We start from the raw sequence: 56536 nt of genomic DNA, 5'->3' as shown, positions 1-56536 counted from the left end.
CGTCTACGCGGGCGGGCCTTTTCCCGGGACTTGACGGTTCAGCCTCGTCCACGGGCGCCGGCACCGGCGGCACCAGCCGCAATCAGGTTGCAGGCGCGGCGACTTCAAGCGGTGGGCTCGACGCCTCCTGGGAAATCGATCTGTTCGGCAAGGTGAGGCAGCAGAGCGAGGCGGCCGGGCTTCGGGTTCGCAAGGAGGTCGCCGATTGGCACGAGGCTCGCGTATCGCTCGCCGCCGAAGTCGCGGACACCTACGTGCAGTACCGGGCCTGCCGACAGCTTGAAAAGGTCTACGCCGCCGAGCTTGCCTCGCAACGCGCGACGATCCGCGCCATGGAAACGGCAGCGACCTCCGGCTTCACCTCGAGCGCCGATCTGGCGTTGGCGCGGGCCGGTGCGGCCTCCTCGTCCTCGACGCTGACGGCTCAGGGCGCCGAGTGTGAGGTCCTCATCAAGTCGCTTGCCCAGCTCTCGGGCGGCGACGAACCGCGCGTCCGCGACCTCCTGGGAACGGGGAAGACAGCCATCCCGTCTCCGAAAGATCTCAAGCTGGCGGCTGTGCCGGCCGATGCCTTGCGGCAACGTCCGGATATCAATGCGCTGGAGCTTGAGATCGCGGCCTCGCTTTCCGAAGTCGGGGCTGCGAAAGCCGACCTCTATCCGAGCCTCAGTCTCGGAGGGGCACTGACGATCGGCAGTTCCTCGCTGACCGGAAGCTCCGTTCCCTGGTCCTTCGGCCCTGCGCTCTCGATCCCGCTCTTCGATGGCGGATCGCGCCGCGCTGGCGTCGCCAGCGCCATCGCCGACTATGACTCCGCCGTCGCGGCCTACAAGACCGGCGTGTTCGACGCAGTCGCCGAAGTCGAGACGGCGCTCGTGCGCACCGACAGCGCGCGCCGGCGCATAGGCGACGCCACCACCGCGGCGAAGAACTATCGGACCTATTTCAACGCCATCGACTCGAACTGGAAGGCGGGTGGAGCAAGTCTGCTCGACCGCGAGGAGGCGCGGCGGTCGGCGCAGTCGGCCGAGGTCTCGCTGATCGAGATCCGCCGCGATTCCGTTCGCTATTGGATCGCCCTCTACAAGGCACTGGGCGGCGGCTGGAACCAAAACGCAACCGTCCCAAAACCTCTCCGGGAACAATCAAAAGGAAACATGCTCTGATGCGATCGGCCCCGTTGCTCCTCGCGCTTGCCCTCTGCGCTGGCGTTGTTTCCCCGACCCCAAGCGCCTTTGCATTGGAGAATGAGGCCGCAGTCCTCACCGTCGCCGTGGCCAAGCCCACGATGCGCCAATGGCCCGAAACGGTGCCGGCCAGCGGCTGGCTGAAGCCCTGGCACGAGGCGGTTATCGCCGCGGAAATCGGCGGCCTTCGCATCACCGAAGTCCTCGTCGACGTCGGATCGATCGTCTCCAAGGGCCAGCCACTCGTGCGTCTTGCCGACGAAAGCGTTCGCGCCGAATTGCGCAAGGAAGAGGCGGCACTCGAAACGGCGAAGGCTGACCTTGCCAAGACCAGGGCAAATGCCGAGCGCGCCCGGAAAGTGCAGGCGAGCGGCGCGCTCTCGGACGAGAAGATCACCGAATACCTGATCGCCGAACAGACGGCGGTCGCAGCCGTCGAATCTGCCGAGGCCTCTTTGGAAAGCCAGAAGATCAAGCTTGCCCAGACGACCATCGTCGCCGCCGACGACGGTCTCATCACATCCCGCTCGGCCCAGCTAGGCGCCGTCGTTTCCTCCGGCAGCGAGTTGTTCAGGCTGATCCGCCAGCAGCGCGTCGAGTGGCAGGCCGAAGTCTCCGCACGTCAGCTTCCTCGCATCCAGGAAGGCCTTGCCGCCATGATCTCTGGTCCTGGAAGCGAGAGTATCGAGGGAACGGTCCGCCTCGTTTCGCCAACGGTCAGCACCGATACTGGCCGCGCGCTCGTCTATGTGGCGCTGGCGATGGAGACGCATCCCCCGGTCGGTCTTTACGTCACCGGCCAGATCGAGCTTGAGACGAAGCCGGCATTGACGGTACCGGAGGCGGCGCTCGTGCAACGCGATGGGATCAGCTACGTCTTCACCGTCGGACCCGACCGGCGCGTCGCGCGCGTCCGTGTCGAGACCGGCCGCCGGAATGGTGGAGAGGTCGAGATCCTCTCAAGTCTCGATCGCGCAGCCGAGGTTGTGACGACCGGTGGTGCCTTCCTTGCGGATAGGGCCCTCGTTCGGGTCGAGGGAGAGGCGTGATGAACTTCTCCTCCTGGTCGATCCGCAAGCCGGTTCCCGCCATCCTTCTTTTCATTCTCTTAACCGTGAGCGGCTTGCTCGCCTTCGATCGGCTCTCGGTCCAGAATTTTCCGGATATGGACCTGCCGACGATCAAGATCAGTGCCACGCTCGAAGGCGCAGCACCGGCACAGCTCGAAACGGAAGTTGCGCGCAAGATCGAGGACAAGCTCGCCTCGCTGAGCCTGCTCGACCACATCACCACGACGATCACGGATGGCGCGGTTTCCATCAACGTCTCTTTCGAATTGGAAAAGGACAGCGAAGAAGCCCTCAACGAGGTCCGCAATGCCGTCGACAGCGCCAACGGTGACCTCCCCGCCGAGATGCAGACGCCGGGCGTGACGAAAGTCACTGTGCAGGGCTCACCGCTCCTGACCTATGCGGTGCGTTCGACCCAACTTAATGAAACCGAGCTCTCCTGGTTCGTCGACAACGACATGACCAAGGCGCTTCTGGCGGTGTCGGGTGTCGGCGAAGTCAGCCGGATCGGCGGGATCGACCGCGAAGTACACATCGATCTCGATCCTGAGGTCATGAATTCGCTCGGCCTCAGCGCCGCATCCGTTTCCGCGCAGCTGAAATCCGTGCAGTCGGACACCTCTGGCGGCCGGGCGGAAATCGGGGGCGGCAAGCAGGCTGTTCGCACACTCGGCGCAGTTTCGTCCATCGAGGATTTGAAGGCGCTCGCCATTCCGCTGCCGAGCGGAGAACTGGTGCGGCTCGACGAGATCGGCACCGTGACCGACAGTTTTGCCGACCGATCGTCGATCGCCTATCTCGACGGCGCGCCGGCGATCGCCGTCCAGGTCAAGCGATCGAACGGCTTTTCCGATACCGGCGTCGCGGCCGATATCGAAACCGCCATGCGAGCCTTCGCTACCGCCAATCCCGACATCGAGATCGTCGAAGCCTACAGCACCGTCGGGCCGATCATCGAAAACTACGACGGCTCCATGCACATGCTCTATGAAGGCGCCATCCTTGCAGTCGTGGTGGTCTGGCTGTTCCTGCGCGACTGGCGGGCAACGTTTCTGTCGGCAATCGCCCTGCCCTTGTCGGTCATTCCGACGTTCCTCGTGATGTATCTGGCGGATTTCAGCCTGAACACCGTCACCTTGCTGGCGCTGTCGCTCGTCGTCGGCATCCTCGTCGACGACGCCATCGTCGAGATCGAGAACATCGCCCGCCATCTGCAGATGTCGAAGTCGCCCATGGACGCGGCACTGGAGGCAGCAGACGAGATCGGCCTTGCCGTCATCGCCACGACCTTCACGCTCGTTGCAGTGTTCTTGCCGACTGCCTTCATGAGCGGGATTCCCGGCCTGATCTTCCGCCAGTTCGGCGTGACCGCGGCCGTCGCAGTTCTTGCCTCCCTGCTGGTCGCGCGCCTGCTGACGCCGATGATGGCAGCCTACCTCATGAAGGCGCATCCGGTTGCCCAGAAAGATGGCCGGATCATGCGGGCCTATATGGCCCTCGTCAAAGCATGCCTCAGCCATCGCAAGCTGACCGTGCTCGGCGTCTGCGTCTTTCTCGGCCTGTCGCTCTCTACGATCCCGCTCTTGAGCTCCGGCTTCCTGCCGGCATCCGACGACGCGCAGACGCAGGTGACCCTTACACTGCAACCGGGCAGCACGATCGAGCGAACCGACGCACTGACGCGCCAGGCGGCGCAAATCGTTGCAAACCTGCCGGACGTGACGCGTGTGTTTTCCTCGGTCGGAACGGCATCCTCCGGGGGCGGGTTCGATTCTTCCACCACGAGCGATACGGCAACCGCCACGCTTGTGGTCGATCTCAAGAAGATCGGCGATCGCGACCGCAAGCAAGCGGAGATCGAAAACGATATCCGGCAGGCGCTCGCCGTCCTGCCCGGCGCCAGGATCGAGGTCGGCACCGGCAGCAACGGTACGACCTTGGAGATCACGCTTTCAAGCGACGACGCAGGCGCGCTCGATCAGGCAGCCGGCGCACTCGAGGAACAGTTGCGCACGCTTCAGGGCATCGGCGCCGTGACCTCAAGCGCTTCGCTACAAGCGCCGGAAATCCAGATCGTGCCCGATGTCGACCGCGCCGCGGCTCTCGGCGTGACGACCGAGGCGATCTCCGAGGCGGTTCGCGTCGCGACGAACGGGGACTACTCTTCCGCGCTCGCCAAGCTCAACCTGCCGCAACGCCAGATCTCGATCCGCGTTCGCTTCGATCCGAGCAACCGCACGACGCTCGACGATATCGCGAACCTGCGTGTCACAGGTGCAAGAGGCAGCGTCGACCTAGGCTCTGTCGCAGACATCCGTATCGGCGGCGGCCCATCCGAGATCAATCGCATCGACCGCTCGCGCAACGTGACGCTTTCGGTCGAACTCAACGGGCGCATCCTCGGCGACGTCTATCGCGAGGCGCAGGCATTGCCCGCACTTCGCAATCTCCCTGACGGGGTGAAACTCGTTGAACAGGGAGAGTTGCAGCGCAGCTCCGAACTCTTCGAAAGCTTCGGCATCGCCATGGCGATCGGTATCTTCTGCATTTATGCGGTGCTCGTCCTGCTCTTCCACGACTTCCTTCAACCGCTGACGATCCTGATGGCGCTTCCGCTGTCGCTCGGCGGCGCCCTGCTTCCGCTGGTGCTGACGGGCACCAGCTTCTCGATGCCCGCCGTGATCGGGCTGCTGATGCTGATGGGTGTGGTGACGAAGAACTCGATCCTTTTGGTCGAGTACGCGATCATGTCGCGGCGCGCGGGCCTCTCGCGTTTCGATGCACTCGTCGATGCCTGCCACAAGCGGGCCCGGCCCATCGTCATGACCACGATCGCCATGGGCGGCGGCATGCTCCCGATCGCCTTGAGTTTGAGCGGCGGCGATCCGAGCTTCCGTCAACCGATGGCGATCGTCGTCATAGGCGGCCTGATGACCTCGACCGTTCTCAGCCTCGTCGTCATCCCGGTGATCTTCACCTTCGTCGATGACTTCCTTCAGACCGTGGTGAAGGCTTTGACGAGGCGTGGGCGTGAGGCAAACCCGCAAACCGGATGAGCAACGCTCCAATTGCAGGACCGCCCAAAGCGTATTCTGCTCGTTGAATGAGCCACTGAGGCGTTCGCAACCTTCCGCGCCGCGGGCAGCTCAAACCGGCTGGGCCAGTTTTCCTCACCGTGCGAGCCAACCGCCATCCACCGGCACGACCGCGCCGTGCATATAGTTCGACGCCGGCGCGAGCAGGAAAACAGCAGCATCGCCGATATCGTTCGGGGTGCCCCAGCGGCCTGCCGGAATGCGGTCAAGGATCGAGGCGCTGCGATCAACGTCCGCCCGCAGCGCCTCGGTATTGTTCGAGACGATGTAGCCGGGTGCGATCGCGTTGACGTTAATGCCCTGACTTGCCCATTCGTTGGCAAGGATGCGGGTGATGCCGAGCACCCCATGCTTTGACGCGGTGTAGGACGCGACACGAATGCCGCCCTGGAACGACAGCAACGAGGCGATGTTGACGATCTGCCCGGCCCGCTTTTCGGCAAGAAGTCTGCGGCCATAGGCCTGGCTCAGGAGAAAGGCGGCCTTCAGGTTGAGGTCGATCACCTCGTCCCAGTCTGCCTCCGAGAGTTCGACAGCGGTGGCCCGGCGAATTATCCCGGCGTTGTTGACCAATCCATCGAGCGGGCCGCAATCCTGCCAGACGCGATCGATCAACCGCTTGACCGCATCACCATCGGCGAGATCGCATGCAAATGGCACGGCCCTGCCGCCCACTGCCGCGACCCTTTCGACCGTCTCCGCCATGGACGAGCGCCCGACCGCGACGACTTCGCCGCCGGCCCTGCCGATCGAAACCGCTATGCCTTGGCCAATCCCGGTGTTGGCGCCGGTGACCAGCACGCGCTTTCCCTCCAGGCTGAAGGCGGAAAGGTCGCTCATCGCAACGTCTCCATCGGCACCGGGTCAGCATCGGTGTAATCGATATTGTCGCCAGCCATCGCCCAGATGAAGGCGTAGTTGGAGGTGCCACAGCCGGAATGGATCGACCACACCGGCGACAGCACTGCCTCTTCGTTGCCCATCACGATATGGCGCGTCTCGGAGGGCTCGCCGAGGAAATGAAAGACCCGCGCCGGCTCCGGAAGATCGAAATAGAGATACACCTCCATGCGCCGGTCATGGATGTGGGCGGGCATGGTGTTCCACACCGACCCTTTCTTCAGTTCCGTCATGCCGACAACCAGCTGGCAGGTCTCGATGCTGTTGGTGAACTGGAAGATCGAACGCTCGTTCGATGTCTCGGGGCTGCCGAGATCGAGACGCTTCGCGCCGGCTATTGTCATGAGCGCCGTCGGGAGCGCACGATGCGCCGGCGCCGACAGCAAATAGAACTTCGCCGGGTTGGCGCGATCGTCCGAGACGAGGACCACATCCTGCCCCATACCGACATAGATCATGTCACGTTTGCCAAGAGCATGGCTCTTGCCGGAGACGACGACGCGCCCCGGCCCGCCGATGTTGACGGCGATCATCTCGCGGCGCTCGAGAAAGGTCTTCGTACCCATCGGCTTGATGGCTTCGAGCGTCAGTTCGGTATCGACCGGCATCGCACCACCGATCACCATACGGTCATAGTGGGTGTAGGTGAGGTTGACACGGTCGCTCTCGAACAGGCCGGCGATGTGGAAATTGTGGCGCAGTTCGTCCGTCCCCATCGCGGCCGCAGCGAGCGGGTCAATGACGTGGCGGGACGAGAAATCGGGGATCGTCATGGCGGGTCTTTCTGTCGTTGCGGAGGATCGGTTCAGGTCAGAGCGGCACGCCGCGCATCAGGGTTACGGAAGTCCCCTGCTTGGACAGCAGCCGTTGGAGCGATTCGACGTCCGGCGCTGCGGGCAGGTGGGCAAGTTTCCTTTCGCCCTCTGTCGGGCCGGCCTGCGCGAGAACTGCCACCGCCAGATTGCTGACGCCGGCCGGAACAGTGCCGAGCAGTTGAGGAACCACGGTCTTTGCAGAAACCAGATTGGTGTTCGGCGCCGCGATGTGGCACCGCCCCTGGCGCGCAACGGTCGAGCCGATGTCGAGGACCGCCGACAGATCCGTCCCAGTGGTGACGACGGCGCGGCCGACGTCTTGCTCACGGACTTCGCCTGCCTCGCGTCCGATCGCAAAGCCACCTTCGATGGTGGAAAGCGGCCGCGGCGTATCGATGCGGTGGAGCCGGACGTGAAAATCGCCATCCCAGTAGAGCCAGCTCTCCACGGTGACATCGGCGAAGGGCCGCCAGCGCGCATAGAGAACGTTGTCTGCGATGAGCGCCACCTCGTTGGTTTCGCGCACCCGGAAATGCACGCCGTCGTCGCTGAAGCCAATCATCGATTCGAGCACGGAATTGTCGAACCGCCAGAGGTCGTTCTCGACGCTGAAGCCGTAGCGCGCCGAATAGGCGAACTTCGCGTATTTCTCGGGCGCGAAACGGATGAAGGTGTTCTCGGCGCTCGTGTGCTGACCACAGGAGAGCGCAATCGCATCCCCCGACGGATTGGCGATCAGGAAGCCAATGTGCCGTTGGGCGGAGACAGCCGGTCGCTCGGGGCAGATAGCCTCCTCGCTCGCCCAGAACGGATGATCCTCCGGCAGCATGAGCGGAAGGAAGGCCTTCAGCGCCCAATAGGGCGACTGCGCGGAATTGTAGGGTTCCGACATGATCAGGTTGGGATAGGCATAGCCGACGGGCATCACGCCGTCGCGCGCGGCAAAAGGCTGCCTTGCCCACCAGCGCAGATTACGCAGGAAATATCCCTTCTGCTCGGCGAAGGGGATCGTGTCTTCGTCGACGAGGGCCATGGCGCCGAAGAGACCGGCGATGGCAAAGCGATAGGTCATCGAGCGGCCGAAGCAGAGCGCCGGCCCGTCATCGGCAAACCATCTCGCCATGTCGCCGGCGATCAAACGGGCACGCTCCCGATATCTGTTCGTCCAGTCGGCACCATCGAGGGCGGCCAGAATCAGACCATAGAAGTGGAAGGCAAAGGGAATGTAGTGATCGGCCCGGCGCGTATCGCCATCGTGATACCAGCCGTCGCCGAGGTAGAACCCGTCAAGCTCGCGCCGGTACTGTTCGTCAAGCCGACGGTCGCAGTCGACGCCGACATGGCGCAACCCCATGCTGACCAGCAGCCGGAAGAACTTCCAGTTGTTGTCGCTGTACTCGCAGGCATGACCTTTCCGCAGATAGGTAGCTACATTTTGCCGCTGAGCCTCGGACAGGGGCGCCCAGAGTTTGCCCGGCACGAGCCTCAGTGCGAAGCCGATGGCCGCCAGCTCCACCAGACGCTGGCTGCGATCGAAGCAGTCGCCCCAATATTCCGCATGGGCCGGATCGCAGCCATTGGCGAGGCCGCGGGCGATCGGCGCCCAGTCGATCCATGTCGCACCGCCGACCTGAGCCGGCGCCAGCCCCCAGAGCAGTCGGGAATAGCCCTCCATGTCGGCGGATTCCTGGTCGAAATGCGCGGCATGGGCATCCAGGCGGATACGTGCGCCGCCCGGAGACCGATACTTTTCCACCGGCTCGACCAGCGCCCTGAGCGCGGCCTCCACATCGGCGCGGCTTTTAAGCGGATTGCCTGCCCAGGGCTTGAACAGGGTTTCAGCGAAGATCATGTCGGTCATAAAAAAGGCTTTCGTTCAGACATCGCCGCGCGGAAAGGTGCCCCCGCGCAGCTTGGCAAATCGGAGCCGATGCTCAGGCCTTGAGGATGCGGTCGGCCGCCGAGATGAGCTCGCTACCCGCATCGGTCGGCGACAACTGGCCGAACGCCACCTTGTCGGCGAGTGGCCGGAAAACACGCTCGTCAAGCTCACCGGCACCGAGCGGTACGGCCGGTGGGTAGGTGCCAACGCGGTCTGCGATGCTGTTGACATAGTCGACGGTCTTCTTCGCTGTTGCGTCAATCGACGGGAGAACGGCCGCCTGAACAACGGTGTTCACGGGCACGCCCCGCTCGACCTGAAGGATCTTGCCGGCCTCCAGATCGTTGACGAAGAAATCGATGAACTGCGCCGCAAGTTCCGGGTTCTTCGCGGTGCTCGCGATCGACCAATGCAGGCCAGGTCGATAGAAGAGACCGGAGGGACCGCCGGCAGTGCTGACCGGCAGCGAGGTGATGTCGAGCGTGCTCTTGGAGATCTTCTGGAAGGCCGGCAGCTGGTTGGAAAACGCAATGGCCATGACCGCATTGCCGGTCGCCAACGGGTTGCTGTCGACCAGAACCTTGTCGAGCGCCTGGATTTCGGCCGGCACGCAGCCGCCGTTCTTGGTGAGGCTTTCCCAGTAGCCGAACCAATCAGCGGCGTCGCTTGCCTCGTAGCCGAGCTTTCCCGCCTCTGTGTAGAGCTTCTTGCCACGCTGATGCAGAAACGCCTCGAAGGCAAAGATGTAGCGCGACGCGTTTCCGACCGCCCAGACGTTCTTTTTGCCCATCGCCTTGGTGAGGTCGATAGAGAGCTTGGCAAAGTCATCCCAGGTGGTTTTTGCCGAAGGTGGTGCGAGCCCGGCTTTCGCCACCGCATCCGCGTCGTAGATCATCGCGAAGGCGTTCAGCGACAGCGGCATGCCCGTGACCTTGCCGTCGACAGTTCCAAGATCAAGCACGCCCGGCACCAGCTTTTCGGTGCGGATCACCTTGCCGAGATAGTCGCTGAGCGGCAGGTTGGTGGCCCGGCGGCTGTAGTCGGCAAAGCGGCTCGGCTCAAGCTGGAAGATATCAGGCGCATTGCCGCCGGCAATCATCGTCGTCAGCTTGGCCCAATAGTCGCTGCCCCCCACCTCGCCGACGATCTTCACGCCCGAGTGCGCGGCTTCAAACAGCTTGGCTGCACCCAGCGTGCGCTCGGCGCGACTGGGTGTGCCCCACCAGTAGAGGCGCATGGATTCCTCCGCAAAGGCGCGGAATGCCGGCATCGTCGCGATCGTGGCGCCGGCCCCGAACAGGGCGGCGTTCCGCAAGAAATGGCGTCTGTTGATCATGTTCTCCTCCTCCAGGATTGTGTTTTGAGATCCCGTTTCGAGATTATCGGCCGATGCGATCGCCGGCCTCGTCGAACAGGTGGCAGTTTTCAGCGGCAATGCTCACCGTGAGTGCGGCGCCGGCATTGATCGCGCGTTGCCCATCGAGAGCGACCGTCAGCGACTGCCCGTCGACCAGCCGGCCGTAGACGATGGTCTGGCCGCCGAGATGCTCGACATGCACGACCGTCAGCGCGCCGAGTTCGAGCCCGCCTGCCCCGTCGATGCCAATGTGTTCGGGCCGCAGACCGAGGCTCACCTTTGAGCCGGCCGCAACACGCTCCTCGGTCGGCAGTAGCGTTTGCCTGCCGGCAATGTGGACCGAAACGCCACCATCGCGGACATCGCCAGCGGCGACATCGAGGAAGTTCATCTTTGGCGAGCCGATAAAGCCGGCGACGAACCGGTTGGCGGGCCGGTTGTAGATCTCGAGCGGCGTGCCGTGCTGCTCGATCACACCGGCGCGCAACACGACGATGCGGTCGGCAAGTGTCATCGCCTCGACCTGGTCATGGGTGACGTAGATCATCGTCGCTCCGATGTCCCTGTGCAGCTTGGCGATCTCGACGCGCGTCTGGACCCTCAGCTCCGCGTCGAGGTTGGAAAGCGGCTCGTCGAACAGGAAGATCTTGGGGTCGCGCACGATCGCCCGGCCGATCGCGACGCGCTGCCGCTGGCCGCCCGATAGCTGCTTCGGCTTGCGGTCGAGCAGATGGGTGATCTGCAGGATGTCGGCCGCCTTGCGCACGCGCTTGTCAATCTCCGGCTTCGGCATCTTTGCCGTTTCGAGGCCGAAGGACATGTTCTTGTAGACGCTCATGTGCGGGTAGAGCGCATAGGACTGGAAGACCATGGCGATGCCGCGCTCGCTCGCCGCCTTTTCGTTCATGCGCTCGCCGCCGATCGAAAGTTCGCCGCCGCTGATCGGCTCCAGCCCCGCGATCATGCGCAAGAGGGTCGACTTGCCGCAGCCGGATGGTCCGACGAACACCACGAACTCTCCCGAACCGATCGCCAGGTCGACGCCGCGGATGATGTCGAGATTGCCAAAGCTCTTCTTGACCTTGTTCAAAGCCAGCGTCGTCATCGTTTTCGTCCCTATCTCTCAATTTCCGTGTGTCAGCGTTTCATGCCGGTTGTCGCGATGCCTTCGATCAGCAGTCGCTGGAACAGGATGAAGAGTATGAAGATTGGAAGCACCGTCAGCGTCGACATGGCGAAAAGCGAACCCCAATCGGATGTCCCCGTGGAGTCCACGAAGGTGCGCAGGCCGAGCTGTGCGGTGTATTTCTCGATGTCGTTCAGGTAGATCAGCGGCGCGAAGAAATCGTCCCAGGTCCAGATGAACGAGAAGACCGCCGCCGTCGCGAGCACCGGCGTGGAGAGTGGCAGGATCACCTTCAGGAAGATCCGCAGCGGCCCGCATCCGTCCATGATCGCCGCCTCGTCGAGTTCGCGCGGGATACCCCGGAAGAACTGCACCATCAGGAAGATGAAGAAGGCGTCGATTGCCAGGAACTTCGGCACCACCAGCGGCAGGATGGAGTTCACCCAGCCAAGCTTGAGAAACAGGACATATTGCGGGATCAGCACGGCATGTTGCGGCATCATCAAGGTGCCGAGCATGAGCGTGAACCAGAAGGAGCGTCCCTTGAAGCGCAGGCGCGTGAAGGCATAGGCCGCCATCGAGCAGGAAAAGAGATTGCCGACGACCACCAGCAGCGAAATCACCAGCGAATTGAAGAACATCCACCCGAAGCTGACGCTGAGTCCACCCCAGCCGCGACGATAGGCATCGACCGTGGGCTCCGCCGGGATCAGCCCTGTCGAGGTGAAGATCTCGCTGTCCGGCTTGAAGGAACTCGCGACCATCCAGAGCAGCGGGTAGAGCATCAGGAAGCTGACCGCGACCAGCAGCGCGTAAAGCAGAGCGCGCTTCCACGGCGACACGCTGGGCTCGGCGGCGTCGGCGCGGGGTGCAATGGTGGTCGTCGAAAGAGTTGCATCAGTCATCGTAGTGTACCCAGTACCTGGCCGTCAGGAATGACATGGCGGTGAAGAAGGCGATGATGAGCACCAGGACCCAGGCCAGCGCCGAGGCATAGCCGAAGCGGAAGTTGGTGAAGGCCTCCTGGTAGAGGTAGAGCGTGTAGAAGAGCGTGGAATCGATCGGACCGCCGGTTCCGTCGCTGATGACAAAGGCCGATGTGAAGGCCTTGAAGGCATCGATCGTCAGGATCACGGCATTGAAGAAGATGACCGGCGTCAGCAATGGCAGGGTGATCTTGAAGAACTGCCGCGCCTTGCCCGCGCCATCGATGCTGGCCGCCTCGTACATGTCCTGCGGGATCTGCCTGAGGCCGGCGAGGAAGATGATCATCGACGAACCGAACTGCCATACCGCCAGAAGAACGAGCGTGTAGAGCGACGTCGAAGGGTTAGAGATCCAGCTTGGCCCCTCGAAGCCGAAAAGCATGTTGAGCGCCTGATTGAGCAGGCCGTCGCCGGCAAACACCTGCCGCCACAGCACCGCCACGGCAACGCTGCCGCCGACCAGCGACGGCAGGTAAAAGATCGCACGGAAGAACGAAAGGCCCTCAAGCCCCCTGTTCAGCGCCACTGCCACGGCGAGCGCAAAGATGAGCTTCAGAGGAACGGACAGCAGCACGAAGGTGAAGGTCACGTTCATTGCTGTCCAGAAGCGCGGATCGTCGGTGGCGATGCGCACATAGTTTTCCGCACCAACCCAGTTGGCGGCGCCGAGACCGCTGTAGTCGGTCAGGGACAAATAGAACGAGGCAATCGCGGGGCCGAGCGTCAGCAGAAAGAAGCCGACAAGCCACGGAGCCAGAAAGCCGTAACCGGCTAGACTGTCTCCGAATTTGAATCGGCCACCCGCAGCCGGCCTCTCCGTTGTCCCCAGTGTGGACATTGTACTTTCTCCAACCATGCCCGGCTCCTCCCGAGCATCCAACACCTACCGTCAGAAATTTTTCTCGTCAACAAAAAGTTTCGTAGTTGACGAAATTATCGTAACTATGCGAAAACTTCACGAAACCAACGTGAGGCTTATCAATGCGCATAGAACGAAACAGCTATTTCAGTGCGGTCGAGATGGTCGGCCAACGCCCCAATCGCGAGCGTCACCAGCAGGCTCTGGAGCGCTGCACTGCCAAGCTGCTCCAGACCATGCCGATCATCGGGCTGCGCAATCCGAAGATCGGACTGCCGGATCAGACGTGGAGCTTCTGCGGGCCTTATGACTGGGTCGTGAGCTTTCAGGCCGGCCAACTCTGGCTCGCGCTGCAACTGACCGGCGACGCTCGCTTCCTGAACGCCGCCCGCGCGCGCCGTTCCGTGTTTCGTGACATCTTGCGCCTTCGCGATGCCCAAGACCACGATCTCGGCTTCCAGTTTTCGCTGAGCTGCGTGGCCGAATGGCTGCTGACGGGCGACCAGGAGGCACGCGATCTCGCTCTTGAGGCAGCAGGCGGGCTGCTCGAGCGGTACCGGCCGGACGGACAATACATTCAGGCCTGGAATGCCCGCTCGATCCACGGCGGCATTCGCTCCGAATTCGTCAATGGGCGCGTCATCGTCGATACCATGCAAAACCTCGCGCTGTTGCATTGGGCGCATCGCGAGACCGGTCGCTACGATTTTGCCGAAGCCGCCAACGGCCACGCCGCAACAACCCTGAAACACCTCGTTCGCGCCGACGATACGAGCTTCCATACGTTTCTGTTCGACCCGGCGAGCGGCAAGCCGCTGCGCGGCGAGACCCACCAGGGTTATGCGGACGATTCCTGCTGGTCGCGCGGCCAGGCCTGGCTGATCCACGGCTATGCGCAATGTGCAGCGACGACCGGGAACCCGGCCTTCCTCGATGCTGCTCGGCGCTTGGCGGCGAAGGCGGAAGCGCTGATGGGTGACGACGACGTTCCCGTCTGGGACTATTCCGTGCCTGACGCCAAGACCGCACCGCGCGACAGCTCCGCCGGCGCCATCATGGCCGCCGGGGTCTTCATCCTCGCCGGACTTTGCGAACCTGAGGAGGCCACGCGCTGGTATGCGTTCGGCGATCGCCTGATCGGCGGCCTGCTCAACAGTTGCGACCTGACCGTTGACCCGAAGGCCGAAGGCCTGCTCGCCCATGGGGCGGCCCATGCCAGCGCCGGCTATTCCGACGCCATGCTGCCCTATGGCGATTATTATTTCATGGAGGCACTGATGCGCTCGCTTGGGCACACGCGCTTCTTCTGGTAGTGGACGATCATGATCATGCAGCCGCGATCAATCTCGCCCACTCCGGCCGGATAGGACCCTCGTCGATATGGATGACGAATCGAACGCCCCGACACTCAAGGATATCGCCGACGCCGCGGGCGTTTCGGTCGCATCCGTATCGAAGGTGCTCAATAATCGCGGCGGCGTCGGCGACGAAAGCCGGCGCAAGATTCTCGACCACGCGGAGCGGCTGGGCTACCAGGTTCGGGCCGCCCGCTCGCTGATCCGCGCGGGCGTCGAGAGCACGGTGCTGGTGATGCCGGCACAGTTCTATGCGAGTTCGGCCTTCTACGAAGACGTCATCCAGGGCGTCCTGTCGGAGGCCAGTACAAGTTCGCTGAGGATCGATGTCAGGCTCGTCTCCCTCGATGCGGAGATCGCAATCGGGGAAATCACCGACATCCTGCGCGACATCCGACCGGGCGCCCTCGTCCTGCTCGGCATGGACCATCCCGCCATGATCGACCGGATCGTCGACAGCGGTATCCCGGCCGTCATCATCAACGGCATGGACCGCACGATGCGGCTTTCCTGCGCGCTGCCCGACAACTGGTCTGCCGGTTGGCTTGCCGCACAACGGCTGCTTGCGGCCGGTCACCGCGAGATCGTGCACGTGACCATTCCCCACCGCCTGTCGCTTCGCCGCCGCCTCGAGGGCTTCCGCGTCGCGCTGGACGAAGCCGGCATCGGATTCGACGAAAACCGGCACCTCTTCGATCTCGCAGCATTTGGCCTGCAGGAGCCCGACACGACGCCGGCGATACGGGAGGCGCTGCAGCAGGGCCGCTTCACGGACACGACAGCGTTTTTTTGCAGCACGGATCTGATCGCGATCAATGTGATGCAGGCCCTTGAAGGGCGCGGCCACTCTGTTCCAGACGACTATTCGGTCATCGGCGTCGATGATATCGCGATCGCCCAACACAGCCGCCCGCCCCTGACGACGATGCGGATCGACCGTTCCGAGCTCGGCCGCGCCGGCATCCAAATGTTGCTGGAACGGATCAACGATCCAGAAATCAATGTGCGCCGGGTCAACCTTGGCGTTCGCCTGGTGGAGCGCGCGTCCGTCGCCGCACCGAGGAGCAGGCTCTTCGTGAAAAATGGATAGGGAGCGCGGGTTGTAAGTGGAGCCAGCCGCGGGTCTGGCATCCATTCGACCCGTTCAAGGCCGCGTATTTGCAAGCCAAAGTGATACGACGATAGACATCTGGCTCCTGATCTTGCTTCGGACCAGATCGCCTCAAACCTGCTTATCGTGCTCCCGCGCAAGCGAGCCCTTGAATTCGATCGTGGTGAAGGCCAGGTGCGTCGCGCCGATGTTCGTCAGATCGTGAACCATCGTCTCGTCCGCGGCAAAGGCGAAGACTTTGCAGTCGCCGGCGTTATACTCGGTAACGACCGTGTTGCCGTCCGCGAACATGGACAGGGACCGGCCTGCCGTTAGCGCAATCCAGCAATAATCCAGCTCGTGCCGATGAAAGCCAAGGCGTTCGCCGGGTGCAAGGTTGATGTGCCAGACACGCACGAACTCAGTCTCCGACACGAGGGTTTGTCCAACCCGCGGGTCCGCATTTGCGATCTCATCGCGAAAAGATTTCGACATTCCGACGTTGCTGTTCGTCATCGGCATCATCCCGATTTCTCCGTCATGTGGTGGGTATGACCCCGCCATCGATATTGATCACGTCGCCGCTGATGAACTCGGAGAGATCCGAGGCCAAGTAAAGGACCGCCGTGGCCACGTCGCGGGCGGTTCCGAGCCGCCCCGCGGGCAGTCTGGATTCGGCGAGAAACGCATCCACGGCGCCGTCGATCGTCGTGCCGTAGCGCTCCGCAAGCGCATGAAGGAACCCGCCCGGGCGGTCCCAGAGCTCTGTGCGTATGTGGGCGGGCGCGACCACATTCGAGCGGACGCCTTTGGGCGTGAATTCCCGGGCAAGCGCCTTCGACAAAAGGGCAATCGCCGCCTTGGAGGTGCTGTAATCCGGCAGCAGCGGGTGCGGCATCCGCCCAGCCTCCGAACCACAATGGATAAGCACGCCCTTCTTCTGTGCGAGCATCGTCGGCAAGACAGCCCGCGCCATGCGGACATAGCCGATCAGATTGACATTGAACGTCTGCGCCCAGTCCTCGTCCGAAACGTCGAGAAAACCGCCTCGCGTCGGACAGATGCCGGCATTGTTGAAGAGCACGTCGATGCGGCCGAAGGCTTTGAGTGCCGCGTCTGCGGCGGCCTCCCCAGCCCCCTTTTCCCCAAGATCTACTTGGCACACCCGCCAGTGGTCATCCGCTGCGAGGTCTTTCACAGGCGCCATGTCACGGCTGACACCCAGCACGCGGGCACCTTCTGCCAGAAACGCCTTCGCCGTTTCCAGCCCGATGCCGGAGCTTGCGCCGGTGACGATGACGACCTTGTCTTTGAGGTTCAGGTTCATGGCTGCAGTCTCCTCCACATGCTTCCCGATGGCCGCGGCAAGGATGCCACGGCAATCGAGGAGCGCGTCAAGGCTTCTTCTGCATTCTCCCCTCGGCCGTTTGGTCAGAGGAGCTTCAGCTTTGTCGTACGGGAGACCACCGACACGGCGATGACGATGATGATGCCCTTGACGATGCTCTGCACGTAGGTGTCCATGCCCACGAGGTTGAGACCGTTGTTCATGATACCGATCAGCAGCGCTCCGAAGAACGTGCCCATGACGGTGGCGGTGCCGGGCCGAAGCATCGTCATGCCGATGAACACCGCGGCCAGACCATCCAGGAGATAGGTTTCACCCCCATTCGGCTGGCCAGAACCGAGCCGGGCCGAAAGGATGATCCCGGAAATGGCTGCAAAGAGCGAACTCAGCGCCAGCCCATAGACCCGATAGGAACGGACCTTGATCCCCGAAAGCTCGGCGGCGCGTGCGTTGCCACCGACGGCATAGAGATAGCGGCCGAAGGTCGTGCGCTCCATGACGAACCACGAACTGCCAACGATGACCAGCATGATCAGCGCCGGATAGGGCAGGATGCCCAAGACCTTGCCCTGGCCGACAGCCAGATAGTCTGCGGGAATGCCGCCATAGATCGCGCGACCGCCGGAGATCATGAAATTGATGCCCCAAAGAATGGAACCGGCCGCAAGTGTCGCGATCAGCGACGGCACACCGACGCCGACGACGAGCGCCGAATTGATGAGGCCGACGGCAAGGCCAGCAACGAGCGCGCCGACGATCGACAAGGGGATCGGCACACCGGCCACCATCAAGAGGGGCGCCAGCAAGCCGGCGAGACCAACGACATAGCCGACGGAAAGATCCATCTCCTTGGCGGCGAACCCAAAGGTCAGACCGACGGCAACGATGGTCAGCATCGAGATCTGCTGGAGGATGTTGACGAGATTGGTGCCGGTGAAAAACCGATCCGTGCCGATTGCGAAAGCCAGGAAAAGGATGATCAGAACGGCAAGCGTGCTGTATTTCTGGATGAGTGTGCCAATGCGCATCGGGTGGGACGCTTTCTCCTGGGCAATAGTCGTTGTCATGGTCATTGGGTTACCCCCGCAATTGCATTGATGAAGACGGCCTCGCTGAAGTCGCGCCGGGCAATCTGGTCGGCGTCCCGGCCATTCCTGAACGCCACGACCCGGTCGGCCACATGGGCGATTTCAAGGAGATCGCTCGACGCCACGATGACAGCCGCGCCGCGTTCGGCGAGCGCGACGATGAGGTCGTGGATCTCGCGCTTTGCGCCGACGTCCACGCCTTCGGTCGGTTCGAGAAAGACAAAGAGCTTGTATTTGCCCTCGGAAGCGAACTGCCATTTGGCGACGGAGACCTTCTGCTTGTTGCCGCCACTGAGCTCGACGATCTTGGTCTCCGCACTCGACGTCTTGATGTTCAGCCGCTTGATCAGGCGGTGCGTCTCGGCGCGCTCGCGGCCGTTCTGAACAATTCCGAAAGGCTTGAGGCTCGTCTCCTGAATGCCGGCCATCGACATGTTTTCCCGCACCGTCCAGTCGCCGATCATCGCATTGATCATCCGGTGATCCGGGATAAGCGCAGCACCACAGCGTTTCATGTCCCGCACGCTGGCCCGCCCGACGTCCTTGCTCTTGAACCGGTATCGACCGGCCGTCGCCAGGCGCGGCTCGAACAGCGACTGGGCGAATTCGAAATGCCCCGAACCGGTCAGGCCGATCAGACCGACGATCTCGCCACTGCGAACTTCAAGGCCGTTCACATGGAAACGCTCGCCTTGCCAGCCCTCGATATCGACGACGATCTCCGCGTCGGCCGCGAGTGTGCGCTCCGTCAATGTGCCATCGAGCAGACGATGCTGATTGCCGGCCTGACCGCGATTGAGCATGAGGTCGATCAACTGACGCTCGGTGACCTCGTGCCCGGCATTGGAAAGGTGGCTCACCTTGCGGCCGTCCTGCAGCACGGTGATCTCGTCGCAAAGATCGATGACCTCCTGCAGGAAGTGACTGATGAGGACGACCGCCATGCCGGCATCGGACAATTGGCGGATCAGCGTCCAGAGGCTCTGCTTTTCCTTGGCCGGCAGCGTCGCCGTCGGCTCGTCAAGGATCAGAACCTTTGGGCGCGAGTGCAAGGCGCGAAGGATTTCGATGACCTTCTGGTCGGCATAGGGAAGCTCGTCGACCTTGCGGTTGAGCGCGATTGCCGTTTCCGGAAACCACTGTTTCGCCAGCTCTTCCGCCTGCCGCTGAACCTCGCGTCGGTTGATGAAGAACCGGCTCTTCACCGGCTCGAAGCCGAGACAGATGTTCTCCGCCCCGGTCAGATGCGGAACGAGGCTGCCCTCCTGTGATACGAGCGAAACGCCGTTTGCCACGGCCGCCGCCGGGTTTTCGAAAGCGACCGGCTGGCCCGCCATGCTGAGCGTGCCGGCCGTCGGCTGGACGGCACCGCTCAAGATACTGACGAGCGTCGTCTTGCCGGCGCCGTTCTCGCCGACGATGCCATGCACGCGACCCTCGACGATCTCGATGGATACGCCATCGAGCGCGAGCGTGCCCGGCCATTGCTTGGTGATGTTCTCAAGAACAATCGACATGTCGCACCTCCGAAATGGACGGGCGGCAGCACCGCCCGCCCGGCCGGTTCACTTGCAGTTGTCCTTGGTGAAGAGCGTGGCACCGTAGTAGACGATGTCCTTGCCGTTGGTGACTTCCTTCGGATGGTCACCGTCCAGCATCACCCGCTTGGCGTAGGTCGCAAGGTTCACGCCCCACTCCTCGAACTGCTGCCGTCCGGTCGCAACAAACATCGAGTTCGGCTCGCAGATCGCCTTGATCGCTTCCGGGTGTCCGTCCATGCCCGAGACCGGCACGTTCAGCCCGGCGCCCTGGAGCGCGGTGATCGCCGCTTGTGCCGGCTCGTCCCAGGGCGTCCAGACGGCGTTGATCTCTTCGCCATAGCGCGTGGCGAAGTCCTGCACGGCGTTCAGCGTTTCCTGATAGAAGTTGGCGACGTCGAAATTGTATTCGCCGATGACCTTGATGTCGGGATACTCCTTCAGGATCGCCCGCAGCGTGTCGGTGCGCTCGCGCACCGGCTTGATCTTGTCGGTGGTGATGATGATGAGGTTGCCCTTGCCCTTCATCTGGCTGATCAGGCTCAACGATACTTCGGCGGACATCTGCCAGTTGTTGGTGGTGATGTCTGCGGTCGAGCCGGGGATCCAGCCGGAGTCGACGGTGTAGACCGGAATGTGCGCCGATTCCGCGCCCTTGAGCGCGTTGCTGGACGCGCGCAAGTCCGCGTAGGTCACGTAGATGACGTCGACCCCGCGGTTGACGGCATCCTCGATGTTGTTGGCGACTTTCTCTGCAGATCCCGCAGAGTCGAGATAGGTCACTTCCCAATCATCGATATTGTTCTCCGTCAGGTACTTCTTGAAACCGTCCTGGGTGCGCTGTTCCGCCTGGAAGGCGGCGTTGCCCTGCACCCAGCCGATCTTCACGGGCTTGGCGAGCGCCGGTGACGCGGCCAACAAGGCGATGATCGCGGCGCTGGTGAATTTCAGAACTGTCGACATGATTTCTCCTCCCACTCTGTCGTCAGATTGATAGAAAGCCGCCGTCGATGTTGAGATCGACACCGGTGCAGTAACTCGCCGCCTCGCTCGCGAGGAAAACCGCCGGCCCGCCCACTTCGTGTGGCTGCCCCATGCGTTTCATCGGCGTCATCTCGGCGAACTTGCGGACGTTCTCGGCCACTTCCGGCCGGCTGTTCATGGGCGTTGCCATGAAGCCCGGGCTCAGGCAGTTGACGCGCACGCCCCGCTCGGCCCATTCGGCCGCAAGGCTCTTCGTCAGGCGGATCACCGCCGCCTTCGTCGCGTCGTAGTGCGCCTGCTCAAGGCCAGCGATGGCGGTCGAACCACAGATCGATGCCATGTTGAGGATGGAGCCGCGGCCACGCTCGAGCATGCGACGGCCCTCGACCTGACAGGACCAGAAGAGCCCGTTGAGGTTGATGTCCATCATCCGCAAAAACTGCGACTGCGGCATCGTCTCGGCGGCACTGACGTTGGCGATGCCGGCGCTGTTGACGGCGATATCGATCTCGCCCAACTCCCGCTCGGCGCGGTCGAACGCGGCTTCAATCGAGCTGCGCTCGGTGACGTCGCCGTCAAGAGCCAGTGCTACCCGGCCGGCGGAAGAGATCGCGTCAAGCGTCTCGTCCTGACCGACGGCACCCGGCAGGTCGAAGCAGGCGACATCGGCCCCCGCTTCGGCAAGCGCAATTGCAATCGCCTGTCCCAGGCCACTTCCGGCGCCGGTGACGAAGGCACGCTTGCCGCCAAGATCAAATCTGTTCACCTGCACCTCCCGAAACCTGCTGATTTTATTGATAAACCGATTGGCGCCGGCGATTGAGGACGTTGCCCTGAATTCACTCTTCAGCGCCGCTGAAGAAGGCTCAGAGAATGGCCCGGATGGTGCCGCCTTCCGCACGCATCGCCATGCCGTTGAGGTGCGGGCTTGCCGCCAGATGCACGACGCTGCGCGCCACTTCGTCCGGCTCGATCATCCGCCTGATGAGCGACGTCGGCTCGGTTTCGTCGAAGTAATCGGAGACGACGGTGTCGCGGGTCGTGCCCTTCTCATCGGCGATTTCCTGGTGGTAGCGGCGCACCGCTTCGGTGTTGGTCGGGCCCGGCAGGATGGTGTTGACCCTGACCCGGGTGCCCTTCGTCAGCTCGGCAAGCGCGCGCGACAGACCGAGCAGGCAAGTCTTCATGGCGCCGTAATGCGCCATCCAGGGCTGCGGCTTGACGGCGCTTTCGCTGCTGATGAAGACGACACTGCCTTCGCCGCGCGCCAGCATGTCCTTCAGGACCAGCCGCGACATGCGCACGCCGGTCATGACGTTCACATCGAAGTAGCGAAACCAGTGCTCGTCCGTCGTCTCGAAGAAATCGCGGACTTCGAAGATGCCGATGCTGTTGATCAGAATATCGACAGGGCGATGGGACGAAGCAAAGGCATAAAGCCTCTCGGCCTCACCCGCGACCGTCAGATCCCCGGCGATCCCACGGCAACGCTTGCCAAGAACGGCGAGGGCTTCTTCGACCTCGGCGGCGCTGATGCCGCTGACCGTGACATCCGCTCCCTCCGCGAGAAAGAGCGAGGCGATGGCGCGCCCAATGCCCGTGGCGCCACCCGTTATCAACACCTGCTTGCCGGCAAGACCATAGTCCATTTCAAAAAATCTCCATGCGTCGTCGTTCGGTGGTCGGGAAAGACGCACCGTCGGAAATAAGGGCGATGTGAAATGCGCTCAGGCGGCGCCGCGCAGCCTTGGGTACTCGGTCCTGCAGAGCTCCGCGCTGCGGCTCAGGCGCTTCACGCGCTGCAGGAGAAAATCGATGAACTCGGCCGTCCGCAGAGGCAGGCGGTGTCTCGGTTCAGACAAGAGATGGATGATTTCGGGGTCGCAGTCGAAGTCCCTGAGGACCGCGACCAGCGTTCCCTCTTCCAGTTCGCGCGCGACATCCCAGGACGACACGCGAATGAGCCCTTGGCCGGCCTTGGCAAGGTCGATCAGCGCCTGCCTGTCGGAGACGATGCGGTTGCCGCTGACGCGGACGAGCGTCGGTTCGCCATCGACGGCAAAACCCCATTTGTCAGCAGCGGTCTTACCGTCGAGATAGACGAGACAGTTATGCGCGACGAGGTCGGAAGGTAGTTCCAGCGCCCCCACACGCACCAGGTAGTCGGGAGCCGCACAGATGACCATCGGGTTCTCACCGAGCTTACGGGTGGTCATTGCGCTGTCGGGCACGGCACCGAAGCGAATGACGATATCGCAATCGTCGTCGACCAGATTGACGTCGTCTTCACCCAGGATGAGACGGAAGCCGATTTCCGGATGCGCGGCGCCGAACTCGCTGGTCAAGGGGATCAGATACTTCCGCCCGAATTCCGTGGGTGCTGCGATCGTCACCGTTCCGTTCGGATTTTTCTTGCGCGCACGCATCGTCTTGTCGAGCCGCTCGAAATCCTCAAGGATGGTCTGCGACGTTTCGAAGAGATAGCGTCCCTCCTCCGTCAGGCACAAGGAACGCGTGGTGCGCTTCAGGAGAGCCACCCCGAAGTGACATTCAAGCGCCTTCAGCCGTCCGCTCATCGTTGCCGGCGACAGGCCGAGCTTCGAGGCGGCGAGAGAAAAGCTGTTCGACTTGACGATTTCCGAGAAGACGCGGAGGTCCTGGATGCTGTTCATCGGGCCACCTCCAACTCGGGCAGGAACTGTCCGAGATGACCCATGCTCGCCGCAAGGCCAGTGACAAACACTTCGACACGCGCTCGGATAATCGGATCGAGATCATCCGGGATGTTGTTGCGGTAAACGTATTTTCGCACGCCCATGTAGAAGAAGCTGGAGTGAAAACCCCAGACGATTTCAAGCACCAGTTCGTCTGCCTTCGGGCCTTTCGGAACCTCGACACCTGCTTCAGCCGCGATTTCGGCGAAGATCAGCGGAAAGGTCGTTTCGTGCAGCAGGCCGAGATATTTCTGGGTGATCTGCGGGTCTTCCAGCGCCGATGCGATGAAGATCCGGATCCAGCGCTCATCGAGGATCGCAGCCGTATAGGCCCTGAGGTAACGGACAAGGCGTTCGCGGATCGACAGCGATCGATCGGCGAGCAGTTCGTTCCAGCCCGGATCCCAACGCTTCAGGTAGACTTCGTCGTAGATCTTCTGGAGCAGGTCGTCGCGGTTCTTGAAATAGCGGTAGAGCAACGGCTGCGAAACGCCCAGCGCGTCAGCCAACTCTCGCGTCGTGAACCGTAGTCCTCGCTGGGCGACGAAATCGATCGCAAATTCGAGGATCTGCTGTTCGCGATCGGCCGCGTCGAGGTATTTTCGTGCTGCTTTTGCCATAGCCTATCGTTCTGACACGCGGATGGTGTCAGTCCTCATGCTTTGAAAATCAGACTTGGCTCCGACCGGAACGACGGCCGGGAACCTCCCATGCTCTCTCCCTGAGCTGACACAAGAGGTAACACCATCGACAAAGCTGATCAAGTGATAATTTATCAATTGATAATTTCTGGTCAGATCGCGCGCGCCAGGAAATCCAGGAACCTGCGAATTCTCTGCGGCACATGCGTCTGGGCCGAATAGATTGCCGATATGGGTTCGGTCTCCCCGGCGTCCCAGGGCACAAGCAGGCTTACAAGGCGCCCTTCGGCAAGATCGCGACTGATATGAAACGCGGAAAGCCTGGCGATGCCAGCTCCCTGCATTGCGAAGTGGCGCATGGATTCGCCGTTGTTGACGACCAGCCTTCCGGCGACATCGACATGAACCGACGCCCCGTCCACCGGGTCCTTGAACTGCCAGGTGTTGAGATGCGGACGGCCGCCAAAGGTAAGGCAGGCGTGCTTGCGCAATTCTTCCGGACGCACCGGTTCGCCATGTTGAGCCAGGTAGTCCGGCGAGGCGACGACATGCCTTGGTGAATCGAGCAAGCGACGGGACCGCAGCGAAGAATCGCGCAGGAGCCCTGCGCGAATGGCGATATCCGTCTTCTCCGCAATCAGGTCGACGGACTCGTCGCTAAACTCGAGATCGATGCGCATGCCCGGGTTCTCATCGAGAAACCGGACGACGAGCGGCGAGAGCACATGCGTGCCGAACGGCAGGTTGGTGCTGACTTTCAGAAGTCCGCCGACGGCCTCGGCCTTTCGCGCGATGTTTGCCTCCGCCTCGGCGATTTCCTGCACGATGGAACGTGACGTCTTGTAGAAATCGCTGCCTTCCGTCGTCAGCCGGAAACTGCGGGTCGAGCGCACGACGAGCTGCACGCCGAGGCGGTTTTCAAGCCGCGTGACCAGCTTGCTGACGGCCGATGGCGACATCGAAAAGATCCGGGCAGCCGCCGAAAAGCTGCCGGCTTCGACGATCGTCACGAAGACTTCCATCTCGAGCGCCCGGTTCTGCATTGCCATCACCTTGGTGAACTTTATTCACTTCAGTTATTCCTCAAGTCGCTCTACCTGACCAGAGGCCAAACCGTCATCCTCTCGCCCACACGTCACAAAGGGAGGAATCCATGTATCAAAAACGCGCATTGATCGTCGGTGCGACCGGTATCGTCGGACTGAACGTCGCCGAGCATCTGAGAGACCTTGGCGGCTGGGAAATCCACGGCGCCTCGCGCCGGCCGCCGCTCGGATCGTCCTACATCAAGCCGCACGCCGTCGACCTTTTGAAGCGGGACGAGGCGATTGCCGCCCTCTCCCACCTGGCGCCGACCCACATCTTCTACTGCTCCTGGACGCTCGGATCGAACGAGGACGAAAACATTCGCCTCAACGGCAACATGCTGAAGAATGTGCTCGATGCCTTCAAGGACAAGGGCTGCGTCCAGCATGTCGGCGTCGTCACCGGCACGAAGCACTATCTCGGCCCCTTCGAGGACTACGGCAAGGTCCAGCCCGTCACGCCTTTCCGCGAAACGGCGCCGCGCCTGCCGAAGAAGAACTTCTATTACGAGCTCGAAGACATCGTCATGGCCTATGCCGCCGAGCACGATTTCGGCTGGTCGGTCCACCGTTCCCATACGATCATCGGCTATGCGGTCGGCAACCTGATGAACATCGGCGCGACGCTGGCGACGCACGCCTCGATCTGCAAGGCGACCGGTCGTCCGTTCCGCTTCCCCGGAAGCCCGACCGCCTATCGCGGCCTCAACGACATCACCGACGCGCGTATCCTCGCCAAGCAGATCGTCTGGGCCGGCATGGAACCGAACGCCCGCAACGAAGCCTTCAATGCGGTCAACGGCGATGTCTTCCGCTGGGAGCAACTCTGGAAGACGATCGCCGACTATTTCGACATCCCCGTGGCGGAGTATCCTGGCCAGTACAATTCGCTTGCCGAGCAGATGAAGGATCTCGGCGATGACTGGGACGGGCTCGTCGGCCAGCATGGCCTGCAGCCGAACAAGCTCGATCGCCTCGCCTCTGCCTGGCACACCGATCTCGACCTCGGGCGCCCGATGGAATGCGTTCACTCGATGGCCAAGGCGAGAGCGCTCGGTTTCACCGAGAGCCAAGATACGGAACGCTCATTCATCGACGTGTTCGACCGCCTGCGCGCCGAACGCATCATTCCCTGATCGCCGAGCCAGATCGACCGAAACCACGGCGCGCCACTGGCGCGCCGTTTTGCTTTCCTGGTTCGCGAAATTCTGGATTTCGTCACGGGACACAAAGAAACCGCGCTCCTTGCGGGGCGCGGTTTCGGGCGCTTTTCAGTCTCTCGTCTTGTCACGCGATCAACGGTCTCGACCCCAGTCGACGAGCGAGACGATCAAGCGTCTTGATGCTTGTATTGACCTGCTCGCAACGAACCTCCGCCACACCGACCACTTCCATCAGATAGGTGCGGATCGGACCGACATAGGTCATCGCCATGTTGGGGCAGGCCCTGCAGGCGCCGACGAGCTTGATGCTGACGACACCCTCCGGGCTGATATCGGCGATCTCGATATCGCCGCCATGACCAAGGATCAGGGGGCGGATGCGCGCAAACGCAGCTTCGAGCGCATCCGGCGAAATGGCGGATCGGGCCGTCATCGGACCAGCCCCAGTTCGATCTTCTTGGCTTCGATGTCGATACCCATGCCGCGGGCAAAGGCCTTGCCGAGGATGTTTTCCTTCATCTGCCGGGTGATTTCCGGATAGCCGTAGCGCTCCTGCAGTTCTTCGGGCATTTCGAGATTGGCAAGCGTGTCGATGTAGGTCTGGACATGCGGCCAGATGAAGGCTTCCGAACCGTAGCAGATGCGATCGGAGCCGACATAGAGCAACGCCTCGCCGAGCCGCGCCAGCATCTTCCAGGGCTGGAGATAATACTGGTTAAACCAGAGCGGCAGGATCAGGTAGATGTTGTCGAAACGGCTGGCGATCGAGATCGTCTCGTCGACATAGGGGTCGCCGAGGTGATGGATCCCGAAGTTGAGCTCGGGGAAGTCCGCGGCGGCGTACTGGATATCGTTGGGCTTGAAGGCCTCGACCGGGCCGAGCTCAAGCGGAAACCCCTTGTGGAACTGCACCATCTTGATGCCAAGCTCGATCGCCTTCTCCCACAGCGGATAGGCGATATCGCGATCGTCGGCGCGCCAGGAACAGCCCCGGCGCTGATACTGGTAGAACTTCATGCTGACGGCGCCGAGTTCCTTGACCTGGCGTTCCATCTCTTCGAGCGCGAAATCGAGCCCGTGATAGGCCGGATCGACACCACCGGTCAGGACGACACGTTTCGGGTTCGACTTGGCGAAGGCATCGCTGAGTTCGACCGGCCCGAGTCCCGCCCGCCAGTGCGAAAACAATGGTACCGAGCAGGCGCTCGCCATATCGGTGTCGGAGTTCTCGAAGAGCATCTTGTTGCCCCATTCGAGATCGGGATTCGAGAAGGTTTCGGTTTCGGGCGGCGGCCCCCGGCGACCCGTCAAATTGATGAAGCCGGCGATCTGCGAGCGCAACAGTTTGACGCGCCGGCCGTCGCTTCCCGGCTTGATCTGGTTGTCGCCGAAGTCCTGCGTATGGACCGCCGCGTCGAAAACAAACATCCCGTCTTTCATCGTTTACCTCCTTGAGAAACCCGCCGCTTTCACTTGCGTCCCTCACTAGGTAACATGAGCCAACCTGTTCATTTCTTTGGAATAGTTGAAGATTGTTTTCAGCTATTCGTGCGGGCGGCCGCGCGTTTCTAAAGCTAAAACAGACCTCGTGATCAAGCATTCCGTGGGGCGACCCACCTTGAGGACGAGGACAGCACGTGACCCAACCAGGCAGGATAGAAACAACCGGGGGCCGAAACAGCCTCAGACCGACTGACGAGGAAATCGCGTTCCTCAAGGACCGCGCCAAATTCTGTCGCCTGGAAACAATCAGGCTGATCGAGATCGCGAAGGTTGGGCATTACACCTCCGTCTTCTCCGCAGCCGAGCTGTTCTCCGTGCTCTACTACGATGCGATGGACCTCAGACGCGGCGAACCGAAATGGGAGGATCGCGACCGTTTCATGATGGGCAAGGGGCACGCGGCTGTCGGGCTCTTTCCCATTCTCGCCGACCTCGACTTCATCGATCGTGATGTGCTCGACGGCTATACCCGCCTCGGCAATCCGCTCGGCGACCATCCCGACATGACGAAGGTGCCCGGCATCGATTTCAGCTCGGGCTCGATCGGCCACGCCCTTTCGGCCGGCTGCGGCATGGCGCTCGCAGGCCGGATGCTGGGCAAGGACTTCTACACCTACGTGATGATCGGCGACGGGGAGTTGCAGGAAGGTCAGGTCTGGGAGGCTGCCCTCTTCGGCGCGCACAACAAGCTTGGAAAGCTGATCGGCATCATCGACCGCAACGGCTACCAGCTCGACGGCTCGGTCGACGACATCATCGGCGTCGAGCCGATCGTCGAGAAATGGCAGGCCTTCGGCTGGGAGACCCATGTCGTCGACGGCCACGATGTGGCGGCAGTCGCAACACTGTTTCGCATGCTCAAGACGGACCACGAGCGGACACGCCCGGTGATGATCATTGCCGAGACGGTCAAGGGCAAGGGCGTCTCCTACATGGAGACCGAACCCGGCTGGCACCTCGGCTATCTCGACCCCTCGGACGCTGCCCGCGCAATTGCCGAAATCGAAGCGATGGAGATCTGAGATGAACAAGCCGCTTTCCGACAAGTCCTGGCAGTATCGCCAGCTCAATGCCGTGACACCCGGCCTCGATGCGCTCTCGGATGCCCTCATCGAACTCGTCGCCGCGGGCGAGCCGATTGTCGCTGGCACTGCCGACCTGCAATATTCGAACGGCCTGGCGAAATTCCACACGCTCCATCCCGACCGTTTCGTTCAGTTCGGTATCTCGGAACAGAACATGGTATCGGCCGCAGCGGGCATGGCCGCCGTCGGCATGAAGCCCTATGTCGCAACCTTCGCATCCTTCCTCGCGCTGCTCTGCTGCGAACAGATCCGCATGGATGTCGCCTATTCCAAACTGCCGGTTCGGCTGATCGGCCACCACGCCGGCATCTCGCTCGGCTTTTACGGCACCTCGCACCACGCGACCGAAGACCTCGCCATCATGCGTTCGATCGCCAACCTGACGGTCATCGCTCCGGCCGATGGCAATCAGCTGAAAGAGGTCATCAAGGCCGCGAACGACTACCCGCATCCGATCTATATCCGCATCCAGCGCGGACGCGATCCCGAGGTTTATGCCGACCGCCAGCCGTTCAAGATCGGCAAGGCGATCTCCCACTATTCGGGAACGGACCTCACGATCATTGCCACGGGCTCCACGGTCCACCCGGCTCTCGAAGCGGCTCGCGCGCTGCGGGCCGCGGGCGCAAGCGTCGGCTTCCTTGACATGGCGACGGTGAAACCGATCGACCGCGACGCCATCCTCGAAGCCGCAGGTCAGAGCCCGCGAATCCTGACGGTTGAGGAACACAATGTGCTTGGGGGATTGGGCGGCGCCGTCGCGGAGGTGCTGGCAAGCGAAGGTCTGCCGGTGAAGCTGACCCGGCATGGTATCTACGACGAATACAGCCTGATTGCGCCGCCGACCCATCTCTACGCGCACTACGAACTCGATGCGAAGGGCATCGAGGCGCGCGCCACGCGGCTGCTCGAGGGCCGCGCATAAAAAGCGACAGAACGCCTGCCGCTTGGTGCTGAAGACCATTCTACTCGAATGACCGCGGGGCTCGAGCTCCGCGGTCATTTCCTTGTCTCTTATCAGGCAACGCCGCCGAGGCAGACGTATTTGATCTCGGTGAACTCCTCGATGCCGTAGCGCGAGCCTTCGCGGCCGAGGCCCGAGAGCTTGACACCGCCGAACGGTGCTTCCGCCGTCGAGATCAGACCGGTGTTGACGCCGACCATGCCGTATTCCAGCGCTTCGGCCACCCGGAACACCCGGGCGAGATCCTTGGCGTAGAAGTAGGACGCGAGACCGAATTCGGTGTCGTTGGCCTGCGCGATCACGTCTGCTTCATCCGTGAAGCGGAACAGCGGCGCCACCGGGCCAAAGGTTTCTTCGCGCGCGACCGCCATCGCCTGGGTGACATCGGCCAGAACCGTCGCCTCGTAGAAGGTGCCGCCAAGCGCATGACGCTTGCCGCCCTGGATGACGCGTGCACCCTTCGACGTCGCGTCGGCAATGTGCTCTTCCACCTTCTCCAGTGCCGCCTTGTCGATCAGCGGGCCGAGGATGACGCCCTCGTCGACGCCATTGCCGATCTTCAGCTTGGCGACCGCCTTGGCGAGTTTGTCGGCAAAGGCGTCATAGACCTTGTCCTGCACATAGATGCGGTTGGCGCACACACAGGTCTGGCCATTGTTGCGGAACTTGGCGATCAGCGCGCCTTCGACTGCCGCATCGAGATCGGCATCGTCAAAGACGATGAACGGCGCATTGCCGCCAAGCTCGAGACCGAGCTTCTTGATGGTGGCCGCACTCTGGCGGTAGAGCTCGGCGCCGACTTCGGTCGAGCCGGTGAAGGTCAGCTTGCGCACCACGGGGTTGGAGGTCATCTCGGCGCCGATCTCGCGGGCCGAGCCGGTGATGACGCTGAACAGGCCCTTGGGCAGGCCGGCGCGCTCGGCAAGGATGGCAATCGCGATCGCCGAGAACGGCGTCTGGGCGGCGGGCTTCAGCACCATGGCGCAACCGGCGGCGAAAGCCGGGCCGGCCTTGCGGGTGATCATCGCATTGGGGAAGTTCCACGGCGTGATCGCCGCGACGACGCCGATCGGCTGCTTCATCACCAGGATGCGCTTGTCCGGCTGGTGGCCGGGGATCAGGTCACCATAGAGACGACGCGCCTCTTCGGCGAACCACTCGACAAAACTTGCGCCATAGATGATCTCGCCGGTGGCTTCCGCCAGCGGCTTGCCCTGCTCCAGCGTCAGGATGCGGCCAAGGTCCTCCTTGTTCTCGATCATCAGCTCGAACCACTTGCGCAGCACGCCGGCGCGGTCCTTGGCGGTGCGGGCAGCCCAACCCTTCTGGGCGATACGTGCCGCCTCGATCGCCGCCTTGGTTTCCTTGCCGCCGAGCTTCGGCACCCGGCCGATGATCTCGCCAGTCGCGGGGTTGTTCACCTCGATCGCGTTGGCCGCGTCCGCCTCGATCCACTCGCCACCGACAAGCGCTGCCTGGCGAAACAATGATGGGTCTTTAAAGTGAGAGAGCATTGGTCCTCCGACGATCTCCTTGCGCTTCAGAAATACACCTTCGGCGCACCTCAAACGGGGCGACGCACGGTGCTGCCACTAACATCCAGGATTTCGGCGACCTTGTTTCATCGGGATTCCTGAAAGCTCTCTTCGGCATTCAGTGCGTGATTTTTGCTACCGATCCGGCGTAGGCTCGAGCTTGGATGAGTTGTTCGTCACGGCCCTAGGAGAATAGGTCGCGTTCAAACTCACCGTACGAGTATTGGGGGGATGCCAGAAACATGCCGACGACCATACCGACGCGCAAAAGCGAATACCGGATGACGCTTCTCGAACAAGTGCTTGTTTTGCTCGGCCAAGGGAGCATCTGGTACACCTGCTACGCCTATCCCTACGACCAGCGCAAATTCAACGGATCGGTCGAATTCGGGCTTGCCTGAAGGATCCGCAACGCACATTCAAACCTGCCCGGGGAAAGCCACGGATTAGGGCGACGAAACTTCAATGGGGCCCAGAGCTCGGCGCAAGAGTCGCCTGCGCCTAAGAAGCCGCTCGAAATCTTTGCGCACGTTAGCAGGACCGCCAACCATGCGTGACGAGGCTCCGTTGGCGTTTACCAAAGAAGACTCCGCGAGCGGGCTGATCGAGCCAGAGCGGACGGCTTCCGCCTTGACATCGGTGGCTCGATCGCGGCTGTCGAGACGTCGCCAATTGGTGAAGCTGTCCGGATCGTCGCACGTGATTTTGAACTCCGTGTCCGTCGCCTTGAACAACAGCTACGGTCTGAAGCGCTGTGACGCTCACCTGAGCGCGCAGTCGGCAGCCAGCAACTACTCGCCCTGCTGGATGCTCAGTGGGTACCGCTTCGGATGGTGGATCGAAGTCGAGACGTTTATCGGGCGGTTCGCAGCATTGAATGCGATCTGGTCGAGCGTCAGCACAGCCGTGTTCGGCTCCAGTTTCAACAACTGTTCCTCCTCCGGATCAGGGCAACGCGCGCTGATCGTCGTCTGGCCGCGAACGGGACGCTGATCGTAGCGCTCGCGCAGCTCGGCATAGAGCGAGCGGTTGCCGCTTGACCAGTCCAGGTCGAGCAGTCCCGGGCAGATCGCCGGCTGCAGCCAATCGTACTGGATGACCACCGGGACGCCATCGAGCGTTCTCAGACGCTTGAGCAAGACCACTTCGGCGGAGGCCGGCAGATAAAGGGCACGGGTGACTTCCGGAGGCGCTGCGTAGATCTTTGCTTCCAGCGTCCGGCTTCCGGGCACCATGCCCTTGGCGATCGCATTGGCCGTAAAACTTGTCAGCAAATGGAGCTCGAAGCCTTCCTGCCGTTCAGTGACATAGAAGCCCTTGCCCGGTTGGCTCTGCAGATGGCCCTCCTGCACCAGTTCGACCAGTGCCTGGCGAATTGTAATACGGCTGACATCATAGGCCGCTACCAGTTCGCGCTCTGAGGGCAGTTTCGCGTTCGGTGCGATCACGCCATCCTGAACAAGGTCGAGTATTGCCTGCTTCACTTGCCGATAAAGCGGTTGGTGGTCGCCGCGGTCCAGCGGTCTGAGACGCACCCGATCCATGAGCGCTTCGTCAACAGTCGTCCTACCTGCGGCCATCGTTCCCCACCAGATTGTGATGTTGCTACTGCTGCACCAATCGCAGTGCAAATGCAATGCGCTATCTTGACATGTCTGGATATAACCAGTTAGCACTTATCCAAGTTGAATGTTTGAGGTGACGGATGAAGCTCACTCTAATCGGCGGCGGCGGCGTCAGAGCGCCCCTCTTTGTGGCCTCGGCTCTCAGGCGCGCGGAGCGCAGCGGCCTGACCGAAATCTGCCTGCACGACGTCGACCAGAAGAAGCTCGACATATTCGGCGGTCTGGCGCAGGAAATCGCCATGCGGATGCAGTCGCCTGTGAAGATCTCGGCAACCACAGGGGCCGAGCGCGCCCTGGAAGGTGCGCGCTATGTGGTCACGACGGTTCGTCCCGGTGGCGAAGATGGCCGCGTCAAGGATGAGCGCATTGCGCTTTCGCATGGCGTCCTCGGCCAGGAGACGACCGGACCGGGCGGTTTTGCCATGGCGTTGCGCTCCATTCCCGTCATCACCGACTATGCGCGCCTGCTCAAGCGCGTAAGCCCCGATGCTTGGCTCTTCAATTTCACCAACCCGGCGGGCCTCGTGGCTCAGGCACTTTCGGATGCCGGTTTCGACCGCGTGGTCGGTATCTGCGACGGCGCGAACGCGGCCCAGGAAGCGGTGGCCCAAAAGCTCGGCGTTTCCGTTCGTGACGTCCAGACGGAGGTGTTCGGCCTCAATCACCTTTCCTACACCCGCGCGGCCCGCGTCGGCGGCGCTGAAGTACTTCAGGGCCTCCTCGACGACGACGCCTTCCTTGCCGAGACGGCGCAGCGCATCTTCGATCCGGCGATCATCCGCCGTCACCGGCTGTGGCTGAACGAGTATCTCTATTACTTCTACTATGCCGAAAAGGCGCTCGGTGACATCCAATCCGACGCGCGCACGCGGGGCGAAGAGGTGCGTGACCTCAACCGCGCCCTCGTCGAGCAGCTTTCGGCGATCGGCATTGAGCGGGACCCCGATGCGGCGCTTGCCGCCTACTTCGCCTATGAGCAGCGCCGAGAAGCGACCTACATGCACTATGCGCGTCCCGAGGCGCCGAGCATGGAGGACGCCGACAAGGCGATCCGCGCGGTCACGTCCCATGCCGCTGACGGCGTTGGTGAGGGTTATGCCGGCGTGGCACTCAACATCATCGACGCCATGGAGACGGGCGCCGAGTGCCACATCGGCCTCAATGTGCGCAACGGCGAGGCCATCGACGGCCTGCGCGCAGATGACGTCGTCGAGGTCAGCTGCATCGTCGACAAGAGCGGCATCCGGCCGAAAAAGATCGGCGCGATGCCGGACGGTCCGGCCCAACTCGTTCACAATATCAAGCGCTACGAGCGGCTTGCCGTGAAAGCGATCGCGGAACGTCGCAAGGATCTGGCTGTCGAGGCTTTGGTCGCCCACCCGCTCGTCCTCTCCTATTCGAGGGCCGAGCCGCTGGTTGACGAATACATCGCTGCGCACAGCGCCTTTGCCGGAGAATGGCGCTAATGCTCCTCAGGCGGGAACGGGCATCTCCCTACGACGTCGTACTGGCGGGGGAGTATTATTTCGACCTGATCTTTTCGGGTCTCGGCGAAGTGCCGAGGCTTGGAGCGGATGTGTGGTCTGAGGGTTTCGACGCGGTGCCCGGCGCCAATTTTACGACCGCCCGCGCACTCACGCTTCTCAACACGAATGTGGCCTGGTGGTGCGAGACCGGCAGCGACCTCTTCAGCAGCCTGATGATCTCGGCTGCCGAGAAGGAGGGAATGGATACGTCGTTGTTCCAGCGGCGCACCGAAAACCGCATCCGTGTCAGCGCCGCCTTCTCGATGGCGGAAGATCGCGGTTTCATCAGCCGCTTTGATGGTCCTGAGACCTTGCCGTCGACCGAGATCCTGGCACGCCTGCGCCCCCGTGTCCTGCTCGTCCAGGGCCTGACCTGCCGCAACGAACTGCCTGCGCTCTTCGCGTTTGCCCGCTCGCACGGCATCTATTGCTGCTTCGATTGTCAGCATGTGGATGAAAGCCTGGAAGACGCCAATCTTCTTGCAATCCTCGAGAACTCCGACTGCTTCCTGCTCAACGACACGGAGGCTGCACGGCTGGCGGGCAAAAGCGACCTCGAGGCACTTGCTGCGATTAGCCGGTTCACGCCTCTCACGGTTCTGAAGCGCGGCGCTAAAGGCGCAGCCCTCCTCCAGCAGGGCACGGACGTGCTCGAACGTCCCGCGCCCAAGGTCGACGTCGTAGACACGACTGGCGCCGGCGACAGCTTCAATGCCGGGTTCATCTACGGCCTCCTTCAGGGATGGCCGCTCGAAAAGGTTCTAGACGCCGCGGTCCTATGCGGATCGGCGGCGGTTACCGCTCATGGCGGCAAGGCTCTGCCGGTGGAAGGAGAACTTCTTCGCCGGCTGAAAGACGCAGGCAAGTAAGACGACACCCTCAATCGCAAAACGGGAGATATGCAGTGAAACGTCGTGAATTTCTTGCGGGAGCCGCCGCCGCGGCCGCCCTTACAGTCGCCCCCAGACTGGTATTTGCCAATGACGGGACGGTCGAGGTCATCGTCGGTAGCGACCAGAACCTTGCCGATTTCTGGTCCAACGTCGTGGTTCCGGCGCTGCAGCAGGAACTGCCGGACCTTGCCGTCAACGTGACCGTGTCCGACGGCAATTCGGGCATGATGGCACTTGCCGATCGCGCGCTCGCCGCCCTGAAGACCAACAGCGACCCGCAGGTTGACGTCATGGAAGCCTTCAACCCGCGCAACACCGTCGGGGGCATCGAGGCCGGTCTGTGGCTCGATTTTTCGAAGGCCGGCCTCTCGAACTACGAAAAACTCAGCAAGCTCGCGGTCGATACGCCCTTCGGGCTTCCCTATCGCGGCTCGCAGGTCGTGCTCGCCTACGATTCCAACAAGGTCTCCGCCCCGCCGAAGACCTGGGAAGAATTGACCACCTGGATCAAGGCCAATCCGGGCCAGTTCATCTACAATCGCCCCGACAAGGGCGGGTCGGGCGGCAACTTCGTGCGCCGCGCCATCCACGAGGCGAACGGTCGCGATCCTTCGCTCTTCACCACCGAGAATTTCTCGAAGGAACGCGCCGAGAAGATGCTCCCGGCGGCTTGGGACATACTGAAGGATCTCGCACCCTCGCTCTATCAGCAGGGCGCCTACACCGCCGGCAACACCCCCTCCCTCCAGCTCCTGATGTCGGGCGTGGTCTCGATGATCCCGACCTGGTCGGATCAGGCGATTTCCGGCCTGAAGTCGGGCGAACTGCCGCCGCATATCAAGCTTGCCCAATTGCAGGATCTCGCCTTTGTCGGCGGCTTTGCCTATTGTACCATCCCGAGCAATGCCACCCACAGGGAGGCAGCAGCCAAGCTTGCCAATGTGCTGATCTCGCCCGCCGTCCAAGAGCAGATCGTCGATCAGGTCGCGGGCTTCCCGTCGATCGAGTGGAGCTATCTGTCCGACGATATCCGCACGGCCAACGCGGACATCATTCCGTCCTCCATTCCGTCCTTCCCGGATGGCGAGTGGGAAGCTGCCGTCAACGACGGCTGGTATCGCAACGTCGCGCCGAGCGTGGCGCGCAACTAATCGCGGAGCGCCGGCTTTGGGACGCGAAAGCGCATTTGCTAGAAACCTGCGAGGCCTGCTCCTGATCGGGCCTCCCCTCGTGGTCATGGCCAGCCTGCTGCTCTACCCTGCCGGCGTTTCCATCGTGCGGACCTTCCAGGAGACGGATGCGGATGGATCCGTCTCCTGGACGCTTGCTCGCTATCACCGGTTCTTCACCGATCCGTACAGCGTAGCCAACTATCTGCGCACTGTCTGGACCACGGCGGTGACGCTGGCACTGCTGGTTGCCGTCTGCCTGCCGATCGCCATCTATCTCCACTTCACCCGCAGCCGTCTCGCCGCCGTCGTGCAGGCACTGGCGCTGTTTCCGATGTTCGTGCCGGGCATCATCGTGGCTTACGCGCTGATCCGCTACATCGGTCCCAACGGTCTCATGCAGACGCTGCTGGAAACCATTGGCCTCACCTTCTACAAGTCACCCTACCTCACGCCCTGGGGACCGGTGATCGGCCTTGTCTGGGACCACATGCCGCTGACGCTCCTGATCCTGACCGCCGGCATGGCCAAGGTCTCGCAGGAGGCGATCGAGGCAGCGCGCGACGTGGGCGCGGGCTACATCACCATCTTCTGGCGGATCATCCTGCCGCTGATCTCGGATTCGCTGCTGGTCGTCGTTGCCCTTAACGTCATCAGCCTGTTCGGCTCGTTCGTCATCCCCTACATGCTGGGGCCCGCCTCGCCGGAGATGATGGGTCCATACATGCTCAGAACCTTCGCCGAAGTACGCGAGCCCGACTTTGCGGCCGCTCAGGCCGTCGTGACATTCCTCACCTGTTCGGTCTTCGGCATCCTCTATGTCGTCATGCTGACGAAAAGACAGGACATGTGAGATGCGCGTCAGCTCCATTTTCGGAACTCTCATTCTCGTCGTCCTCGTTGCCTATGTGGTGATGCCGATCGCCACCGTCTTCCTCTGGGCATTCGCAGAGCAATGGTACTATCCGGCATTGCTGCCGACGGACTGGGGACTGCGGTACTGGCATACGACGCTCGCGCGCGCGGACGTGCTTTCAGCACTGCGGCTGTCGCTGGCGCTTTCCGTCACCGTTACTCTGCTGTCGGCGGTGATCTGCTTGCCGGCAGCCTACGCCTTCGCCCGCATGGAATTCGTCGGGCGCCGCACCTTCATGATGTCCTTTCTCGCCATCAACGCCTTCCCGCGCTTCGGCCTGATCGTCATGATCGCCACGCTTTTCCTCAGCCTGCGGCTGGTCGGCACCTTCTGGGGCATCGTCCTGGTGCAGCTCCTCAACACCATGCTGATCATGATCTGGCTTCCTTCGGCCGCCTTCCGCGGCGTCGACAGACGGCTGGAGGAGGCGGCGCGCGATGTCGGGGCGGGGCCGATCAGGACCTTCGTTCGCATCACCATTCCGCAGGCGGCCCCCGCGATCGGCGCAGCCATGCTTTTGACCTTCGTGTCCACCTTCTACGAGACAGAGGGCGCATGGCTCGTCGGCGCGCCGAAGCTGCGCACCATGCCGATGGTCATGTTGCAGATGATCACGGGCCAGATCGTGGTCCAATACGGCGCTGTGCTGTCCGTACTTCTATGGGTGCCCTCGTTTATCGCTCTGCTCTTTGCACGCCGGGTTCTCGCGTCCAACCAGTTCGCCAAGGGGTTCGGAGCATGAGCAAATTGAAGTTCTCGCGTTCGGGATGGCGTTGATATGGCAAAGTTGGAATTGAAGGGAATCGAGAAGCGATTCGGCGACATGACGGCGCTGAGCGATATTTCCCTGGACATCGCGTCGGGCGAACTCGTCTGCCTGCTCGGTCCTTCCGGGTCCGGAAAGTCGACGTTGCTGCGCATCATGGGCGGGTTCGAGAAACCGACCGCCGGGCATGTCCTGATCGACGGTGTCGACGTCACGGCCGCCGCACCTGAACACCGACCGACCGCCATGGTTTTCCAGAGCCATGCGCTGTGGTCGCACATGAACGTCTACGACAACATTGCCTTCGGCCTGAAGTTGAGGAAGCTCAGCCGCAGCGAGATTGATCGCAAGGTCGAGGCGGCGCTGGACCTTGTCGGTCTCGGCGGTTTTGGCAAGCGCAGTCCCTTGCGGCTTTCGGGTGGTCAGCAGCAACGCGTCGCGATCGCCCGCTGCATCGTGCTCGAGCCGAAGATCCTCTTGATGGACGAACCTTTCGCCAGTCTCGATCAGCATCTGCGCGAGCGACTGCGTGAGGAAGTTCGCAACATCCAGCGCGAACTCGGTATCACCACCGTGTTCGTCACCCATGGACAGGACGAGGCGCTTGCCATTGCCGACCGCATCGTCGTCATGTCCGTCGGCAAGATCAACCAGGTGGGCGGCCCCGCCGAGATCTACGCGCACCCCCACGACAAGTTCGTGGCCGGCTTCATCGGAGCCATGAACATGATCGAGGGCACGATCAGCAACGGGGCGATCAACGCGGCCGGCATAAGCCTTGACGTCGCCCTGCCCGACGGCGCTGCGACGCTCGCGGTAAGGCCGGAGAAGCTGCAGATCCACTTCGGCCGAGCCACGTCTCGAGCACCGGCCAAGATCACGCGCATCGTCCATTTCGGCGCCTATCGAACCGTCGAGGCGACGACCGACGGACAGAACCGCCTGAAGGTTCACATGGATACTGAAACGCCGCTTGAGCCTGGCCAGGAGGTATTTCTCGCCGCCGGTCACTATTGCGTCTTCAAGGATGGGCATGAGGCCGTCCGTTCCTCCAGTCCTTCACAATGATCAAGCAGCCTGCCTTCAAATGGCATCGACTGCGCCGCCGCCGTTCGGATGTCGCCTTCGATCGTGACAATGCAATTGCCGGGGCGCGGTTGGGCGCTTCCATGGAAGTCGATCTTCGCGCCCTTGCCGATGGCGACTTCCTCTGCTTGCATGACGCGACGCTCGACCGCGAGACGGACGGCGCCGGTCCTGTCGCCGGAGCAATGGCCGCAACGGTCACCCGGCTCTCCATGCGCGCAGACGACGGCAGTGTCGCCGCTCGACGCCCGATGCTCTTCAGCGAACTGACGGCAATGATGCGGGCCGTGTCCGCTAGGGCCGGCGCACTCATGCAACTCGATTTCAAGGATGACGTCGAAGCTCTATCGCCGCTACATGTCGAACGCTTCAGGGCCCGCCTTGGCGATTGCGCCGATCGCTTCATCCTGACCGGCGGTGACGCGATCGGACTGCGACGCCTCGCCAATGGCCTACCCGCACTGAAACTCGGCTACGACCCCTGCACCGACGAGACCCTGCCGGCACTGAGACGATCAAAAGCGTTCGAGAGCTTCGCGTTTGAGGCAATCGCTACCGCCCCGCATGCAGCCTACGTTTATCTGGAATACCCGATCGTGCTTGCAGGGCTGGAGGCGGGCGTGAACGTCGTGGCGATCTTCCAGGCCGCAGGCATGAAGGTCGACGCCTACACGCTGAACAGCGACCATCCCGAAGTTGAGGACACCTTGCTTCGCCTGGCGGCGGCTGGGACGGATCAGATCACGACCGACGAACCGGAAGTGCTGGAGCCACTCATCTCGGCCGTTATCCGGCAAACAGGTCGGTGAGCCACGGGTGGAGCGACGGCACGCTGGCGAGGACGGCGCCATTGCCATTTTGCTCGACGCCATAAAAATCGGTAACGACGCCGCCGCATTCCCGAACCATCAAAGCCGAGGCAAGGTAGTCGAGGATATCGAGGCTGTCTTCGAAGCAGGCATGATGGCGGCCAGCGGCGACATAGGCGACGGCGAGTGCGGCTGATCCGAGCCTGCGGGTGACGGCAGCCGTTTCAATCACCTTGGCGAGCGCCTCCTGGTAGCGCTCGACGGCAACGCTTCGCACCTGGCCGGGAATAGGAAGTCCGACGCCGATCACCGAGCGTTCCGGATCTACCGCGCCAAGCGGCGGCAAACGCTTGCCGTTGAGGTAGGCGCCCCTTCCCTTCTCTGCCACGAACATCTCGTCGCGCACGGGATCGTAGACGACACCGGCGACGATCCCGTCGTCCTCGACATAGGAAATGACCTGGGCGAAGAACGGGATGCGAAAGGCGAAGTTGGATGTACCATCGATCGGGTCGATCACGAAGCGCGCAGTCCCCGTTCCCTTTCGTTCGCTCGTGCCCTCCTCACCGGAAATGCCCGCGTCCTTGAAACGCTCGGACAGTACGGCAGCAATTGCTCGCTCGGTCGCGACATCAGCCGCAAGCTGATAGTCGCGTGGCGCCTTTTCGATCATCTCCAATGGCTCGTCAGCCGTGAAATAGCGCATGGCAACGCCGCCGCCGGCTCGGGCTGCCTCAATCATGACTGAGGTTATGTCATTGGGTGCGAATAGCATGACGCTGCCTTTCCGGACTAAATCAATTGGTCATAATAGGTCAATACCAGTAATCCAGCGACGCGCAAAGACCATTGTCGACCGGCCGTTACGATCAGGTCCGTACTGAGAGCGACATTCCGGCGGGTGCCCAGCACGCTCAATCTCTCCACTCCAAATTTAGCTTGCCCTGATATTCATTGACCCCTACGTGTATTACGGGCGCGCGCAAGCTCTTGATTGTAGCACATCAACGGAAAGCGGTGACGGCCCATAGGCGTGACGCGTTGCATCGGACCTTCGCCGAAGTGCCGGGCTCGGGAGGATTTCTCGCCCTCGTTTCGCGCACGACATCTTAGGTTCGAACGGTGCTTAGGGGATTTCCATGTTTTTGAACCGCATCGATTTGGACGATGCCATCAGGCGGTGGCGCGACATCATCTTGACGTCCTTGCCCTGGGACAGGCTCGGCGGCTACGTAGCACTGCGCAAGCATGACCTGACAATCGATCTTCATAACCTGGAGGAAGAAAGCGATCTTCTTGCCTTTGTGACGGACGGCGAAGCTATGATCGACAGGTTCCGTTTGGCCTACCCGTTCATCGTCACCTATGGAGGGAACCCCGGCTTCCCCCTGGAATATCTGGTCTGGCTTTCATTTCACATGCAGGCAAATTTCGAGCGGTTGGGCGCGCTTGAGATGAGCGCCTTTTATGCGGACGAAGACGACGGCACCGAAAGCATGGAAGCACTGGCGATGGGCTTCTCGGGGCAAGGCGATCTTGCAGACTTTATGGCGCGGTTCGATGGAAAGGACCTGAGCCTGGATCCGATGTTTGGTTACGAGGCATACATCTCTGAGGTGCGGGGACGAACCGAGTAAGGGCCCAAAGTCATCGCCTTTGTGAACCCCCTGGTCCCCTGTGCTTCTTTCACCGCCACGCGATCCGTCGCCTCGGTTGAAAGTTTTGCGACATCTCGGCCATGGCGCTTGGCGGGGGCATCAGTCTCTACGCAGAGCGTCCAACGCCACCCGATGGATTTCCTCATTCGCCGCCATTAGAACGGTGTCATATCGAGATGCATCGACAAGCGGCCGCCCATCCCAGTCGGACACGATCCCGCCCGCTGCTTCTATGATCGGGAGTTGCGGGAGTATGTCGTAGTCGAAGACGTTGCTTTCGAGGAGGAGATCAATGCCGCCGAGGGCCAGGAGGCCAGCTGCGTAACAATCGTGCGAGAAGCGAGTGAAGCGGACCTTTGCGGCGAGCGCTGCAAAGCGGCTGTGGCGCGTGTGGTCGAACTGCTCGAGGGCGGAGGTGTAGAGGATGGCTTCATCAAGCCGGGTTCTCTCGCTTGCGTGGATCGGCTCGCCGTTGAGCGTAGATACAGTGCCTGTACCAAGCCAGCGTTCGCCGGTGATCGGCTGGTTGATGAGCCCGAATACAGGTTTGCCCCGATGAAGCAACGCGATTTGCGTGCCGAAGGCTAGTGAGCCCGAGAGGAAGGATTTCGTTCCGTCGATCGGGTCCAGCACCCAGATCCAATCGGCGTCGGTCCGGCAGGCGCCGAATTCCTCGCCTCTTATGCCGTGTTCGGGGAATGCAGCTTCGATCATCCGACGCATGACCGCTTCTGCATCGCGATCGGCGATGGTGACAGGGCTGGCGTCAGCCTTCGCATCGACAGCGATCCGCTTGCGGAACCAGGGGCGGATCGTTTCGGCGGCAGCATCCGCCATCGCATGGGCGAGTGTCAGGAAGGTCGACGGGCAAGTGGCTTGGGCGTTCATCCCGCGGTCCTTTCGGCTTCTTGCGCGATATCTTCGAGCATGGTTCGGATCGTCTCCACCTGCCGGTGTGCTGCGGCCGTTTCCCGGCTCAGGCGCGCCGTGAGGTCGCCCGGCCCGAGATCGGTGAAGCTCGCCGTACGGGCGGGAATGAAGGGATCGGGCCCATCCGAGGGGCGGCGAAGGGCTGGGGCAAAGTAGCCCTCCTCCTCCTCCAGGCCGAAAGCGCGAACCTGCGGGCTGTCTTCACCGAGCAAAAGCAGATCCACGAACATCGCCCGCATCGGTAGGTGCCCCTCGCCCGAGATACAAGCCAGATGCGCCCAGCCGCCGCGATCCGGCTCGACGAGGCAGTCCTTGACATGAACCTCGGTGACGTATGGCGCCTGGATTGCGAGGGCCGGCATCGGCAATTCGTAAGCGTTGATCATATTGCCGAAGTCGAAGAGCAGACTGAGGCGCGGATTGGCGACGGCCCTGATGATGTGCACGAGTTCCTCCGATTTGAGGTCCTCATGCTGCTCCAGCGTATAGCGCAGCCGGCCTTGCGGATCGAAGGCAGCGAGACGTCGGAGATCGGCGATCGTCCGGGCGATGATCTGCGACACCCGCCCCTCGTAGCGCGGATAGCAGCGTAGAGAGGTCGCGCCCGTGACAAGCGCGATGCGTACGGCATCGGCAAGGTCGCATTCCTCCGTCGTGCTGGTCTCGACATGGAACTCCAGCCCGTGCGCTTGCAGATGCTTGGAGAAAGCGGCGAGCGCGTCGTCGTCCATGCGGCCGAGGCTGGCATGTTCCCCGTCGTCGACATGCAGCTTGAGGCCGGAAACGTGCTTTTCGGCAGCAAAATCCGCAAGATGCAGCGGCGTCATGCCGCCGAAGCGCATATTGAGATGAAAGGCATAGGCATGGACAAAGAGCGGCGCGGCGCGCGCCCGGGCGGCCAGCCGGACGCGGCTTGCCAAAGGCAGCGCCGTCACTTTCTCCCGCCAGTCGGGGGACGCTTCAGAGTCCCATGGCATTTCCGTCACGATGCGGGTTCCTCCGTTAGAATTGCACTGTTCCATCCTCTAAGCGGCAAGGACCAGAAGATCGCGATCCGAGATGCTGACCTCAACGGGCGCGCCGACGGCCGGCGGGGGCCGGTCGGGCTGGTTGAACGTATCGAGAGAAAGCAGCTGATTACCAACCGCTACGCGGATGCGGATTACCGAGCCGAGGAAATGCACGTCGGCGATGCGGCCTGCCAGGACGATGTTTCCCTCACCACGCCCCAGCGACACCGTCTCCGGCCGAACCGCCAGGCTGATGCGCTCCCCGGGCCGGCCGGGCAGCGCCCTGTCCAGAACCACGGGTCGCCCGCCCAGTCGGATGTGGCCAGAGGCCGCATCCACCAGATCCGCGTCAACCAGGTTCAGCGTGCCGACAAACTGCGCCACGAACCGCGTCGCCGGCCGATTGTAGATCTCGAACGGCGGGCCCACCTGATCGGCGACGCCCTGATGCATGACGACGACGCGGTCCGACATCGAGAGCGCCTCTTCCTGATCGTGCGTCACGAAGATGGTGGTGATGCCGAGCTCGCGCTGAATGCGGCGGATTTCTTCACGCAGGCTGATGCGGATCTTGGCATCCAGCGCCGAAAGGGGCTCATCGAGCAGCAGCACCTGCGGGCGCGGCGCGAGTGCGCGGGCGAGAGCCACACGCTGCTGCTGCCCTCCGGAGAGCTGGAAGGGGTAGCGGCTGCCGAGTTGTGGCAGGCCGATCAGGTCCAGCAGCTCGCCGACGCGGTTGCGGATCGCAGTCCTGCCCTCGCCCGCCACCTTGAGGCCGAAGCCTATGTTCTGCTCCACCGTTAAATTTGGGAAAAGCGCGTAGGCCTGAAAAACCATGCCGATATTGCGCCGGTTGGCCGGCAGCCCGGTCACATCGCGGCCGTCGATGCAAATGGCGCCTGATGTCGGCGTCTCGAAGCCGGCGACCATGCGCAAAACCGTTGTCTTGCCGCATCCGGACGGCCCGAGGAAGGAGACGAATTCGCCTTTCTCGATCTTGAGGTTGAAATCCTTGACGACACGCAGAGCACCGAAGGATTTTTCCAGATGAAGGATGTCGAGAAAGGCCATGATCAACGCCTCACGGTGGAGAATTTGGAAAATCGGGTGAAAAGCTGGATCAGCCCCATGCAGGCCCAGGTGATGGCAAAGGCGACCACCGCGAGCGCCGATGGTTCATAGGCTCGGTTGCCGCCCATCCAGACCATGTAGGGACCGAAGGAGCCGACATTGAGCAAGGCGGCAAAGACATATTCGCCGATGACGATCGCGAAGGTGAGGAAGGCTCCGGACAGAACCGAGACGAAGACGTTCGGCAGGATGACGATGGCGAGAATGCGCGCCCAGCCGGCCCCAAGGCTCTGTGCCGCTTCCGTGAGGCTAGCGATATCGATGGTGCGAAGACCCGTATCCACGGAGCGATACATGTAGGGCAGCGACAGCGTCGCATAGCCGAACAGAAGCAGGAGATTGGTACCCCACCAGCTTCCCGTCATCGGCAGGACCGAGGACGTATTGTAGATACGGATGTAGCCGAAGACTATGACGATCGGCGGAATGACCAGTGGCAGCAGCGTCAGGAACTCGACGATCGGTCGCAGCCCGGGAAAGCGCAGTCGCACGAAATAGGCGGTCGGAACCACGATCAGTATCCCGAGCACGATCGTCAACAGTGCCAACACCACCGAATAGCCGAAAGTCTGCTGGAACTGCGGGTCGGCCAGAACGACACGGTAGGCTTCGAAGCTGTAGCCATCGCGTTGCATGCGCATGGAAAAATCGAACATGCCGACGAGCGGAAGCAGGAAATAGAGCCCACCCATAGCGACGGCGAGCCAGGACCAGAGGCGCCTCTCGGTCATTTGACCCACCTTTCCGCGCGCATGCGCAAGAAGATGTAGATTGCATTTGCAATGGCGGTCAGCAGGATCATGGCAAAGGCGATGGCATAACCCAGATGCGGGTCGTTGAGCACGTCGCCACGGATCTGCGCGAAGAGAACGATGGGTGCGATCGAGAGCGACGAGCCGGTAAGCGCAATGGCCGTCGCAACCGCTCCGAAAGCATTCGCGAAAAGCAGCGCCAGCGTACCGAGCAGCGAGGGCCACAGCACCGGTAACGCCACCAGTCGCCAGTATTGAAAACCATTCGCGCCGAGACTTTCGGCCGCCTCGCGCCATTCGCGACGCAGTCCCTCCAGCGCGGGCGTAATGATCAACACCATCAGCGGAATCTGGAAGTAGAGGTAGGTGAGCGCCAGGCCGAGGAAGGAGACGATGTTGAAGCCGGCGCCATAGAGATTGATGCCGAACCAGTGGCGCAGCAGCATTGTCACGAAGCCGAGGCGACCGAGTGTCGCGATGAAGGCGAAGGCAAGCGGCACGCCGGCAAAATTCGAGGCGACGCCCGAGAACGTCAGGATTGCATTGCGCAGTGGGCGCGGGAGGCCGCCGACGGTGATGGCGGCGGCGATCAGGAAGCCAAAGAGACATCCAAGCGCCGCCGTCAGCAGGCTGAGCTCGATCGAAATCCAGAAGGCCGAACGTATCGAGGGCGCAAGCAGCTTGCCAAGATTTTCCAGTGTCACCTGCCCCTCGGCGTTGCGGAACGCGCCGAGCACGATGTTGAGTGTCGGCAGGATGAGGAACAACGTGGCAAAGAGGAAGAAGGGGGCAACCCCGAACCAGCTGAGTACCTGCCGCGGCTTGAACGCTGCCGGCAGGGATGCGACGCTTGTCGTCATCGGATTTGTCCCTGGAATAAGTTTCGCCGGAGGCGGGCGAGAGGCGTCGTGACGAACGCGCCTCTCGCCGACCGGGGGATTTACTTCACGTTGGCGCCGACCACCTTGTCCCAGCCCTCGACCACGGCGGTCTTGTTGGCGGAAAGTTCGTCGACGGTCGGGAAGATCGCCTTTTCGTAGGCTTCAGCCGGCGGCAACTTGTCGAGCAGCTCCTGCGGGAACTTGCCGGCCTTCAGCATGGCGTTGAAGCGTGCCGGGTGGCAGTAACCCTTCAGCCAGCCGGTCTGGCCCTCGTCGGAGTAGAGATATTCCATCCAGAGTTTGGCGGCGTTCGGATGCGGCGCATAGGCCGAGATCGCCTGTACGTAGACGCCGGCGACGACACCGCTAGCCGGCACGACGACGTCCATCGGCGGATTGCCTTTCAACGCATCGCGCCAGGCCAGCAGATTGTAGTCCCAGGCAGCGACGATCGGCGTTTGCCCCTGTGCGATCGTGCCGGCCTTGCCGAGCACCGGCACGAAATTGCCGGACTTGTTCAGTTCCGCAAAGAGTTCCAGGCCCTTGCCGCCCGATTCCGTTCCAGGCTTGGCGCCGCGCGAGATGCCTGCCGACATCAACGCCAGGATCGCCTGTGCCGAGGATCGCGGGTCGCCGGTGAGCGCGACGGCGCCGGAGTATTCCGACTTCGAAAGATCCGACCAGTCAGCGGGTGCGGCCTCCAGCAGGTCCTTGTTCACGCCGAAAGCCATGACGCCGTAATAGTCGCCGTACCAGTAACCGCTCTCGTCCTTGATATTGGCCGGGATCTCGTCCCAGGTCGCCACCTTGTAGGGCTGGAGAAGGCCTTCCTTGGCGGCGGCCGGCGCGAAGGCCAAGCCGAGATCGACGACGTCGGGTGCCTGCGAGCCCATGTTGCCCTTGTTTGCCCGAATTGCTTCCAGTTCGTCGGCGGTACCGGCATCGGGGTTCAGCTCGTTGATTTCGATGCCCGGGTATTTCGCCTTGAAGCCGGCGATGACCTCGCCGTAGTTGCACCAGTCGTGCGGCAGCGCGATGACCGTCAGCATACCTTCCTTCGTGGCGGCTGCGACCAGCTCTTCCGCAGCATCGGCGCGGGCAATGCCCGGCAGCGCGGCCGTCAAGGCGAGCGTGGAGACGAAGGCGCGGCTCAGTGCGCGCGATACGAGCTTCTTCATGAATTCCTCCTGTTGACCGTCGACGACGGATCGTGGGCGATAGCTGCTGTTCTGTCCTTGCATCCGGTCGTCGGCAGCGCGCCTGTCCCGGTTCCCCCGCACCTTGTCTGCGTCCTGCTGAGGGCTGCGTCGGTGCGTTTTCGTTTAGGGACAGCATGTAACAATTGGACGACGAAGAAACGTCCATTATGGTGCAATTGACTGTACCAATCTGAGGGAGATGCACAGGTGGTCAAGCAGCTTGAAGGACCGATCCTGCCTTTCCTTCGCCTCGACGCCACGATCGCCCTGCCGAAGTTTCGCCAGGTGCAGGACCAATTGCGGATGGCGATCCTCAAAGGGCATCTGCGCTCGGGAACACGGCTCCCTGCAAGTCGCATCCTTGCCGAGGAGTTGGGGTTGTCGCGCCAAACCTTGGTGCGGGTTCTCGAGAACCTGAAGGCGGAGGGCTATCTGGAAGCACGGCAGGGAGCCGGTACTTTCGTGTCGGCCGCCTTGCCGCGCCAATCGGCGAAACACCGCTCCAAGCAAATCCGGCGAGATGCCGGGGAAATTGCGCCGCCGCGGCTGTCGCGCATCGGCGACCTGTCACACCTCATGTCAGCCGATATCGGCCAGATGGAAGACAGGTCCTTCCTTCCCAACCGTCCGGCACTCGACCGTTTTCCTTTCGCTGTCTGGCGCAAATGCTGGAACGCGGCAACGCGCGGTGGCAAGGCGGTGGCCATGGGCTACGGCGACGTTGCTGGCGAACTGGTTCTGCGGCAGAGGATCGCCGAATATCTTGCCCTGCATCGGCGTGATCCTTGCGATCCCGAGCAGATCGTCATTACGCCCGGCGGACATGCCGCTTTCACGCTTGCAGCCCTGGCGCTTGCCGATCCTGGCGATGGGATATGGTTCGAAGATCCGGGGCCTGTGACCACCAGCAATCTGTTCCGCACACTTGGACTGCGGCTGTGTCCAGCCGCTGTCGATGCCGAAGGTATGGATGTCGAAGGCGCCATGGCTCGCTATCCGGATGCGCGGCTCGCCTTCGTCATGCCGTCGCGTCACCATCCGCTCGGCATCACCCTGTCGCTGCCACGCCGGCTTGCCCTGCTCGAATGGGCGCGCGCGAACGATACATGGATCATCGAGGACGACTACGACAGCGAATTCCGCTACGACGGCGCGCCACTGCCTTCCATGCGCTCCATCGACGGCAACGACCGGGTAATCTACGCAGGCAGCTTCAGCAAGGCGCTCTATCCGGGAATTCGCATCGGCTATCTCGTCCTGCCGCCGCAACTCGTCGGGACCTTTCGCACGCTCTCGGGATTGATCCATCGCAGCGCGCCAGTGGAAACCCAGCTCGCGCTCGCCGAATTCATCGGCGGCGGTCATTTTGCCAGCCATCTGCGCCGCATGCGCAGCCTTTACGCCGAACGCCGCGAGGCCTTCATCCAAGCCGGGCGGGACGCTCTTGCCGGACTTGCCCGCATCGACTGCTCCGAAAGCGGGCTCAACGCGCTCGCCTGGCTGGAGGACGGTAGAGACGACCGGGCCTCGCACCGCGCAGTGTTCGATGCGGGGCTGCAATGTTATCCGCTGTCCGACTACACAATCGCCACTCGTCAGGCGGATGCGCTCATTCTTGGCTATGCCGGCGTTCCGGCAGATCGGATGAGGCCTCTCTTACTCCGGCTGGCCGATGCGATCGCCCGAACGCAACGGCAGATCGGGAAATGAGGCCGCCGAGGACCCTTTCAACCGGGAGGACCGCGACAACGCGACAGAGGCCGGCATCAAGACTGGCTGCTTGTGTGCATTGGCCAGAGCGCGAAACGGCCGCAGCGATCGCCGGCAAGCCGCGCGATATGCTCCAAGCAGATGGACCTTCGTCGCGCCCCCCGTGATCCGCCACTCACTTGCGTCATGCTGCCAAGCGGATCATAGTTCCGTCGGGAGTTTGGCTGTAGGCAGACGGTGGCTACTCATCGCGATGGTAAAATCGGTCGAAGCCTGGCGGGTGTCCCTACGGCGGCAGGCCTAAGCGCGCGTCTTGCTCTCGCATATCTTACAAGACGAGGAATAGATCCTGCGCCATTGTTGCGGCAATGTGGCTTGTCTGGGCTTGATCTTGCCAATCGAAAACGCATCAACACGAGTTCCCAGATCAAGTTCCTGGGCAAGGTTTCGCGCGCCTGTGGGGATGACTGGCTCGGTCTCACCTTGGCGAAGGATTTCGACCTTCGTGAAATGGGTGTGCTTTTCTACGCAGCGGCTTCCTCAAGTCGGCTCGGCGATGCCCTCCTGCGGATTGAACGATACGCTCGCGTGGCGAACGAGGCGCTCACTATTCAAATAGCAAGGGTGCCGAATTGCCATATCGGGTTTGGCTACACTGGCACTCCGAGGCAATTGAACCGCCACCAGATTGAATTCACTGTACTGGTGCTCTTGCGACTCTGCCGAGAGATCGTCGGTCAAAGCCTTGCGCCGCTGAGAGTGAGTTTTGTTCACCACCGATCAGGCGATTTGCGAAACATACGCGAGCTGTTGGGGTGTGATGTTGAGTTCGACGCGTATGCCGACGAACTGGAGTTCGACGCGGCAGCCGCGGATCTTCCACTAGCCGGGGACGACCAATTTCTCAACGAACTCATGGTGCAAATGTGCGAGGATGCAATCTCGATCCGCGCCACAAACGCAAGTACGTTGCGTACCCTTGTCGAGAACACCGTTGCCCCGCTCCTTCCACATGCCGAGGCGACGGCCAAGACTGTAGCGCGGCGGCTTGGGCTGAGTGAGCGGAGTTTGGCCCGACGGCTGGCAGACGAAGAACTCAGCTTTGGGGAAATTCTCGATGAACTGCGCCGGGATCTGGCGGTGCGCTATTTGGAAGAAGAGCACCTGCAAGCTTCGCAAATCGCGTGGCTTCTTGGATTTCACCAGCCAAGCTCATTTACCCATGCATTCCGCCGCTGGACAGGTAAGAGCCCTTCGGAGTTTAGAATTTCACGCGGTTCTTTCAGTGCGGCAAGATGACGAGATGTTTGTACCCGCAGCATTCAACCTGACCGAACTTGTTTTCCGCTGCCAATCTTTTGTCATTGGCTGCCAAGGTTCCCGAAGCGGTTATCGCGCTCTTGCGGTGGCAAGCCCTTTTCGTGATTCAGGCACTGCGGCGAAGTAAGGGCGTGCCGAAAACTCTTGTAGAAATATGTTGTGCGGAAGGTAAGTCCTGGCCCGGAGCTCGTGACGTTGAGGCTGATGACAGATCACCGCCAACGATCGGCGGCGCCAACATCCGCGCGGCCATAACATTAAAAAAGGCCCGACGAAGCGCCGCCGCCGAGTGAGAGATCCATGAACAAGACAACTGCGGCATGCGCCGTGCCGATCGCGGCAACGGTCGCCGACACAGGCGCGAAAGACAGCGCCTTATTCGCTGAAGTCAAGGATACGTGGCGGATCACGGCGCACCCCGGCTATTCGCCGAGGCTCGACCGCGATGGCGACGGTGTCGCTTGCGAACGAGGGAAAGGGAAATGACTAACATAGTCCAGTTCCCGCCCCCACAGCGCGACAAGGATAGCGAAGCGGAGGTCGCTGCCGGCTTGAGGAGAATGATCAAAGACCTCGAGACAATGGCAATCAGGATCAATTTCGGACTGATCAACAGCAACCTTCACGCCGACGACTTGGAGGCCGCCAGGAAGATGCGTGATCAGTTTATGCCCGTCATTGCCGAACTGAAGACGATCGCTTGGGATCCGAGATGGACGGATGTTTCACACGATGCCACCGCACGTCACCAAGATCTCGTGCTGTTGATGCAGCGTGCTGAGGCGACAGTAGCCGCACAATCGCTGGCCTGATTTCGTGCAGGCGCGCTTGCATTTTTGCACGCAAGAATCGGGCAGCAGCGAGAGCGACGGTTCGTGAGTCGAATTGAACACGGGCTCACCTTTCGGTTGGGACGCAACTCGCTGGTGTGGACCGCTTGCCGGATAGCGATATTCCACTATCCTTTGGGCATGAAGGTACTAGCGATTTCAGGCAGCACGCGTCAGCTATCCACCAATACGGCCTTGCTAAGGGCTTTCCAGGCCCTGGCACCGGCCGATATAGAACTTGATGTCTTTGACCGGATCGGTGAGTTCCCTGTCTTTTCCCCTGACCTTGAGGGCCTGCATACCCCAGATAGCGTCATCCGGTTCATCGAGAAAATTTCCGTGAGTGATGGGCTGATCATTTCCAGCCCTGAATATGTTCGCAGCATTCCCGGCGGCCTTAAAAACGCGATCGACTGGCTTGTCTCCGGTGAGGCGGTGATCGGAAAACCGATAGCCCTCGTCCACGCTTCACACAGAGGCGAGGACATGCTGGCAGCGCTGCGAACGGTGCTTTCGACCGTAAGCTCAAATTTCTCGGAGAGTATCTTCTTTCGGCTTCCGGTGATGAAGCAGACGCCTGATTCAATCAGAGAAAGCCTCATGACATCGGCAAATCGACCCGCGGCGGAGAAATTCCTGAAGGACTTTGCGGCGTTCTGCCGGAGCCAAAAGAGCGAGGCCGCAAACGCTATTGCCATTTAATGGTGGCGTGAATGGCGGCATCGCGCATCGTGCGGAAGCTGTTCAACCCGAGCGCCGCCAGAAAAGAGCTCCTTCCAAGCGCACAAACCCTCCTAGACCAACAGGACGCGCTTGTTGACGAGATGCGCAGCGGAAGGGTCGCGTGGAAGACTACGGCGAACGGTGTCTGTCCGGCTCAATACGGGGGATCGACGGCTCGGCCTCGCGCGCCAAAAGGCATCAAGCAAATCGGATCTCAAGCACTCTTGCCCTTGAGATGCTCGGTCGGTAGCGCCGTCGTGTACTTGATCTGGCTCAGTGCAAAGCTGGACCGGATATTGGCGACACCGGGAATGAGCGTCAGGAAATCGACGACCAGCGCCTGGAATTTCGCAAGGTCCTCGACGACGACGCGCAACATGTAATCCGCCTCGCCGGTCATCAGATAGCACTCGACGATTTCCGGTTTGGTGCGGATCGCCGCGTTGAAGATGTCGAGGGATTGTCGGTCCTGCTGCTTCAGCGAGACCTGCACGAAGACGTTGACCGCAAGGCCAAGCGAGGGGGCATCGACCAGCGCCACCGTGCCCTTGATGACGCCGCTTTCCTTGAGATCATTGACGCGCCGCCAACAGGGAGAGGCGGAAAGGCCGGTCGCTTCCGCCAGTTCCGAAATACTCCGTTCGGCGTTTTGCTGAAGGAGATCAAGGATACGGATGGTGGCGGAATCCAGAGAAGGTTTCGACTGAGACATGATTGACCTGAGAATTCCACCCTAGAGGTTAGATCTTTCGCATTTCGAGAAAAATCCGTCAACTTAGGTCAGATTTGCCGACAGGGCCGGGCTAGCCTGTCGATTGGAGCATGAGGGAGGATATTCATGACGGAACCGGCTTTGACGCCCGAACGCTTGGCGCATCTCAAAAGCCTGGAGCGGCAGGTCCTGTGGCACGCCTGCTGGATGATCCACAACGCCAATCACCTGCGCGAGAAGGGCGAGGTGAAGGTCGGCGGGCATCAGGCCTCCTCGGCGTCGCTCGCCTCGATCCTGACGGCACTCTATTTCCATGTGCTGCGGCCGGAAGACCGCGTGGCGGTAAAACCGCATGCCTCGCCGGTCTTCCATGGCATCCAGTATGTCATGGGCAACCAGACCAGGGAGAAGCTGGAGAATTTCCGCGGCTTTGGCGGCGCGCAATCCTATCCAAGCCGCACCAAAGACATCGACGACGTCGATTTTTCCACGGGCTCCGTCGGCCTCGGCGTCGCCATCACCGCCTTCGCCTCGATCATTCAGGACTATATCGCCGCCAAGGACTGGTCGAAGCGTCCGCAAGGCCGGATGATCGCGCTGGTCGGCGACGCGGAGCTCGACGAAGGCAACATCTACGAATGCCTGCAGGAAGGCTGGAAACACGACCTGCGCAATACCTGGTGGGTGATCGACTATAACAGACAGAGCCTCGACGGCGTCGTGCGCGAGGGGCTTTGGCAGCGCATCGAGGGCATCTTCACCGCCTTTGGCTGGGATGTGAAGGTGCTGAAATACGGCGCGCTACAGGAGGCCGCCTTCCGCGAACCCGGCGGCGAAGCGCTGCGAGGCTGGATCGACCGCTGTCCCAACCAGCTCTATTCGGCGCTGACCTTTCAGGGGGGCGCTGCCTGGCGCAAACGGCTGGCCGACGAGATCGGCGGCGAACCGGGCGTCGCTGACCTTCTCGCCGCTCGCAGCGACGACGCGCTTTCCGACCTGATGAACAATCTCGGCGGCCATTGTCTGGAAACACTGATCCGTACCTTCGAAAGCATCGACCATGACCGGCCGACCGTCTTTCTCGCCTATACGATCAAGGGGTGGGGCACGCCGCTCGCCGGCCACAAGGACAACCATGCCGGCCTGATGACCAAGGCGCAGATGGAAGCGTTCCAGACACGCATCGGCGTCAAGCCTGGCACGGAATGGGCGACGTTCAGCGCGATCCCCTCGCCGGCTCCGGTCAAGGATTTCCTGAAGACCGTACCGTTCTTCGCCGAGGGTGCCCGGCGCTTCACCTCGCCTGCCGTGGCCTCGGCAGGTCCTGTCTTCCTAGACGATCGTGAACTGTCGACTCAGGCCGGCTTCGGCAAGATCCTCGATGCCCTTGCCAAGCGGGATGACGCGCTGTCCGCCCGCATCGTTACCACAGCGCCCGACGTCACCGTCTCGACCAATCTCGGCCCCTGGGTCAACCGCCGCGGCCTGTTCGCCCGTGAAAAGCTCGCCGATACGTTCCGCGACGAGCGGGTGCCCTCGGCGCAGAAATGGGAGTTCGGCCCATCCGGCCAGCATATCGAACTTGGCATTGCCGAAATGAACCTCTTCCTGTTGCTCGGCGCCGCGGGCCTTTCCCATTCGCTGTTCGGCGAGCGGCTCATCCCCATCGGCACCGTCTACGATCCCTTCGTCGCCCGCGGCCTCGATGCATTGAATTACGCCTGCTATCAGGATGCGCGGTTCATGATCGTCGGCACGCCCTCGGGTGTGACGCTGGCGCCGGAGGGTGGCGCGCATCAGTCGATCGGCTCGCAGCTCATCGGCATGAGCCAGGATGGTCTTGCAAGCTTCGAGCCCGCCTTCCTCGACGAACTCTCCGTCATCATGGACTGGTCCTTCGACTATATGCAGCGCGACGGCGATGGGACGCATGACACACGCACCTGGCTGCGTGATCAGACCGGCGGCTCAGTCTATCTGCGCCTGACGACACGACCGCTGGAGCAGATCGCACTCCGGCGTGAAGATCCCATCTTCCGGCAAGGAGTCATCGACGGCGCCTACTGGCTGCGCGCGCCATCCGCCCGCACCCGTATCGTGCTCGCCTATCAGGGGTGTATCGCGCCGGAAGTGCTGATGGCCGCCGGGCGGCTTGCCGAGCGCCACGGCGACATCGCAGTCCTCGCCGTCACCTCGGCCGACCGGCTGAATGCCGGCTGGACCGCGGCACAACGCGCCCGCCGCCACGGCAACGGAGCGGCCCGGAGCCATGTCGAGGCGCTGCTGGGCACCGTGCCACAAACGGCAAACCTCATCACCGTCACGGACGGGCATCCGGCGACGCTCGGCTGGCTGGGCTCGGTGGAGGGGCATCGCACGATATCGCTCGGCGTCGAGCATTTCGGCCAGACCGGCACGATCGCCGATCTCTATGCCCATTTCGGCATCGACACGCAGGCCATCATGGAAGCCGCGGATTCCTTTACCCGCACTGGCGCCGCCTGGCCCATGCGGGCAAGCATAGCCTGAGGCTGGACGGAAAGACGCGGGCGGAAGGGCGGCGCGACGTGCTCGCCCCTCCCAGCGTGCTTAAGCCGCCCTTGCCGCTTTCACGAAGGCGGCGATCTTGTCGATGTCCTTGCGGAAGCCGCCTTCCGGCAGCGGCTTGTTGGTATGCGTCAGCGAATCCACCGCCCAGGGCTGCACCGCGGCGATGGCTGCCGCGACGTTGTCCGGGCCGAGGCCGCCGGCAAGGATCACCGGCAGCTTGCTGCGCTTGACGATTTCGCGGCTCAGCGACCAGTCATGCGTGACACCCGCCGCGCCGATGCCGCCGATATGGGCCGCAACCGAATCGAGAATGAAAATGTCCGAATAGGGCTCGAAGGCAGCCGCATGGTCGAGCGCCTGCGGCCCCGTCATCGGAATGGCCTGCAGGACACGCAGTTGCGGATAGAGCGGCAGGAGCCTCTCGCGCAGCACCCTCACCTGCTCTGGCGTCACCAGCGAGATATTGCCGCAAAGATGCAGCACGTCCGGCTGGACCGCGGCAACCATGTCGGCAATGGCGTCGAGGTCGCTTTCAACCGACAGAGCAACCCGCTGCGCCTTGCCCTTGAGCGCATCCGCGATCTCGCGGGCCGTTGCAAAGTCGATCTCCCCTGGCAGGCCACGATTGGACGGGGTCAGGCCGAGATAGTCGACGCCCGCAGCGGCAGCGGCGAGGGCCTCGGAAACGGTCTGCATGGTATAGATCTGGACTTTCACGGCACTACCTGTGTCTGAGTACTAGATGGATTTTGGCAGGATGGCGTTGACCATCCGCTCTTCGGTGAGTTGCGCCCGTTCGGCATTGCGCGCCACAAGCGCCGAATAAAGCGCGTCGATCAGCGCCATCTGCGCGATCTGGGCGGCCATCGGCTCGCTACCCTGCTCATGCGAAACGCTGACGAGCACGACATCGGCAAGGCGCGCCAGCGGCGATGCGCTGTTGCCGGTGATACAGAGCGTCGCCGCCCCG

General features: G+C 62.0%; 54 protein-coding genes (2 of these 54 cut by a window edge). 23 read left to right on the top strand and 31 right to left on the bottom strand.

The window, feature by feature from the left end; genetic code table 11:
* The 3 genes in view from PWG15_RS21970 to PWG15_RS21960 are tightly spaced (each overlapping or abutting the next) and all read left to right on the top strand, a layout consistent with a single transcriptional unit that may run on beyond the window.
* A protein-coding gene (locus tag PWG15_RS21970; protein ID WP_275026106.1) for an efflux transporter outer membrane subunit crosses the window boundary here: on the top strand, nt 1-1166 show its 3' portion. It extends 280 nt beyond the left edge of the window; 1166 of the gene's 1446 nt are visible here — the last part of the coding sequence; its start codon lies off the left edge, out of view; the stop codon is at nt 1164-1166.
* Complete coding sequence (locus PWG15_RS21965) at nt 1166-2236, top strand: efflux RND transporter periplasmic adaptor subunit (RefSeq protein WP_275026105.1); 1071 nt, start codon at nt 1166-1168, stop codon at nt 2234-2236. The genes PWG15_RS21970 and PWG15_RS21965 overlap by 1 nt, the downstream gene beginning before the upstream one ends.
* Nucleotides 2236-5313 (top strand): efflux RND transporter permease subunit, encoded by a 3078-nt coding sequence (locus tag PWG15_RS21960; protein ID WP_275026104.1) that lies wholly within the window; start codon nt 2236-2238, stop codon nt 5311-5313. The genes PWG15_RS21965 and PWG15_RS21960 overlap by 1 nt, the downstream gene beginning before the upstream one ends.
* A 114-nt stretch (nt 5314-5427) precedes the next feature.
* On the opposite strand, the gene kduD is transcribed toward PWG15_RS21960, so the two are convergent.
* From kduD to PWG15_RS21925, 7 genes are all read right to left on the bottom strand, one after another.
* Nucleotides 5428-6192: a 2-dehydro-3-deoxy-D-gluconate 5-dehydrogenase KduD gene (gene kduD, locus PWG15_RS21955; RefSeq protein ID WP_275026102.1), complete on the bottom strand. Its 765-nt coding sequence runs from the start codon at nt 6190-6192 to the stop codon at nt 5428-5430.
* Entirely contained in the window at nt 6189-7025 is an 837-nt protein-coding gene (gene kduI, locus PWG15_RS21950; RefSeq protein WP_275026101.1) for a 5-dehydro-4-deoxy-D-glucuronate isomerase, read from the bottom strand. Before kduI ends, kduD begins: the two co-directional genes overlap by 4 nt.
* Before the next feature lie 37 nt (nt 7026-7062).
* Nucleotides 7063-8919 (bottom strand): DUF2264 domain-containing protein, encoded by a 1857-nt coding sequence (locus PWG15_RS21945; protein WP_425536825.1) that lies wholly within the window; start codon nt 8917-8919, stop codon nt 7063-7065.
* An 82-nt stretch (nt 8920-9001) separates the two neighbouring features.
* Nucleotides 9002-10285: an ABC transporter substrate-binding protein gene (locus PWG15_RS21940; protein WP_275026099.1), complete on the bottom strand. Its 1284-nt coding sequence runs from the start codon at nt 10283-10285 to the stop codon at nt 9002-9004.
* 43 nt (nt 10286-10328) lie between these two features.
* Nucleotides 10329-11411, bottom strand: a complete 1083-nt coding sequence (locus tag PWG15_RS21935; RefSeq protein WP_275026098.1) for an ABC transporter ATP-binding protein — start codon at nt 11409-11411, stop codon at nt 10329-10331.
* Nucleotides 11412-11443: 32 nt separating this feature from the next.
* Nucleotides 11444-12337 carry a carbohydrate ABC transporter permease gene (locus tag PWG15_RS21930; RefSeq protein ID WP_425536801.1) on the bottom strand — a complete coding sequence of 298 codons (894 nt, stop codon included), beginning with the start codon at nt 12335-12337 and terminating at the stop codon, nt 11444-11446.
* Nucleotides 12330-13256, bottom strand: coding sequence for a carbohydrate ABC transporter permease (locus PWG15_RS21925; protein WP_275026097.1), 927 nt, complete (start codon nt 13254-13256; stop codon nt 12330-12332). Before PWG15_RS21925 ends, PWG15_RS21930 begins: the two co-directional genes overlap by 8 nt.
* 143 nt (nt 13257-13399) lie before the next feature.
* Between PWG15_RS21925 and PWG15_RS21920 the strand changes: the two genes are divergently transcribed.
* Together PWG15_RS21920 and PWG15_RS21915 are read left to right on the top strand one after the other, a co-directional pair.
* Complete coding sequence (locus PWG15_RS21920; protein WP_275026096.1) at nt 13400-14590, top strand: YyaL domain-containing protein; 1191 nt, start codon at nt 13400-13402, stop codon at nt 14588-14590.
* Nucleotides 14591-14657: 67 nt separating this feature from the next.
* Entirely contained in the window at nt 14658-15722 is a 1065-nt protein-coding gene (locus tag PWG15_RS21915) for a LacI family DNA-binding transcriptional regulator (protein ID WP_275026095.1), read from the top strand.
* Between the two features lie 132 nt (nt 15723-15854).
* On the opposite strand, the gene PWG15_RS21910 is transcribed toward PWG15_RS21915, so the two are convergent.
* The 10 genes from PWG15_RS21910 to PWG15_RS21865 form a co-directional block, all read right to left on the bottom strand.
* Nucleotides 15855-16247 carry a cupin domain-containing protein gene (locus PWG15_RS21910; protein WP_275026094.1) on the bottom strand — a complete coding sequence of 131 codons (393 nt, stop codon included), beginning with the start codon at nt 16245-16247 and terminating at the stop codon, nt 15855-15857.
* A gap of 13 nt (nt 16248-16260) precedes the next feature.
* Nucleotides 16261-17049, bottom strand: coding sequence for an SDR family NAD(P)-dependent oxidoreductase (locus PWG15_RS21905; protein ID WP_275026093.1), 789 nt, complete (start codon nt 17047-17049; stop codon nt 16261-16263).
* Between the two features lie 104 nt (nt 17050-17153).
* Nucleotides 17154-18143: an ABC transporter permease gene (locus PWG15_RS21900; protein WP_275026092.1), complete on the bottom strand. Its 990-nt coding sequence runs from the start codon at nt 18141-18143 to the stop codon at nt 17154-17156.
* The gene (locus tag PWG15_RS21895; protein ID WP_275026091.1) at nt 18140-19675 is read right to left on the bottom strand and encodes a sugar ABC transporter ATP-binding protein; all 1536 of its coding nucleotides are present in this window, start codon (nt 19673-19675) and stop codon (nt 18140-18142) included. The genes PWG15_RS21900 and PWG15_RS21895 overlap by 4 nt, the downstream gene beginning before the upstream one ends.
* A 48-nt stretch (nt 19676-19723) precedes the next feature.
* Nucleotides 19724-20659, bottom strand: a complete 936-nt coding sequence (locus PWG15_RS21890; protein ID WP_275026090.1) for a sugar ABC transporter substrate-binding protein — start codon at nt 20657-20659, stop codon at nt 19724-19726.
* Between the two features lie 22 nt (nt 20660-20681).
* A complete protein-coding gene (locus tag PWG15_RS21885) occupies nt 20682-21446 on the bottom strand; it encodes an SDR family oxidoreductase (protein WP_275026089.1) in 765 nt (254 codons plus the stop codon).
* Between the two features lie 100 nt (nt 21447-21546).
* Nucleotides 21547-22329, bottom strand: coding sequence for an SDR family NAD(P)-dependent oxidoreductase (locus tag PWG15_RS21880; RefSeq protein WP_275026088.1), 783 nt, complete (start codon nt 22327-22329; stop codon nt 21547-21549).
* Between the two features lie 78 nt (nt 22330-22407).
* The gene (locus tag PWG15_RS21875) at nt 22408-23352 is read right to left on the bottom strand and encodes a LysR family transcriptional regulator (protein ID WP_275026087.1); all 945 of its coding nucleotides are present in this window, start codon (nt 23350-23352) and stop codon (nt 22408-22410) included.
* Nucleotides 23349-24014: a TetR/AcrR family transcriptional regulator gene (locus tag PWG15_RS21870; protein WP_275026086.1), complete on the bottom strand. Its 666-nt coding sequence runs from the start codon at nt 24012-24014 to the stop codon at nt 23349-23351. The genes PWG15_RS21875 and PWG15_RS21870 overlap by 4 nt, the downstream gene beginning before the upstream one ends.
* Nucleotides 24015-24187: 173 nt before the next feature.
* On the bottom strand, nt 24188-25078 hold the full coding sequence (locus PWG15_RS21865) for a LysR family transcriptional regulator (RefSeq protein ID WP_275026085.1): 891 nt from the start codon (nt 25076-25078) through the stop codon (nt 24188-24190).
* A gap of 110 nt (nt 25079-25188) precedes the next feature.
* Here PWG15_RS21865 and PWG15_RS21860 point away from each other — a divergent pair, with 110 nt between their 5' ends.
* Nucleotides 25189-26256: an SDR family oxidoreductase gene (locus tag PWG15_RS21860; protein WP_275026084.1), complete on the top strand. Its 1068-nt coding sequence runs from the start codon at nt 25189-25191 to the stop codon at nt 26254-26256.
* 151 nt (nt 26257-26407) lie between these two features.
* Here PWG15_RS21860 and PWG15_RS21855 read toward each other — a convergent pair whose 3' ends face one another.
* Both PWG15_RS21855 and PWG15_RS21850 read right to left on the bottom strand, forming a co-directional pair.
* Complete coding sequence (locus PWG15_RS21855; protein WP_275026083.1) at nt 26408-26716, bottom strand: NifU family protein; 309 nt, start codon at nt 26714-26716, stop codon at nt 26408-26410.
* A complete protein-coding gene (locus PWG15_RS21850; RefSeq protein WP_275026082.1) occupies nt 26713-27723 on the bottom strand; it encodes an amidohydrolase family protein in 1011 nt (336 codons plus the stop codon). Before PWG15_RS21850 ends, PWG15_RS21855 begins: the two co-directional genes overlap by 4 nt.
* A gap of 263 nt (nt 27724-27986) precedes the next feature.
* On the opposite strand from PWG15_RS21850, the gene PWG15_RS21845 reads away from it, so the two are divergent.
* On the top strand, nt 27987-28808 hold the full coding sequence (locus PWG15_RS21845) for a transketolase (protein WP_425536824.1): 822 nt from the start codon (nt 27987-27989) through the stop codon (nt 28806-28808).
* Nucleotide 28809: 1 nt separating this feature from the next.
* Nucleotides 28810-29796 (top strand): transketolase family protein, encoded by a 987-nt coding sequence (locus PWG15_RS21840; protein WP_275026080.1) that lies wholly within the window; start codon nt 28810-28812, stop codon nt 29794-29796.
* A gap of 92 nt (nt 29797-29888) precedes the next feature.
* Here the strand turns inward: PWG15_RS21840 and gabD are convergent, their stop codons facing one another.
* The gene (gene gabD / locus PWG15_RS21835) at nt 29889-31349 is read right to left on the bottom strand and encodes an NADP-dependent succinate-semialdehyde dehydrogenase (RefSeq protein ID WP_275026078.1); all 1461 of its coding nucleotides are present in this window, start codon (nt 31347-31349) and stop codon (nt 29889-29891) included.
* A 263-nt stretch (nt 31350-31612) separates the two neighbouring features.
* Between gabD and PWG15_RS21830 the strand changes: the two genes are divergently transcribed.
* The gene (locus PWG15_RS21830) at nt 31613-31771 is read left to right on the top strand and encodes a hypothetical protein (RefSeq protein ID WP_275026077.1); all 159 of its coding nucleotides are present in this window, start codon (nt 31613-31615) and stop codon (nt 31769-31771) included.
* Between the two features lie 390 nt (nt 31772-32161).
* On the opposite strand, the gene PWG15_RS21825 is transcribed toward PWG15_RS21830, so the two are convergent.
* Complete coding sequence (locus tag PWG15_RS21825) at nt 32162-32950, bottom strand: GntR family transcriptional regulator (RefSeq protein ID WP_342457062.1); 789 nt, start codon at nt 32948-32950, stop codon at nt 32162-32164.
* Between the two features lie 125 nt (nt 32951-33075).
* Between PWG15_RS21825 and PWG15_RS21820 the strand changes: the two genes are divergently transcribed.
* The 7 genes from PWG15_RS21820 to PWG15_RS21790 all read left to right on the top strand — a co-directional run bounded on the left by PWG15_RS21820 (nt 33076) and on the right by PWG15_RS21790 (nt 40160).
* Complete coding sequence (locus PWG15_RS21820; RefSeq protein ID WP_275026076.1) at nt 33076-34461, top strand: family 4 glycosyl hydrolase; 1386 nt, start codon at nt 33076-33078, stop codon at nt 34459-34461.
* Entirely contained in the window at nt 34461-35390 is a 930-nt protein-coding gene (locus tag PWG15_RS21815; protein WP_275026075.1) for a carbohydrate kinase family protein, read from the top strand. The genes PWG15_RS21820 and PWG15_RS21815 overlap by 1 nt, the downstream gene beginning before the upstream one ends.
* Before the next feature lie 35 nt (nt 35391-35425).
* Nucleotides 35426-36565: an extracellular solute-binding protein gene (locus PWG15_RS21810; RefSeq protein ID WP_275026073.1), complete on the top strand. Its 1140-nt coding sequence runs from the start codon at nt 35426-35428 to the stop codon at nt 36563-36565.
* Nucleotides 36495-37436: an ABC transporter permease gene (locus PWG15_RS21805; protein WP_425536800.1), complete on the top strand. Its 942-nt coding sequence runs from the start codon at nt 36495-36497 to the stop codon at nt 37434-37436. The genes PWG15_RS21810 and PWG15_RS21805 overlap by 71 nt, the downstream gene beginning before the upstream one ends.
* 61 nt (nt 37437-37497) lie before the next feature.
* Nucleotides 37498-38241, top strand: a complete 744-nt coding sequence (locus PWG15_RS21800; RefSeq protein WP_425536823.1) for an ABC transporter permease — start codon at nt 37498-37500, stop codon at nt 38239-38241.
* A 36-nt stretch (nt 38242-38277) separates the two neighbouring features.
* Nucleotides 38278-39333 (top strand): ABC transporter ATP-binding protein, encoded by a 1056-nt coding sequence (locus tag PWG15_RS21795; protein WP_275026068.1) that lies wholly within the window; start codon nt 38278-38280, stop codon nt 39331-39333.
* Nucleotides 39334-39434: 101 nt separating this feature from the next.
* A complete protein-coding gene (locus PWG15_RS21790; RefSeq protein WP_275026067.1) occupies nt 39435-40160 on the top strand; it encodes a glycerophosphodiester phosphodiesterase in 726 nt (241 codons plus the stop codon).
* Here PWG15_RS21790 and PWG15_RS21785 read toward each other — a convergent pair.
* Complete coding sequence (locus PWG15_RS21785) at nt 40138-40902, bottom strand: inositol monophosphatase family protein (protein WP_275026064.1); 765 nt, start codon at nt 40900-40902, stop codon at nt 40138-40140. The two genes, PWG15_RS21790 and PWG15_RS21785, sit on opposite strands and share 23 nt — an antisense overlap.
* Nucleotides 40903-41299: 397 nt before the next feature.
* Here PWG15_RS21785 and PWG15_RS21780 point away from each other — a divergent pair, with 397 nt between their 5' ends.
* Entirely contained in the window at nt 41300-41797 is a 498-nt protein-coding gene (locus PWG15_RS21780) for a hypothetical protein (RefSeq protein WP_275026063.1), read from the top strand.
* Nucleotides 41798-41917: 120 nt separating this feature from the next.
* Here the strand turns inward: PWG15_RS21780 and PWG15_RS21775 are convergent, their stop codons facing one another.
* The 6 genes from PWG15_RS21775 to PWG15_RS21750 all read right to left on the bottom strand — a co-directional run bounded on the left by PWG15_RS21775 (nt 41918) and on the right by PWG15_RS21750 (nt 47700).
* Nucleotides 41918-42706 carry an inositol monophosphatase family protein gene (locus PWG15_RS21775; protein WP_275026061.1) on the bottom strand — a complete coding sequence of 263 codons (789 nt, stop codon included), beginning with the start codon at nt 42704-42706 and terminating at the stop codon, nt 41918-41920.
* Nucleotides 42703-43725 carry a sugar phosphate isomerase/epimerase family protein gene (locus PWG15_RS21770; RefSeq protein ID WP_275027145.1) on the bottom strand — a complete coding sequence of 341 codons (1023 nt, stop codon included), beginning with the start codon at nt 43723-43725 and terminating at the stop codon, nt 42703-42705. The genes PWG15_RS21775 and PWG15_RS21770 overlap by 4 nt, the downstream gene beginning before the upstream one ends.
* A 48-nt stretch (nt 43726-43773) precedes the next feature.
* A complete protein-coding gene (locus PWG15_RS21765) occupies nt 43774-44829 on the bottom strand; it encodes an ABC transporter ATP-binding protein (protein WP_275026060.1) in 1056 nt (351 codons plus the stop codon).
* A gap of 2 nt (nt 44830-44831) precedes the next feature.
* Nucleotides 44832-45620 carry an ABC transporter permease gene (locus PWG15_RS21760; RefSeq protein ID WP_275026059.1) on the bottom strand — a complete coding sequence of 263 codons (789 nt, stop codon included), beginning with the start codon at nt 45618-45620 and terminating at the stop codon, nt 44832-44834.
* Entirely contained in the window at nt 45617-46501 is an 885-nt protein-coding gene (locus PWG15_RS21755) for an ABC transporter permease (RefSeq protein ID WP_275026058.1), read from the bottom strand. Before PWG15_RS21755 ends, PWG15_RS21760 begins: the two co-directional genes overlap by 4 nt.
* Before the next feature lie 80 nt (nt 46502-46581).
* Nucleotides 46582-47700: an ABC transporter substrate-binding protein gene (locus tag PWG15_RS21750; RefSeq protein WP_275026057.1), complete on the bottom strand. Its 1119-nt coding sequence runs from the start codon at nt 47698-47700 to the stop codon at nt 46582-46584.
* A gap of 228 nt (nt 47701-47928) precedes the next feature.
* Between PWG15_RS21750 and PWG15_RS21745 the strand changes: the two genes are divergently transcribed.
* From PWG15_RS21745 to PWG15_RS21725, 5 genes are all read left to right on the top strand, one after another.
* Nucleotides 47929-49431 (top strand): MocR-like pyridoxine biosynthesis transcription factor PdxR, encoded by a 1503-nt coding sequence (locus PWG15_RS21745; RefSeq protein ID WP_275026056.1) that lies wholly within the window; start codon nt 47929-47931, stop codon nt 49429-49431.
* A gap of 375 nt (nt 49432-49806) precedes the next feature.
* Nucleotides 49807-50730 carry an AraC family transcriptional regulator gene (locus PWG15_RS21740; RefSeq protein ID WP_275026055.1) on the top strand — a complete coding sequence of 308 codons (924 nt, stop codon included), beginning with the start codon at nt 49807-49809 and terminating at the stop codon, nt 50728-50730.
* A 321-nt stretch (nt 50731-51051) separates the two neighbouring features.
* Complete coding sequence (locus PWG15_RS21735; RefSeq protein WP_275026054.1) at nt 51052-51237, top strand: excalibur calcium-binding domain-containing protein; 186 nt, start codon at nt 51052-51054, stop codon at nt 51235-51237.
* Nucleotides 51234-51563: a hypothetical protein gene (locus PWG15_RS21730; protein WP_275026052.1), complete on the top strand. Its 330-nt coding sequence runs from the start codon at nt 51234-51236 to the stop codon at nt 51561-51563. The genes PWG15_RS21735 and PWG15_RS21730 overlap by 4 nt, the downstream gene beginning before the upstream one ends.
* Nucleotides 51564-51722: 159 nt before the next feature.
* Nucleotides 51723-52283, top strand: a complete 561-nt coding sequence (locus tag PWG15_RS21725) for an NADPH-dependent FMN reductase (protein WP_275027143.1) — start codon at nt 51723-51725, stop codon at nt 52281-52283.
* Nucleotides 52284-52518: 235 nt separating this feature from the next.
* On the opposite strand, the gene PWG15_RS21720 is transcribed toward PWG15_RS21725, so the two are convergent.
* A complete protein-coding gene (locus PWG15_RS21720; RefSeq protein ID WP_275026051.1) occupies nt 52519-53016 on the bottom strand; it encodes an Lrp/AsnC family transcriptional regulator in 498 nt (165 codons plus the stop codon).
* A 126-nt stretch (nt 53017-53142) separates the two neighbouring features.
* On the opposite strand from PWG15_RS21720, the gene PWG15_RS21715 reads away from it, so the two are divergent.
* Complete coding sequence (locus PWG15_RS21715) at nt 53143-55545, top strand: thiamine pyrophosphate-binding protein (RefSeq protein WP_275026050.1); 2403 nt, start codon at nt 53143-53145, stop codon at nt 55543-55545.
* Nucleotides 55546-55605: 60 nt separating this feature from the next.
* Here the strand turns inward: PWG15_RS21715 and PWG15_RS21710 are convergent, their stop codons facing one another.
* Both PWG15_RS21710 and PWG15_RS21705 read right to left on the bottom strand, forming a co-directional pair.
* On the bottom strand, nt 55606-56283 hold the full coding sequence (locus tag PWG15_RS21710; protein WP_275026049.1) for a phosphoribosylanthranilate isomerase: 678 nt from the start codon (nt 56281-56283) through the stop codon (nt 55606-55608).
* A gap of 21 nt (nt 56284-56304) precedes the next feature.
* Nucleotides 56305-56536: the 3' end of a MurR/RpiR family transcriptional regulator gene (locus PWG15_RS21705; protein ID WP_275026048.1), read on the bottom strand. Its footprint extends 623 nt past the window's final position; the window shows 232 of its 855 coding nt (coding positions 624-855); the start codon falls outside the window, past its right edge — the gene reads right to left on this strand; its stop codon occupies nt 56305-56307.

Source organism: Ensifer adhaerens, assembly GCF_028993555.1.
GTDB classification, from domain to species: Bacteria; Pseudomonadota; Alphaproteobacteria; order Rhizobiales; family Rhizobiaceae; genus Ensifer; species Ensifer adhaerens_I.
The sequence above is the reverse complement of the archived record's forward strand: the minus strand, read 5'-3'. Positions and strand labels throughout refer to the sequence as shown.

Coding starts and splice junctions, on each gene's coding strand:
- PWG15_RS21965 (WP_275026105.1), top strand. CDS start 1,166: ATGCGATCGGCCCCGTTGCTCCTCGCGCTTGCCCTCTGCGCTGGCGTT.
- PWG15_RS21960 (WP_275026104.1), top strand. CDS start 2,236: ATGAACTTCTCCTCCTGGTCGATCCGCAAGCCGGTTCCCGCCATCCTT.
- kduD (WP_275026102.1), bottom strand. CDS start 6,192: ATGAGCGACCTTTCCGCCTTCAGCCTGGAGGGAAAGCGCGTGCTGGTC.
- kduI (WP_275026101.1), bottom strand. CDS start 7,025: ATGACGATCCCCGATTTCTCGTCCCGCCACGTCATTGACCCGCTCGCT.
- PWG15_RS21945 (WP_425536825.1), bottom strand. CDS start 8,919: ATGATCTTCGCTGAAACCCTGTTCAAGCCCTGGGCAGGCAATCCGCTT.
- PWG15_RS21940 (WP_275026099.1), bottom strand. CDS start 10,285: ATGATCAACAGACGCCATTTCTTGCGGAACGCCGCCCTGTTCGGGGCC.
- PWG15_RS21935 (WP_275026098.1), bottom strand. CDS start 11,411: ATGACGACGCTGGCTTTGAACAAGGTCAAGAAGAGCTTTGGCAATCTC.
- PWG15_RS21930 (WP_425536801.1), bottom strand. CDS start 12,337: ATGACTGATGCAACTCTTTCGACGACCACCATTGCACCCCGCGCCGAC.
- PWG15_RS21925 (WP_275026097.1), bottom strand. CDS start 13,256: ATGTCCACACTGGGGACAACGGAGAGGCCGGCTGCGGGTGGCCGATTC.
- PWG15_RS21920 (WP_275026096.1), top strand. CDS start 13,400: ATGCGCATAGAACGAAACAGCTATTTCAGTGCGGTCGAGATGGTCGGC.
- PWG15_RS21915 (WP_275026095.1), top strand. CDS start 14,658: ATGGATGACGAATCGAACGCCCCGACACTCAAGGATATCGCCGACGCC.
- PWG15_RS21910 (WP_275026094.1), bottom strand. CDS start 16,247: ATGATGCCGATGACGAACAGCAACGTCGGAATGTCGAAATCTTTTCGC.
- PWG15_RS21905 (WP_275026093.1), bottom strand. CDS start 17,049: ATGAACCTGAACCTCAAAGACAAGGTCGTCATCGTCACCGGCGCAAGC.
- PWG15_RS21900 (WP_275026092.1), bottom strand. CDS start 18,143: ATGACCATGACAACGACTATTGCCCAGGAGAAAGCGTCCCACCCGATG.
- PWG15_RS21895 (WP_275026091.1), bottom strand. CDS start 19,675: ATGTCGATTGTTCTTGAGAACATCACCAAGCAATGGCCGGGCACGCTC.
- PWG15_RS21890 (WP_275026090.1), bottom strand. CDS start 20,659: ATGTCGACAGTTCTGAAATTCACCAGCGCCGCGATCATCGCCTTGTTG.
- PWG15_RS21880 (WP_275026088.1), bottom strand. CDS start 22,329: ATGGACTATGGTCTTGCCGGCAAGCAGGTGTTGATAACGGGTGGCGCC.
- PWG15_RS21875 (WP_275026087.1), bottom strand. CDS start 23,352: ATGAACAGCATCCAGGACCTCCGCGTCTTCTCGGAAATCGTCAAGTCG.
- PWG15_RS21870 (WP_275026086.1), bottom strand. CDS start 24,014: ATGGCAAAAGCAGCACGAAAATACCTCGACGCGGCCGATCGCGAACAG.
- PWG15_RS21865 (WP_275026085.1), bottom strand. CDS start 25,078: ATGCAGAACCGGGCGCTCGAGATGGAAGTCTTCGTGACGATCGTCGAA.
- PWG15_RS21860 (WP_275026084.1), top strand. CDS start 25,189: ATGTATCAAAAACGCGCATTGATCGTCGGTGCGACCGGTATCGTCGGA.
- PWG15_RS21855 (WP_275026083.1), bottom strand. CDS start 26,716: ATGACGGCCCGATCCGCCATTTCGCCGGATGCGCTCGAAGCTGCGTTT.
- PWG15_RS21850 (WP_275026082.1), bottom strand. CDS start 27,723: ATGAAAGACGGGATGTTTGTTTTCGACGCGGCGGTCCATACGCAGGAC.
- PWG15_RS21840 (WP_275026080.1), top strand. CDS start 28,810: ATGAACAAGCCGCTTTCCGACAAGTCCTGGCAGTATCGCCAGCTCAAT.
- gabD (WP_275026078.1), bottom strand. CDS start 31,349: ATGCTCTCTCACTTTAAAGACCCATCATTGTTTCGCCAGGCAGCGCTT.
- PWG15_RS21830 (WP_275026077.1), top strand. CDS start 31,613: ATGCCGACGACCATACCGACGCGCAAAAGCGAATACCGGATGACGCTT.
- PWG15_RS21825 (WP_342457062.1), bottom strand. CDS start 32,950: ATGGCCGCAGGTAGGACGACTGTTGACGAAGCGCTCATGGATCGGGTG.
- PWG15_RS21820 (WP_275026076.1), top strand. CDS start 33,076: ATGAAGCTCACTCTAATCGGCGGCGGCGGCGTCAGAGCGCCCCTCTTT.
- PWG15_RS21815 (WP_275026075.1), top strand. CDS start 34,461: ATGCTCCTCAGGCGGGAACGGGCATCTCCCTACGACGTCGTACTGGCG.
- PWG15_RS21805 (WP_425536800.1), top strand. CDS start 36,495: ATGGCGAGTGGGAAGCTGCCGTCAACGACGGCTGGTATCGCAACGTCG.
- PWG15_RS21800 (WP_425536823.1), top strand. CDS start 37,498: ATGCCGATCGCCACCGTCTTCCTCTGGGCATTCGCAGAGCAATGGTAC.
- PWG15_RS21795 (WP_275026068.1), top strand. CDS start 38,278: ATGGCAAAGTTGGAATTGAAGGGAATCGAGAAGCGATTCGGCGACATG.
- PWG15_RS21790 (WP_275026067.1), top strand. CDS start 39,435: ATGGAAGTCGATCTTCGCGCCCTTGCCGATGGCGACTTCCTCTGCTTG.
- PWG15_RS21785 (WP_275026064.1), bottom strand. CDS start 40,902: ATGATTGAGGCAGCCCGAGCCGGCGGCGGCGTTGCCATGCGCTATTTC.
- PWG15_RS21780 (WP_275026063.1), top strand. CDS start 41,300: ATGTTTTTGAACCGCATCGATTTGGACGATGCCATCAGGCGGTGGCGC.
- PWG15_RS21775 (WP_275026061.1), bottom strand. CDS start 42,706: ATGAACGCCCAAGCCACTTGCCCGTCGACCTTCCTGACACTCGCCCAT.
- PWG15_RS21770 (WP_275027145.1), bottom strand. CDS start 43,725: ATGCCATGGGACTCTGAAGCGTCCCCCGACTGGCGGGAGAAAGTGACG.
- PWG15_RS21765 (WP_275026060.1), bottom strand. CDS start 44,829: ATGGCCTTTCTCGACATCCTTCATCTGGAAAAATCCTTCGGTGCTCTG.
- PWG15_RS21760 (WP_275026059.1), bottom strand. CDS start 45,620: ATGACCGAGAGGCGCCTCTGGTCCTGGCTCGCCGTCGCTATGGGTGGG.
- PWG15_RS21755 (WP_275026058.1), bottom strand. CDS start 46,501: ATGACGACAAGCGTCGCATCCCTGCCGGCAGCGTTCAAGCCGCGGCAG.
- PWG15_RS21750 (WP_275026057.1), bottom strand. CDS start 47,700: ATGAAGAAGCTCGTATCGCGCGCACTGAGCCGCGCCTTCGTCTCCACG.
- PWG15_RS21735 (WP_275026054.1), top strand. CDS start 51,052: ATGAACAAGACAACTGCGGCATGCGCCGTGCCGATCGCGGCAACGGTC.
- PWG15_RS21730 (WP_275026052.1), top strand. CDS start 51,234: ATGACTAACATAGTCCAGTTCCCGCCCCCACAGCGCGACAAGGATAGC.
- PWG15_RS21725 (WP_275027143.1), top strand. CDS start 51,723: ATGAAGGTACTAGCGATTTCAGGCAGCACGCGTCAGCTATCCACCAAT.
- PWG15_RS21720 (WP_275026051.1), bottom strand. CDS start 53,016: ATGTCTCAGTCGAAACCTTCTCTGGATTCCGCCACCATCCGTATCCTT.
- PWG15_RS21715 (WP_275026050.1), top strand. CDS start 53,143: ATGACGGAACCGGCTTTGACGCCCGAACGCTTGGCGCATCTCAAAAGC.